Source organism: Hydrogenoanaerobacterium saccharovorans (genome assembly GCF_003814745.1).
Lineage (GTDB): Bacteria > Bacillota > Clostridia > Oscillospirales > Ruminococcaceae > Hydrogenoanaerobacterium > Hydrogenoanaerobacterium saccharovorans.
On record NZ_RKRD01000002.1, the window covers coordinates 1 to 57,671 of the forward strand.

Genomic DNA, 57,671 nt, shown 5'->3' on the forward strand with positions numbered 1-57,671 from the left:
AGTTTTTTCAACTTTTTTCTTTCGCTTTCGACGCTCTGCCTTTTTGACAGGAACTTTATCTTACCATAATCCAGAACGTTTGTCAACTGTTTTTTTAACCTCTCGGTTCGCAAACCCGCTCACAGAGCCGTTCTTTTGTTCCTGCCCTCGCTGACAGCTTTATTATATTACCATAGCACCTGGGGTTTGTCAACGTTTTTTGTCGTTTTTTCTGCAAGAAGTTTATTCTTGTACCAACTGCACACAATCCGTCCCCAACATGGAGTGTTTTTAGCAATATAAAAGCGGATGCAAATGCATCCGCTTTTATTATGGTCATGTTTATGTTAATCCATTCACTGCCTTATGAATTTCTTCTTCTATATATGGGTCAAGCTGTGCAAAACTGTAAACAAAAGCGGTTCGAGCCAATTCTTCAATACATGCCGTGCGCTTGCCTGCTTCCATCATATCTTTGCGAATCAAAGTATCAATTCCCTGTGCCGCAAATTGGACGCAGCACATGGCACGCTGATGCCGCACCCTGCCGGCTTCTCGAAGCATTCTGCGTTCTTGCAAATGTTCGCCTAGCAAAAAGCTTGCAAAAATCAATACCACTGAAATGCCCATCACCAACAAAAGCTCCATACCCTATCTTCTCCCCCGCTCTTTCTATCATTAAAACACTATTCCTTATATATAGTATGTTTTTAAGATAAAAACGTGACAAAGCTTTGCTTTTTCAAGAAAACGGATAACATTGTGTTTTTTGGAAATACTTGTAGCATCCGATTTTTTCTGGAGGTTATTGTATGACACAGAAGATTATCTCTGTTTTAAAGCTTATGATTTTAGTTGCACTCAATGTTTTAATGATAGGTTTAGTCACCTATGCAAACACAACGCCCCTTGCAAATGTAGACGTTCTTTCGCGCCTTGGTTCTCGCGGCAGCGAAGTAAAACAAATACAAACCAAATTAAAGCAATGGGGATATATGACGGGCGCTGTCGACGGTATTTATGGTGCCGAAACTGAAAAAGGTGTGCGATACTTCCAAAAAAAGAACGGGCTGCAGGTAGATGGAATTGCCGGGCCGCAAACTTTGCGCGCTATGGGAATCAGTTCCACATCAAGCGGCTCGTCCGGCAGCTCAAGCGGCAGTTCGTCTGGGGGCGGGGTAGGCGGATATTCCGACAGTGACTATCGCCTGCTGGCTCGCGTCATATCGGCAGAATCACGCGGTGAGTTATACGAGGGGCAGGTTGCAGTGGGCGCAGTCATCATCAACCGTGTCAAGCATACGTCTTTCCCCAATACTCTTTCGGGTGTTATTTATCAGCCCGGTGCCTTTACCGCTATTACCGACGGGCAAATTCATGAAGCAGTATCAGACAGCGCCTATCGTGCGGCAAAAGATGCAATGAACGGCTGGGATGCAAGCGGCGGTGCCATATACTATTATAATCCCGATAAAACGTCAAACAAGTGGATGCGCACACGCCCCGTAATTAAACGAATTGGCAAGCATGTATTTTGTAAATAGGCAGTTGCGCTGAGCAGCAGCTATGCAGGCTACACTATATAAAGTATTATACTGTACCGCGTACTGCCGTTTCAAAACAAAAGCACCTCCAACCGCAGATAATTTTCTACAGTTGGAGGTGCAAAATCTTTAAAAGGCTATTGATTATTTACTTTTTCAATTTCTTCATTAAACCAAGCTGTTATCAGCTGTGGCCTTGTAATAGCACTGCCTACAACTACAGCATAGGCACCCAAGGCATATGCTTTTGCCGCAAGCTGTGGCGTGTTAAAATTGCCTTCTGCTATTATCTTTGCATTTTGGCAAGAATTAACCAGCTCCTTAAGCACTTCGTACTTATTCAAATACATCGAATGCTCTGTATAGCCCACAAGAGTAGTGCCTACATAATCAAAACCCAGTGCATCGGCTCTAAGCCCTTCCTCAACAGTAGAGGTATCCGCCATCAAAAGCTGGTTAGGATATTTCTCCCTTACCATTTTTAAAAAGCTTTCATCCTGATTTATGGTTGCATCAAGAGCAACAACATCAACACCGCAATCAATTAGTTCTTTTACCTCTGCCTCTGTCGGGGTAATGTACGGTTTTCTATCTTTATATACTTTTTTGATAATGCCAATAACGGGTAGTTTTACCGCTTTTTTAATTTCTGTAATATCTTCTACGCTATTGGCGCGTATACCTACAGCACCCCCCTCAAAAGCTGCCGCCGCCATTCTTGACATAATATAGGAACTGTGCAGCGGTTCGTTTTCTAAAGCCTGACATGATACAATCAGACCCCTTTGCAATGGTTTTGCTGTGCTCTGCAAAATTTATACCTCCTCGCCAATCTCTTCGTTAATCTTTTGTTTAATCAAATCTGCTTTCGCGCCGAATATAGCCTGAATACCGCCTTTCACTTCCAAAACGGCAGTTGCGCCAAGTGCTTTGATTCTATCCTTATCCACCTTTTCTACATCTTTAACAGATACTCTAAGCCTTGTGATGCAAGCATCTACATCCTCGATGTTTTCTCTTCCGCCCAAAGCTACCAAAACCTCAAGTGCTGTTTGTGCAATGGTACCTTTGGTTTCTACGCGGATTTCATCGTCTTCGCCCTCTTCACGCCCGGGTGTCTGCACATTAAATTTAAGGATGAGGAATTTAAACAGGAAGTAGTAAATGAGCGCCCAAGCTGCACCGACCACAAACACCCAAAGGTAATTTGTTTTTTCGTTGCCCTGAAGAATACCAAATAAGGTAAAGTCAATCGCACCACCCGAGAAAGTATTACCAATGCGGATGGAAAGCAAATCTGCAACCAAGAACGAAACACCGTCCAAGAACGCATGAACTACATAAAGCCACGGGGCAACAAACAAAAACATAAACTCAATTGGCTCTGTAATACCTGTTAAGAAAGAGGTAAGTGCCGCAGACAAGAACAAACCGAAAACGAGCTTGCGTTTTTTAACCGGTACGCAGTGGTACATAGCAAGGCAGGATGCCGGCAAGCCGAACATCATGGTTGCAAAACGGCCTGCAAAATATTTTGTCCCCTCCGTGTACAAGCCAACATGGCTTGGGTCTGCAAGTTCTGCAAAGAATATCTTTTGTGCGCCAACAACTTCTTTACCCGCAACGGTTGCAACTCCGCCGAGCTCAGTATACCAGAACATAGGGTAAATCATATGGTGCAAACCAACTGCACCTGTAAGCCTTAAAAGAAAACCGTAAAGGAACGTACCGAATGCACCCATCCCCGCAATTCCCTTACCGGCTACAACCAGCCAACTTTGGAATGTTGGCCAGATAAGGAAAAATATCATGCCAACAAAAATTGCTACGAAAGAAGATACGATGGGGATAAACCTCGAACCGCCGAAAAAACCCAAAAACGCGGGCAGCTGAATGCCCCTATAGCGGTTATGTAAGTATGTAACCAAGCAACCGATGACAATTGAGCCTACAACGCCCGTATCGATGGCGGCGCCTTCCGGATTAAACACACCAATCATTGCTTTAATGGATGCGTTCATAACAAAGAAAGCCACAGCTGCCGCAAGCCCCGCTGTGCCCTTATCTTTATTCGCAAGGCCTACAGCCAAACCGATACACATAATCATGGCAAGGTTTGCGAATACAACCTCGCCTGCTGCAGACATAATTTTAAAAATTGCCTGCAAGAAAAACACGTTTAAAAAAGGATATGCCGAAACTGTGTTTGGATTTGACAGGGCGCCGCCCACACCTAAAAGCAAGCCCGCCGCCGGTAAAATTGCGATTGGTAACATAAATGCTTTGCCGATTTTTTGTAACTGCTTAAACATTTCCTATGCCTCCCCAATTTATATTTTATCAAGCTTACCTGTGTTTACCTATATTATAAATATTAAAACAATTTTAGTCAATGATTTATATTTAAAACTATTTTAATATTAGTTGTGTAAACTCACTAATTTTTATAGGGTCATCTTTTAAAATTCACAATTTGTGCTATATTAAATATATACAATCCTATAAAATAATGATTTAAAGGTTACACATTACATAAAACAGGTGGAAATATGGATATTTTAACAACAATACAAAACATTTACCCTCAGCTTTCGCTGAAAGAAAAGCAAATTGCAAGTTATGTTTTGAACAAAGCAAACGAAATACAAAACATGAATATTTCACTGCTTGCATCCACTGTGGGTGTTTCGGCAGGTACCGTAACAAGGTTTTGCAAAAGAATACACTGCAACAGTTTTGCCGAATTTAAAATTAAGTTATCATCGGTATCTACCCCCGTTCAAAAAAAGAATGCCGACCTTTTAAACCAAGTTTATGACTTTTATAATACAGTAATTGAGCGCTCCAATTCGCTTATAAACAAAGAAACGCTTGTTGCTGTGGTAAACGAAATTCGAAAAGCAAAAAGAATCTACATCTACGGTGTAGGCAGTTCGGGGCTTACCGCTACTGAATTTAATCTGCGGCTTTTGCGTATGGGGTTTAATGTACAAAGCATTACCGACTCTCACCTAATGCTGATTAACAGCTCCATCGTTTCAAAAGATGATTTAATTATAGCAATTTCTATTTCGGGCGAAACCTCGGAGGTTGTAAATGCAGTAACTATTGCAAAACAAAACGGAAGTAAAATTATTTCTATGACATGCTTCGGCGAAAGCTCGCTTGCATCGGTTTCTGACAAATGTGTGATTGTTGCCAGCACGATGTCGGTAAACAAAGAGCTTTTCGTTAACTCGCAGTTTTCTGTGGTATATATTATGGATTTGCTTACAACGCTATTCCTTGAGGATGATAGTAACCAGAATAAGATGCAGATTACCATTGAAACCATCACCAAACAAAGCCATTTAAAAAACAATTAATCAATAAGGATAACAAGGTTAAGAAAATACTACTTCGAATTGTTTTTTGGATTTTGGTAATTGTACTTTCTTATCTGCTTCATTTCTATAAGGTAAGAGGAATACTGCATAGTACCTTTATTTTGCTTTTCATGGGGATTGGTGTATGGCTAAAGCTTCGTAATAATAAAAAACAAGGAGCACCATCGTTTAAAACGATGATGCTCCTATTTTTATGAGAATTCGTGTGTTCTATGACACAAAGAAAATCGAAAACACAATTAACAGCAAATTAATAATGGTATACACCATAACGCCTGGGCTCAGTATAAAAACACGCAGACGTTCCCAAACGCTAATGCTGTTTCTGCCGTTGTCTAGGCTGATACGTTTAATCGAAAGCCCAAAGAAAACAAAGCCCGCAATAATCAGTGCCATTGTAAACACAGAAAACACCGCCGCCCCAAACACATTCTGCGTTGTGGTTATGCGCGCTGCAATAATAGCCAAGATGTTGTTTGACATATGAATCAGAATGGCATAAACAATCGTGTTGGTTTTTACCGTTACATAGGCGAGCACCGCCCCTATAATAAAGGTACTGATAAGCTGATAACTGTTGCCATGTAATAAGGAAAACAGAAATGCCGATGCAAAAACGCAGATTGCTTCGCCGTATGCACGCAGCTTATCGATAAGAATACCGCGAAAAATGTATTCTTCTACTACCGGTGCAATGATACCTACCACCAAAAATGTAGGGATAATACTCATGTTTTCAATCGTAGAGGATGGATCGGCAACAGGGCTGCCTTTGATCAGCCCGAGAATTCCGTTTAAAATAAGGGTTGCTATCCCCCCCGCCACACTCAACGCCAAGGTGATGCATGTGAGCGCACCTATTTGCGGTGCTGTAAGGTCTTTCCCCTCTGTCATTTTTGCAGCAGGCATACCGCGCACCGCCAACAGCAGCACCCCCAGCCCAAAAATATACAGCGGAATAGTGGCAAGTATCCACCAAAACACCTCGTTGTTTAAAAACTGAGGTATATAATATTTCATTAGCCTTGATAAACCGAACTGCGTAGCATAAGTTACTGCAATCAGTGCAGTCATTGCCCATCCAATGCGTGAAAATGCTTTTTTCATCGTTTTTTGTGCAATTTGCTTGTCCGTTTCTTCCATGTATGAGTACACCCTCTTAATGCTGTTAATTTCATGTCTTAGTATTTCATACATTATAACATGTATCCTCTGTAAAAGAAAAGGCAGACTTTTAATAGATTTATTGCATTGTGTTTCGTTTTCTTCCCCCGCGGATTTCATTTGATATTCTTAGCCCACAACGGAAGCCATCTTCAAAGTTTTGACGTTGTGCCTCACCGCTTAACAAATCTTTTCCTTCAATGATTTTACTTAAGAGCCTTTTTTCATAAGGATTTAAGCTTAAAAGTAACAGTTTTATACTTTCCGATGTTTCTACAGAAATTTTGCTGTAAATGCTGTCCTGCCTTGAATTCGCTTTACGTCGCTTAGCATTCATAAGATACAGCGAAGCTAACACCCGATGCATAATTGTTCCTCCATTCAATTTGTATTCTTATTTTGAATACTATTTAGAATATATTATAAGAATACAATACAGAATATAATAATGTCAAGAGGAGGTTGATAAAATGGCAACTTTTGTGCCTAGAAAACCTGAAAAGGACATTATTTCAATGCGAATCAGCTTAGACTTATTAGAAAAAGTTGATGCTATCGCAGAAAAAACAGGTATCAGCCGTAATGAGTTATTAAATCAATGTATTGCTTATGCGCTGAACAACATGTATGAAAACGAATAGTTTATTATAAAAGATATCACCGCTGCGGCGGCGAGTACACCTTCTTTTGTCAAACCACAAAAGAAGTGTACCAAGAAAAAGGTTAAGGTTACGTAAGCAGTTTCGCACCACGCGCGAAGTGCTCAGTGAAACCCCTTTGAGGAAAGGGGGCTCAAACTCTCCAAACCTTTTCAATCACAATCTGTTTCGCCATACAAAATGCGTTGTCCTACATTGGTGCGTCTATTATGCAGGGCGTGGTACATGCACTAACCTTGCATTCTCACGGCGCAGGGCAAAAATCTGCTATCAATGGAAAAAGATAAAAAACGAGCCATCCGCTTAACACGGATGGCTCAATGTTTTTATAAATCAGAAGCGCTCACGTTTTACATAAGAGGTATGCAGTACCTCATGTGCTTTGTGGCTGCCGGGTTTACCAAAGTAATCCTCGTAAATCTTTTTGAGAGATGGGTTCTCATGAGATTTTCTGACAGCCTTGTTTTCATCGTTGGTGTAAAGCGCTTTTGCACGCAGTCCCTTCAAATCAACAAAGTTGCGTACCGATGCCGGCTGCTGCGGCTGACCGCCGCCGTTTACACAACCGCCGGGGCAGCCCATAACCTCGATGAAGGTGTAGCTCTTCTCGCCGTTTTTCACAGCTTCCAAAAGCTTCTTGGCGTTTGCAGTACCCGAAACAACCGCAACGTTTACATCCAAGCCGCCCACATTGTAGCTGGCTTCTTTGATGCCCTCGGTGCCGCGAACCTCGGTAAACTCAAGGTTTTTCAGCTCTTCGCCTGTGAGTTTTTCAACCGCTGTTCTCAAAGCAGCTTCCATTACGCCGCCTGTTGCACCAAAGATAACCGCTGCACCGGTGGATTCACCCATCGGGTCGTCAAAATCTTCGTCGGGCAAATTGACAAAGTCAAGGCCTGCACGCTGAATCATTCTGGCAAGCTCTCTGGTGGTTAACGAAATATCCACATCCGGTACACCTGCTGCGTTCTGGTTTTCACGGTCAATCTCAAACTTTTTCGCAGTACAGGGCATCACGCTTACGCTTACAATCTTCTTGGGGTCAATTCCGTTTTTATCTGCGTACCAAGTTTTGGCAAGCGCACCAAACATCTGCTGCGGAGATTTGCAGGTAGAGAGGTTGGGAATCATTTCAGGGTAGTAATGCTCGCAGTATTTAATCCAACCGGGTGAGCATGAAGTAATCATCGGCAACACACCGCCGTTTTGTACACGCTCAATCAGCTCGTTTGCCTCTTCAACAATGGTGAGGTCGGCTGCAAGGTCGGTATCAAATACAAGGTCAAAGCCCAGTCTGCGCAGAGCAGCAACCATTTTGCCCTCTACATCGGTACCGATGGGCAAACCAAAGCACTCGCCCAGTGTTGCACGGATAGAAGGAGCTGTTTGTACCAGAGCAATCTTTTCAGGATCTGCAATGGCTTGACGCACTTCTTCAGTCGAATCTTTTTCGTACAGTGCACCTGTGGGGCATACGGTGATGCACTGACCACAGCTGATGCAGGTGGTTTCTCCCAACGGGGTTTCAAATGCACAGCCAATTTCGGTTTTAAATCCGCGCTCGTTTGCACCGATTACGCCTACGCCCTGGTTTTTAGAGCACACCGCTACACAGCGGCGGCAAAGAATACATTTGCTGTTGTCACGCACCATGTGTGCAGCAGAAGTATCCAACTCGTATTGGTTTACCTCGCCCTCAAAACGGTGCTCGTCTTCTACGCCGAACTCTTTACAGAGTGTTTGCAGCTCGCAATCTCCGCTGCGTACGCACGAAAGGCATTTTTTATTATGAGTTGAGAGCACAAGCTCCAAATTGGTTTTTCTGCTTTCCAGCACCTTGGGCGTGTTGGTGAAAACCTCCATACCCTCGTTTACCGGATAAACGCAAGCGGTAACAAGGCTTCTTGCGCCTTTTACTTCAACCATACAAATACGGCATGCGCCGATTTCGTTGATTTCTTTTAGGTAACAAAGTGTGGGGATATTGATGCCGGCAACCCGTGCAGCCTCAAGAATCGTAGAACCTTTCGGCACGGACAAGGGCATACCGTTGATTTTAATATTAACCATATCCATTGATGGTACACTCCCTTCTTATTTCTTAACAATCGCGCCAAAACGGCATTTCTCCATACAAGCACCGCATTTCACGCATTTGTGAACATCGATCTTGTGAGGTTTCTTGACTTCGCCTGTAATCGCACCTGCAGGACATGCACGTGCACAAAGGGTACAGCCCTTACATTTGTCTTCAATGATAGAATAACGCAGCAGGTCTTTACATACACCCGCAGGGCATTTTTTGTCTTTGATATGTGCAATATATTCATCTTCAAAGAAATGGAGTGTAGACAAAACAGGGTTGGGGGCAGTTTGGCCCAAGCCGCACAGCGAATTTTCTTTGATGAATTGAGAGAGGTCTTTTAGGCGCTGGATGTCCTCCATCTCGCCCTTGCCCTTTGTAATTCTGTCCAGAATTTCGTAAAGACGTTTGGTACCAATACGGCAGGGAGCACATTTGCCGCAACTCTCGTCAACGGTAAATTCTAGGAAGAACTTTGCAATATCCACCATACAAGTGTCTTCGTCCATAACAATCAAGCCGCCCGAGCCCATCATAGAGCCGATGGAAATCAGGTTGTCGTAGTCAATCTCAATATCAAGGTGGCTTGCAGGGATACAACCGCCGGAAGGTCCGCCGGTTTGCGCAGCCTTAAATTTTTTGCCGTTGGGGATACCGCCGCCGATTTCTTCAACGATTTCGCGCAGGGTGGTGCCCATAGGTACTTCAACCAAACCGGTATTGTGGATTTTACCGCCTACCGCGAACACTTTGGTGCCCGCAGATTTTTCGGTACCCATCGAACGGAACCAGTCGGCACCTTTGAGTATAATTTGCGGGATATTTGCATAAGTCTCCACGTTGTTGAGCACGGAGGGTTTGCCGAACAAGCCTTTGACTGCCGGGAACGGAGGACGGGGTCTCGGTTCACCGCGATGGCCTTCAATCGAGGTCATCAAAGCGGTTTCCTCACCGCATACAAATGCGCCCGCCCCCAAACGGATGTCCAAATCAAAATCAAAACCGGTTCCCAAAATGTTTTTGCCCAGCAAACCGATTTCTTTTGCTTGATTAATCGCAATTTGCAAACGTTTTACCGCAATGGGGTACTCTGCACGAACATAAACAAAGCCTTGGTTCGCACCGATTGCATAACCGGCAATTGCCATAGCCTCAATCAGTACATGGGGGTCGCCCTCCAAAACAGAACGATCCATAAACGCACCGGGGTCACCCTCGTCGGCATTGCAGGCAACGTATTTTTGATCGTTTTCAGAAGCTTTTGCAAAGCTCCATTTCAGCCCTGTCGGGAACCCTGCACCGCCGCGTCCGCGCAGGCCTGAATCTTTTATAAGCTGTATGACGTCATCGGGGGTCATTTCGGTCAAAACTTTGCCGAGTGCCTGATATCCGTCGTAAGCTATGTACTCGTTAATATTTTCAGGGTCGATAACACCGCAGTTTTTCAGTGCAACACGGTGCTGTTTTTTGTAAAACTGTGTTTCGTTAAGCGACTGGATTCCGTCTTTATGAACGGTTTCATCATAAAGCAGTCTGGTTACAATGCGGCCCTTTATAAGATGCTCGGATACAATTTCAGGGATGTCTTCCGCTTTGACTCTGGAATAGAATGCGCCCTCGGGATAAATAATCATGATGGGGCCCAATGCACACAAACCAAAGCAACCCGTTTTAATTACCTTTACTTCTTCAGCAAGCCCCGCCTGCTTAATTTCAGCTTCCAGCGCGCTGACGATATGTTCACTGCCTGACGACGTACAACCGGTGCCGCCGCAAACAAGTACGTGAGAACGATACATAATCCGCTTCCTCCTTATTTCGCAATTGCTCCGATTGTGTACTCGCTAACCGGATTGCCGTTTACGATATGGTCGCTCACAATTTTCGCAACCTTTTCGGGTGTCATTTTTACATAGGTAACTTTTTCTTTGCCCGGTACATAAACCTCAACAACCGGCTCGTATTGGCAAATGCCGATGCAGCCTGTTTGTGCTATGGTTACATGGCTTAGTTTTCTTTTCGTAACCTCTTCAGAAAACGCAGTTAATACCGGACGTGCGCCTGCAGCTATGCCGCATGTCGCCATACCCACTACTACTCTGATATTATCCAAATCATCGTGACGAACGCCCATATTGGCTTTCATCTGGTCACGTAATGCTTGAAGTTCAGCTAAACTTTTCATATGGTATCTGTACCTCCGTTCAAATTTTCGGTGTTTTCTCGGATATAGCTTTTGATAAACTCCATTACCTGAGGGACATTCAGCGGCACATCACCAAGCACATTGGTAAAATCACGCGTGCTTACCGTAAAAACTTCCCCATCCACTTTGCGTGTATACACAAAATTGATATCGGGGTTGCAGCTGATGAGGCAGCACATGGTTTCTGCCATATCACCCAGCGGCATTCGGTCTATGTGCGAGAGTATAAATTCACCGGTAACGGTCGTTCCTTCCCCCACCTGCGACTGAATGTTGAACCACCCGCCGGTCATTTCTGCTGCCATTTTAAAAAACGGTACCCCAAGCCCCACCTTACGGGTGGTTCGGGTGGTGTAAAACGGGTCTATCACCCTTTGTACCACCTCTTGAGTCATACCGCAGCCGTTGTCGTCTATGGTAATTGTCATTTTATCGCGCAGTTTGTCTTCCGATACATTAATATGTATCTCAGACGCACCCGCCTTCACAGAATTTTGCGCTATATCCAAAATGTTGAGCGATAACTCCTGCATAACAGTTTATTTGTCGGCGTATTTTGCCAAAATGGTATCTATGTCATCGGGAACCAGTCTGCCGTAAACTTCGTCGTTAATCGTCATAACAGGGGCAAGTCCGCATGCGCCGATGCAGCGGCATGCTTCGAGAGAGAATTTGCCGTCGGGGGTGCATTCGCCGCCCTGAATGCCAAGTTTTTTCATCAGTCTGTCGTAAACGTCGCCAGAACCTTTTACGTAGCAGGCGGTGCCTAAGCAAACCGAAATTTTGTACTGACCCTTTGGGTTCAGCGAGAATTGCGAGTAGAATGTAACTACACCGTAAACTTCTTCTAATGGAATACCGAGACCCAATGCAATAATTTTCTGAACTTCAATGGGCAGGTAGCCGTAAATCCCCTGTGCTTCCTGCAAAATAGGCATCAGAGCGCCTCTTTGCTCCTTATGGTTTTCTATTACTTTAAGGAGCGCTTCTTCCTGTTCCTTTGTACCCTGAAACGGAACACATGTTTTAGCCATCAAATATACCTCCTTGGTGTGCCAAAGACGTACCCACGCGAACCCTAATGCGTGCATGCACGATACCCCAGCATATTTAGTTAAAATTATATCAGAGTCAACTCTAAAAATCTACTGCTTTTGCGTAATAATTTATAAAAAATTAGGTTTTTTTCGTTTCTTTTTCACTTTGTTCGCTTCTGTATCAAAATATTATTGTGCATATTGCATAATATATTGTTAAAATTATATCAAATAATCGTACCTTTGTTTACTCTTTATATACAAAATTGGTTTCACTGCCTTGGTTTGTTTTGTTTGCTTTTCCCATATATTTAATGATATAATAGCTATATAAAAATTGTTCTTGAGTTTTGGCGGAGAACCGCTTGGCCTATCTTTTCAGAATCGGGGGGTAAACCATGACAATTGGTGATATTAAACAAATTTTAAAAGCAGAAATTCTATGCGAAGGCGAGTCGATGCAACGCGAGGTGCACACCGCTTGCGGCAGTGACATGATGAGCGACGTACTGGCATTTGTGAAAGACCAATCTGTACTGCTGACAGGGCTTGTAAACCCACAGGTTATTCGCACCGCCGAAATGATGGATATTATCTGCGTTGTTTTTGTGCGCGGAAAAATGCCGGACTCCACTATCGTTGCACTTGCGCAAGAGCGCGGCATCACTGTGCTTGCAACCCCTTACCGTATGTTTACTTCGTGTGGGTTACTATATGATAACGGACTGCGGGGAGGTTGCGATTTTTAGTGACACAGGCGCTTACATTTGAATATACGGTGCCGGGAGATGATTTTACACGCGCGGGCGAAGCATCCTCCAGCATTAAAAAAATGCTCAAACAAATTGGGCTTGCACCAGAAGTTATCCGTAAGGTTGCCATTGCAGTGTACGAGGGCGAAATCAACATGGTCATCCATGCAGGCGGCGGCGAAATTACCGTTAACGTCACTTCAGACGAAGTCAGCATGACTCTTACGGATAAAGGCCCCGGTATTGCCGACATCAGCCTCGCCATGCGCGAGGGCTGGAGCACCGCACCCGACGATGTGCGCTCGCTTGGCTTTGGCGCAGGTATGGGGTTGCCCAATATGAAAAAATACACCGATGAAATGACAATCGAAAGCACCCTGGGCGTTGGCACCACAGTGAAAATGCGTGTTTATGTAAAACAGTAGTTTGTTCTTAGTAGCAACCTGCTTAGCGGAGGTGATATCCCGATGGAGACGAAATTCTTCCATTCGGTTACCCTTGATAAAGATGCCTGCAAAGGCTGTATCAACTGCATTAAGCGCTGCCCCACCGAAGCGATTCGCGTGCGCGGAGGCAAGGCAAAAATCCTTTCGGACCGCTGTATTGATTGCGGCGAATGCATTCGAGTATGCCCGCACCATGCCAAAAAACCGATTTTTGACAGCATGGAGATGCTTGATAACTACAAATATAAAATTGCTCTGCCCGCCCCCGCTTTGTACGGGCAGTTTAACAACCTTGATGACATCGACATCGTATTGGGCGCCCTGATTAAGCTGGGCTTTGACGATGTATTTGAAGTTGCAAAGGCGGCCGAGATGGTGTCTGACGCAACGCGCAAGATGCTCAGCGAGGGGCATTTGGAGCGCCCTGTCATCAGTTCGGCATGCCCTGTTGTAACCAGATTGATTCGCGTACGTTTTCCCGACCTTATCAGCAAAGTTCTGCCCATGCTTGCACCGGTAGAAATTGCTGCACGTATGGCAAAAAAACACGCGGTAGAGGCACTGGGCTACAAACCCGATGAAGTGGGTGCTTTTTTTATTTCGCCCTGCCCCGCCAAAGTAACCGCCGTAAAAATGCCCCTCGGTACCCGAAAAAGCGTGATTGACGGGGTACTTGCCATCAGTGACCTTTACCCCAAGCTTATTCTCGCCATGAAAGACGTTGCCGCTTCGCCCAAAGAAATGGTTTCGGTAGGGCGTATGGGTGTTGGCTGGGGCAGCAGCGGCGGTGAGGCATATGCCCTGCTGAACGACCGCTACTTGGCAGCGGACGGCATCGAAAATGTAATTAAAGTGCTTGAGGACTTGGAAGACCAAAAATACTCCGACCTCGATTTCGTAGAACTCAATGCTTGTTCGGCAGGCTGTGTGGGCGGTGTACTCACGGTAGAGAACCCCTACATTGCCAAAGCAAAGCTGAAACGCATCCGCAAATATTTGCCCGTCTCGTGCAATCGTATCGGCGACAATATCCCCGCCTATGTTAAATTTGATACTCCGCTTGAATACGAACCGGTAATGGAGCTGGACCCTGATGTTTCGGTGGCAATGGCCAAGCTTTCCGAGCTGCAAAAAATCGCATCCACCTTTCAGGGTATCGACTGCGGTGCTTGCGGTGCACCCAGCTGCAAAGCGCTTGCAGAAGATGTTGTACGCGGCTATGCCACCCCCGATGACTGTATTTTCCGCCTCAAAACACATATGCGCGAAATTGCATCTTCCCTCGCACAAATCGAGGGGCACATCCCGCTCAGCTTTAAAGGCGGAGACGGTACAGGCGGCAGTTCCAACGATATCTAATGTGTTATCATAAACAGTGAGGACTGATGGTATGAATGTAGAACAAGTTGCATCCAAATGCGGTTTCGAAATTGTCTGCGGGGGCGAAGGGCTCCTCCGCGAGGTTACATGTGTATTTTGCTGCGACCTGCTGAGCTGGGCAATGAGCAGAGCACCCGAGAACAGCGCTTGGGTCACCGTGATGGGCAACATTAATGCAATAGCCGTTGCCGTGCTTGCCGATACCGCCTGTATTGTGCTTGCCGAAAACGCTGCAATGGACGAAGACGCGGTGAAAAAAGCAGCTGCACAAGGGGTTGCCGTATTGCGCACACAAAAACCCGCTTTTGAGGCAGCACTCGCCGTGCACGAGGCAATCGGCTAATGTTTTACGATGTCCATATTCATTCGGCGCTTTCCCCCTGCGGCGATAACGAAATGACACCCAACAACATTGTAAATATGGCGGTGCTCAAAGGGCTAAATGTCATCGCCCTTACCGACCACAACTCATGTAAAAATTGCCCCGCGATTGTAAAGGCGGCAGAAAACAGCCCATTAACGGTGCTGTGCGGAATGGAAATCAATACAACCGAAGAAATTCACGCAGTGTGCCTTTTTCCAACGCTGCAAAAAGCACTGACATTTGATGCGTACGTGTACGAGCGTTTGCCCAACATTGCAAACAACCCTGTTATTTTTGGTGAACAACGCATTTATGATGCTCAAGACCGTATTATTGGTTATGAACCCAAGCTGCTTATCAACGCATGCAGCATCAGCATTATGGAGCTTTCGGGTTTAATGCAGCAATTCGGTGGCATTTGTTTCCCCGCTCATATCGAAAAAAGCTCGTACAGCATTACGTCCAGCCTTGGCATGGTGCCGCCCGAGTGCGGTTTCACCGTTTTCGAAGTAAAAGATTTGAGCCGTTTGCCACAGGTTTTAGCCTTGCTGCCCGATGCATCTTCATTGATATTGCACAACTCAGACGCCCACTATTTGTGGGATATTTCCGAAGCGGAAAACAGTGTACCATGCAGCAATTTTTGGCGTTACCTTTTAGATACAAAAAATTGACTTTTTTTGCTATCTTTTTCGTTAATTAGGTGGTATACTGGTACTATTAAATATCTAAATTCGCTAAAATAATCGGCGGCAGCAACCGCCTTATTAATTGATTGTGAGGTACCACCATGTCCGTGTTTTTGTTCAAAATTCTGCCTCTTGTAGCCCTGTTGGTTTTAATTGCGGGCGTTGTACTCATATCCAAAGGTATCTCCAATGAAAACCATAAGATTCGTTTCATCGGCATGGGCTTGATTGTACTGTTTGTGCTTCTTCTGGTTTATATTGTTTTAATGGCTCTTGCCAGAACATGATTTAAAAAAATCTACCCAAACGAACAGGTTAATAACCGTATTTTTAAAGGCGATAATCGGATAGGTTATCGCCTTTTTTGTAATTATTAACGAAACCTTATGGGCGGTTTATGCGTAAGACTCAGCTATTAAAGCCATAAAATATTATTTAAATTAGGCGGAGATATAAAAAATGAGTACAAATAATAACATAGCTAAGCCAAAAAGGCGCTCAAAGCTGAGAGCAAAAATGGGTATGCTTTATTACGGGTTGTTGCGAAAATTGCTATGGATAAAGCTAAAGCCCGTATTTGCTGTAAAAAAAGCGGATGCCGCTTTGCCGTATCTGCATTTTTGCCACAAAACACCTCTGCTCAGAAAATTAAAAGATGTAGATATGTGGTACCAATACAATAAAATTATCAATCTGAAAATAGCCGTAAAACAGATAAACGGCATTGTGTTGCACCCGGGAGAGATTTTCAGTTTCTGGAAGCTGATTGGTAAACCAACCAAACACAAAGGTTATGTAAACGGCATGGTGCTCCGCAACGGCACATTTACTTCCGCAATCGGCGGCGGTTTGTGCCAGCTGTCGAACTTGATTTTTTGGATGACACTGCATACACCGTTAACGGTAACAGAACGGCACCGCCATGGGTATGATGTTTTCCCCGATTCAAACAGAACACAGCCGTTTGGAAGCGGTGCAACCTGCTTTTACCCTCACGGCGATTTAATGATTCACAATGATACACCGTATGATTTTCAACTGGTGGTCACTGTTACCGACAAGTATCTGGAGGGTAAGTGGTATTCTACAAAAGCACAAGATTATCGGTATAAAGTTACAGAGAGAAACCACGAGATGAAAGGGGAATATTGGGGAGGGTACAGCCGCCATAATGAGCTATACCGTGAAATATTTGATAAAAACGGGAATTATATCAGCGAAGAGTTTATTCTAAGCAACTCAGCTATTATGATGTATTCTCCGTTTTTATGTGACTCTGCCGACAAGCAAAGGTAATAGGGATATAAACATTCAGGGCATCATCATTTAAACGATGACGCCCTGAACACTTTTTTACAGTTCAAATGCACTTACAAATTAGAACGTCTTTTGTTCTACATCTGCACGGTTTTTTATGGTTTCCATCACCTGATCGAATTGCTCAAAATTCAGCGATTGAGCACCGTCACACAACGCTTCTTTGGGGTTGTTATGCACTTCAATCATCAAACCGTCTGCACCGATTGCAATTGCCGCTTTCGAAAGAGGCTCTACCAACCAAGGGATACCGGTGGCATGGCTTGGGTCAAAAATAACAGGCAGGTGCGAATAGCGCTTAATCAGCGGGATAGCGGTAAGGTCGGGGGTGTTGCGCGTCGCAGTTTCAAACGTTCTGATACCGCGCTCGCAAAGAATAATGTTGTTGTTTCCGCCTGCCATGATGTACTCGGCGCTCATCAAAAACTCTTCTATCGTATTGGCAAGCCCTCGTTTTAACAGGATGGGCTTGTCGCTGTGCCCCAGTTCTTTAAGCAGCTGAAAGTTTTGCATGTTGCGCGCACCCACCTGTATGATATCAACATCCGCAAACAGGTCGATATGTGTCTGGCTCATAATCTCGGTAACAATCGGCAAGCCTGTTACTTTTTTTGCCTCCAGCAGCAGCTTTAGCCCGTCAGCCTCCAAGCCTTGAAATGCGTAGGGGCTGGTGCGGGGTTTAAATGCGCCGCCGCGCAAAAACTGAGCACCGCTTTTTTTAATTTCCTGCGCTACACAAATAATCTGCTCTTCGCTTTCGACCGAGCACGGCCCTGCAATAACCGTAAAATTTCCCTCGCCTATTTTGCGCCCTTTTACCTCAACAATGGTATCCTGCGGGTGAAAACGGCGGTTTGCAGCCTTATAGGGTTCGGTAATGCGCTTAACAGTCTCTACAATTTCGTTTGCACAAATTGCATCCATATCCAGCCGCGATGTATCGCCTACCAAGCCTACGATGGTGGTTTGGGTTCCCTCGCTGTAATGGATGGCAAGCCCCAGTTTTTTGAAAGACTCGACCAATTGGTCGACCTTCTGTTTTTCGGGGTTCTTTTTCAATATCACGATCATGAGTGAAACACTCCTTATGCGGTAACCCGCTGTTCTTTATTCTATAGCTTTTATTATAACGCATAGTGTGTTAAAAAGAAAGCAAAATATTTTAACAAGTAAAAGCTTTAAATCGCTAAAACATCAGGCTGTAAAAAGGACGGTGCAGGCACTTTCTGCACCGTATCATCTTTGTGCTTACAAACATTAAGTACTGTGCCGTTCGCAATAGGCACTGCTTTTATGGGGCGCATTTTACTATTCGATTTCATCGATGGGCAATTTCTCTGCTTTTACCTTGGCAATGCGCCTATCTTCTACTTTTAGCACGGTAAATTCCACATCGTCAATCAGTATTTTTGGGTGCTCATCTTCCGACGGAATTCTGCCAAGAAGGTCTGTTATCAAACCGCCGAGGGTATCGTAATCCACATCATCGGGGATTTTTATTTTCATAAGACGTTCAATCTCTTCCAGCGAAATCGAGCCATCCAACGTAAAGATCGTGTCAGAAATGCGGTTAATCTCATCTTCCTCGTCGTCGTATTCGTCCTGCATATTGCCCACAATCGATTCCAACAAATCCTCCATAGTAACAACGCCGGACGTACCGCCGTATTCATCCACCACAATTGCCATCTGTACTTTTTTTGCCTTAAACTCCAAAAACAGCTCGCGGCAACGGTTGCTTTCGGGCACAAACAGCGCTTTTCTCATATAATTGCGCACATCAAAATCGGTAGGTACGTTGTCTTTCACCAAGGTAAGCAGGTCTTTCACATAAATAATGCCTTTAATATCGTCCAATGTATCTTCATACACAGGGATTCGCGAGTAACCTTCTTCCACCGCAAGGCGCACAAGTTCCTCAATGGTCACATCCACTTCAACGCCTGTCACTTCGGTGCGGTGCGTCATCACTTCGCCCGCTGTACGGTCATCAAATTCAAAGATGTTATTAATCATTTCTTTTTGGCTCTGCTCAATCACACCGCGCTCATTGCCCACATCCACCATCATGCGAATTTCTTCTTCGGTTACCTGCCCTTCGTCGGCGTTTGGGTCGATACCAAGCATGCGCACTATGCCGTTGGTGGTAGCAGAAAGCAGCATGACAAATGGTTTTTCCAGCTTGTAACACACATTCAGCGCGCCGGAAACTGCAAAAGCCACTTTATCGGGATATTGCATTGCAATACGCTTGGGCACCAGTTCGCCGAATACAATGGTAATAAACGAAAGCAAAATGGTAATTACGATGAGCGACACCATGCGGATAAGCGAAGCAGATACATTGGGAATGGATACCGCACCGACAATGATATCGGCAAACGTATCTGCCGCAACCGCAGATGCAAGCATACCCGAAAGCGTGATGCCCACTTGAATCGTGGATAAAAACTTACTGGGCTCTGCTGTAAGGCGAGCTAAAATTTTTGCTTTTTTATCGCCTTCTTCTGCCATACGGGCAAGCTTTACGTCGTTTAAACCAATCACCGCAAGTTCGCTCATTGCAAAAAAAGCGTTACTCAAAATCAAAAACAACAACAATCCAATGTAAAACCAGATGTTTCCGCCGGGATCTTCCATAATTGTAATTCAAACTCCTCTGCGGCTGAAATGCCGCCTCATATTTGCGCTATAGGGTACACATAATAAACGTTACTCCCGCTTTGTAGGCTGTGGCGTATTGCCGATACTTATGTAATAAGTATCGTACTGCTTAAAATATACCGTTTTTTGGTGCACTTGTCAATTTAACGGTTGGAATAACATGGTTTTTATTATCTGTACCGCCCGGCTTAGTGTATCATAGCCTGATTATTGCTCTTTCATTCATTCTGCAAGTGCTTTTTCAATTCGTTCATAAGGCTTAAAAAAACTTTTTGCAAATGTTTTAGTATCGCATTTTGCGACTTTTTTCTTTTTCTGTGCACTGAAAACAACTTCTTTAAATTTTACACTTTACGACACAATAAAACCGATAACTTTACAGCTTTTTAACTACTCAAAAAGCTGTTTTGCTATTTACACAACGGAGCAAAAGTGTTAGAATTTATAAGGTAAAGTCTTTTTTTAAAGGCTAGGTCAAAAGTAGCTACAAATTCTAAGGAGGAATATCAAAACATGGCAAGAAAAATGAAAACCATGGACGGCAACAATGCTGCCGCTCATGTGTCGTATGCATTTACCGATCTTGCAGCGATTTACCCCATCACACCGTCTTCCGTTATGGCTGAGGTTTCAGACAAATGGTCGGCTGACGGGCGTGTAAACATCTTCGGTGAAAAAGTAAAAGTAGTAGAGATGCAGTCTGAGGCCGGTGCTGCAGGTACCGTTCACGGCTCTCTTGCTGCCGGTGCTCTTACCACCACCTTTACCGCTTCTCAGGGTCTTCTTCTTATGATCCCTAACATGTACAAAATGGCCGGTGAACTTCTGCCAGCAGTTATTGACGTTTCTGCTCGTGCGGTTGCTTCGCACGCACTGAATATTTTCGGTGATCACTCTGACGTTTATGCTTGCCGTCAAACCGGTTTTGCTATGCTCTGCGAGGGCAACGTACAAGAGGTTATGGACCTGACCGCAGTTGCTCATCTTTCTGCTATCAAAGGCAGAGTACCTTTCTTGAACTTCTTCGATGGTTTCAGAACCTCTCACGAGATTCAGAAAATCGAAGTATGGGATTACGCAGACCTCAAAGAGATGTGCGATTTGGATGCTGTTGATGCATTCAGAAAGAACGCACTCAACCCCGAGCATCCTGTACTGCGCGGTACCGCACAGAACGGCGATATCTTCTTCCAGGCTCGTGAGGCTTGCAATAAATTCTATGATGCTCTTCCCGCAGTTGTGGAAGATTACATGGGCAAAGTAAATGCCAAACTCGGCACCAACTACGGCTTATTCAACTACTATGGTGCCCCCGATGCTGACAATGTCATTGTTGCAATGGGCTCTGTTTGCGATACCATTGAAGAGACCATCGATTACCTGAATGCAAACGGCAAAAAAGTTGGTTTGATTAAAGTTCGTCTTTACAGACCGTTCTCTGCTGCTCACCTGATTGCTGCAATCCCCGAGACTGCAAAGGTAATTTCTGTTCTTGACAGAACCAAAGAGCCTGGTTCTTTGGGCGAGCCTTTGTACCTCGACGTTGTTGCATCTCTCAAAGATTCCAAATTCCATAACACTCCCGTTTTGGGCGGACGTTACGGTTTGGGTTCGAAAGATACCACACCTGCACAGATTATTGCTGTTTACAACAATGCTGCTGCACAGGGTAAAAAGACATTTACCATCGGCATCACCGATGACGTTACCAATCTTTCTCTCGAAATCACCGAGAACCCCGATACTACACCAAAAGGCACAACCAGCTGTAAATTCTGGGGTCTTGGTTCTGACGGTACCGTTGGTGCAAACAAAAACTCCATCAAGATTATTGGTGACCACACCGACATGTATGCACAGGCATACTTTGCTTATGACTCTAAAAAATCCGGCGGCGTAACCATTTCTCACTTGAGATTCGGCCACACCCCCATCCGTTCTACCTACTACATCAACAAAGCAAACTTTGTTGCTTGCCACAACCCCTCTTATGTAGGTAAATACGATATGGTTGAGGATTTGAAAGACGGCGGTACCTTCCTGCTGAACTGCGGTTGGGATATGGACGAAATCAATGCAAGAATGCCCGGTAAGGACAAGCGTTATATCGCAAACCACAACATTAAGTTCTACACACTGGACGGCGTTAAAGCAGGTAAAGAGCTCGGCCTCGGCACCAGAATCAACACCGTTCTGCAGTCTGCTTTCTTTAAACTTGCCAACATCATTCCTCAGGAAGATGCTATCAAATACATGAAAGACGCTGCAACTGCTTCTTACGGCAAAAAAGGTGAGAAAGTTGTTGCAATGAACCACGCTGCAATCGATATGGGTGCAAATGCCATCGTCGAGATTAAAGTTCCCGAAGATTGGAAGAATGCTCCCGACAACGAGTACGATAAAGTATCGGTAGCAACCGGCTCCAGAAAAGAACTGGTAGACTACGTTAACAACATTCAGATTCCTGTTAATGCACAGCGCGGCGATAAACTGCCTGTATCTGCATTCAACGGTGCTGAAGACGGTACTTTCCCGCAGGGTTCTGCTGCATTTGAAAAACGCGGCATCGCAGTAGATACACCGCAATGGCAGCCTGAAAACTGCATCCAGTGTAACTTCTGTTCTTATGTTTGCCCGCATGCTGTTATCCGCCCGATGGTTATGACTGAAGAAGAGGCTGCAAAAGCTCCCGCTTCTCAGAAATACGTCGACATGGTTGGTATGCCCGGCTACAAATTTGCTATGACCGTTTCTGTACTGGACTGCACAGGCTGCGGCTCTTGTGCAAACGTATGCCCTGGTAAGAAGGGTGCTAAAGCACTGGTTATGAAGCCTTTGGATGAGAACCTGGACAAACAGGAAGGTGCTGCTTACAACCTCACTCTGTCTGCAAAACCAGAAGTATTTGAGAAATTCAAAGAAACAACCGTTAAAGGCAGCCAGTTTAAACAGCCTCTGCTCGAATTCTCGGGCGCATGCGGCGGCTGCGGTGAAACACCTTACGCAAAACTTGCTACCCAGCTGTTTGGCGATAGAATGTACATTGCAAATGCTACCGGTTGTTCTTCCATCTGGGGCGGCTCTGCTCCATCTACACCGTACACCGTTAACAAGAAAGGCTTCGGCCCCGCTTGGGCGAACTCTCTGTTTGAAGATAACGCAGAGTTTGGCTACGGTATGTACCTTGCTCAGGCTACCCTGCGCAACCAGGCTATTACAAAAATCCTTGCACTTTCGAAAAATGCAGAAGGTGCAGTAAAAGAGGCTTGCGAGGCTTACCTCTCTACCGTTAACGACGGTGTTGCAAACACACCTGCTGCTGAAAAACTCATTGCTGAGCTTGAAAAATGCGGCTGTGCCGAGGCAAAAGAAATCCTCAAAAACAAAGAATTCCTCGCTAAGAAATCCAACTGGATCTTCGGCGGCGACGGTTGGGCATTTGATATCGGCTTTGGCGGTTTGGATCACGTTATCGCTTCCGGTGAGGACGTTAACATTCTCGTATTCAACACCGAGGTTTACTCCAACACAGGTGGTCAGTCCTCTAAAGCAACCCCGACAGGTGCTGTTGCTCAGTTTGCTGCTGCAGGTAAAGAAGTAAAACAAAAAGACCTTGCTGCCATTGCAATGAGCTACGGTTATGTATACGTTGCTCAGGTTGCTATGGGTGCCGACTACAACCAATGCATCAAAGCATTTGTTGAGGCAGAAAGCTACCACGGTCCTTCTCTGATCATTGCTTACTCGCCTTGTATCAACCACGGTATTAAGGGCGGCTTGGTAAATGCTCAGACACAAATCAAGGCTGCGGTTGCTGCAGGTTACTGGCATATGTTCCGCTTCGACCCACGTCTGGCGGGAGAAGGCAAGAACCCGTTCCAGCTCGATTCGAAAGCTCCTTCTGCAAGCTATGCAGACTTTATCAAGAACGAAGTTCGCTATACTGCTCTTACCCGCGCATTCCCAGAGAGAGCAGAAGTTCTGTTTGATAAAGCAGAGAAGGTTGCTGCTGATAAGTACAACCACTTGCTGAAACTCTCTAAACTCTACGATGTAGAATAATTGGTAAATTACCAATAAAACAATCGAGGGCATCTGTTCATTCAGATGCCCTCGTTTTTTATTAAAGCTAATTACATATTATCCAAGACAGTCTTGTCTTTGTATAAATAATTACGAAATTATCGGAGAAAAAGCCGCCACCAAATTAAATACAAAAGCGATGCTAAACGTGTAAAACACGTTTAGCATCGCTTTTCTTAATTATTTTTATTCCTTTATTTTGCAAACATCCACCCAACCTATGCTGTTTGAGCATTGAACCAACTCGTCTATTGACAATCCAATTGCACTGTTGCTGCTTCCGCATGCTGGGTAGACTTTGTCAAATCTTTTTAGCGAAATATCAAGATAAACCATTACACTTTTGTTGATTGCGAACGGGCAAACTCCGCCTACCGCGTGCCCTACTTTTTCTTCCACTTCCTGTGGTGGTATCATTTTAGCTTTTGTACTAAATTGGGCTTTGTATTTGGCATTATCCAGTTTGGTGTCGCCCGCAGTAACAATTAGTACGCTCTCAGTCTCTGTTTCACAAGCAATCGATTTTGCAATGCGTTCAGGTTCACATCCCAATGCTTTTGCTGCCAACTCTACCGTAGCAGAAGATGTGTCAAACTCCTCAATCTTATCAGCAACGCCAAATTGCTTTAGATATTCTCTTACTTTTTCAACTGACATTGTATGAATTCCTTTATCACATTTTTAAAAAGCAGTGCAAAGTAGTAATCACTCTGCACCGCTTTTTTCAATTTATTTGGTTTCTGGCTGTGCCGAAGCATCAATTTTAATGTGCAGCTCGCGCAGGCTCTTATCCTCAACGGTGTTGGGGCACTGGCTCATCGGCTCGCTTGCATTCTGTACTTTGGGGAATGCAATCACGTCGCGAATGCTGTCTTTTTCAAGCATCAGCATCACAAGTCTGTCCAAACCGAATGCCATACCACAGTGCGGTGGTGCACCGTATTTGTATGCGTCGATGAGGAAACCGAACTTCTCCCTTGCGTCCTCCATCGTAAAGCCCAGTGCTTTAAACATACGCTCCTGCAACTCGGGGTCGTTGATACGAACCGAACCGCCGCCCACCTCGCAGCCGTTCATAACCATATCGTATGCTCTTGCAAGGCAATGCGCAGGGTCTTTTTCCACCATATCAATGTCTTCTACTTTCGGCATGGTAAACGGGTGGTGTTTTGCCACGTAACGGTTTTCTTCTTCGCTGTACTCAAACAGCGGGAAGTCGGTAACCCACAGCAAATCAAAGGTACCTTCTTTAATTAGTCCCAGTCTGTCGGCCATTTCACAGCGCAGTGCACCGAGAGAATCGTACACCACGTTGTTGTCGGCGTCTGCCACTACCAGCAGAACATCGCCTTTTTTTGCACCCATTCTTTCGCGAATAGCGTTTTTCTCTTCTTCATTCAGGAATTTTTCAAAGCTGGATGTCTCGCTGTCTTCGGTAAGGCGGGTGTATGCCAAGCCTTTCGCCTTGTAGGTTTTTACAAAGTCGGTTAGCTTATCAATCTCTTTACGCGAAAGATGGTGTGCACCGTCTTTTACATTGATCGCGCGGACACTGCCTCCGCCTGCAATTGCACCTGCAAACACCTTAAACTCGGTATTTTTCAAAATATCCGAAAGGTCTATCAACTCCAAACCAAATCTGGTATCGGGTTTGTCCGAGCCGTAACGGTTCATCGCCTCAGCATAAGAGATTCTGCGGAACGGAGTTTCAATATCAACCCCGAGTGCATCTTTCATGACACGTTTGATAAAGCCTTCGTTGGTGCACATGATGTCTTCTTCATCGGCAAAAGACATCTCAAGGTCGATTTGGGTAAACTCCGGCTGACGGTCTGCACGCAAGTCCTCATCACGGAAGCATCGTGCAATTTGTAGGTAGCGGTCAAACCCCGAGAGCATCAACAGTTGCTTGTAAAGCTGCGGCGACTGCGGCAATGCGTAAAATTTGCCCTCGTGTAAACGAGACGGCACCAAATAATCGCGCGCACCCTCTGGGGTAGATTTGATGAGAATAGGGGTTTCTATTTCAAGAAAGTTGTGTTCATCGTAGTAGTCGCGCGCAACCTTTACAATTTTATGGCGCATCTGGATAGCACGCTGCATTTCGCTGCGGCGCAGGTCAAGGTAACGGTATTTCAACCGCAGCTCTTCCTTTACATTGGTGGTATCGGTAATTTCGAACGGGGGGGTTTGTGCTTTGCCCAAAATACGCAGGTCAACCACAAAAATTTCTATATCGCCTGTTTTGATGTCTTTATTGATTGCTTCGCGTTTGCGAACAACACCTTTTGCCATAATTACATACTCGCCGCGCAAAGTCTCTGCTTTTTCAAACACTTCGCGTGCGGTTGCATCGTCAAAAGCAAGCTGTAAAATGCCGCTACGGTCACGCAAATCGATAAAAAGAAGATTGCCCAAATTGCGAATTTTTTGAACCCAACCTGCTACAACCACTTCTTTACCAATGTTATCAATGGTGAGTTCTGTACAATAATTGGTTCGTTTTAAACCGTTCATAGTATCAGCCATATTATTTCTCCTCCGTTATGTTGGCTTGTTCTATCCCACAGGTGATGACAGAAACCTGCTCGTCATAGATAAAATCCACCAAATCATCAAACGCAACCTCTTTGGTTTCGCCTGTACTCATGTTTTTAACCAGTGCTTTGCCTGCTGCAAGCTCGTTGTCGCCCAAAATACAGCTGAATTGGCAGCCAAGCTTATCGGCATACTTCATCTGTGCTTTTACACTTCTGCCAACGGTATCGCATTCGGCATAAAATCCCTCTTTGCGTAGCTCGTTTACAAGGGCAAATGCTTTTACCGATGCCTCCTCGCCGATGCTGCCGATGTAAATGGTGCAAGGGGTTCTCTGGGGGAACTCCGCGCCGCTCGCCTCCATTACTTTGATAAGGCGTTCAAGCCCCATTGCAAAACCGATACCCGCAAGTTTTGGTCCGCCAAGCTGCTCGATCATACCGTCGTAACGGCCGCCGCCGCACACCGTACCCTGTGCGCCAATGCTGTTGGTTACAAACTCAAACACCGTTTTAGTGTAATAATCCAGCCCGCGCACAATGTTTGGGTTAATGATGTAGGGTATTTTCAGCGAATCCAGGCGTTTTTTCAGCCCTTCAAAGTGGCTCTTACAATCATCACAGATATAATCAAGCACTTTGGGCGCGTCTTTTGCAATTTCAGCACAAACAGGGCTTTTGCAATCTAAAATGCGCATCGGGTTTTTTTCAAGGCGGCCAAGACATGTTTCGCATAGCTTTTCCTGATGTGCTTTAAAATATGCGATGAGTGCTTTGTGATATTCGGCACGACAGGTGGGGCAGCCAATGGAGTTGAGCTCGAGTGTTAAATCTTTTACACCCAGTGTATCAAAAATTTCGTGCACCATAGCAATTACTTCTGCATCGCATGCAGGCGAATCGGAGCCGTAAACCTCGGCACCGAACTGGTGGAACTCACGTAGTCTGCCCGCCTGGGGTTTTTCGTAGCGGAAGCAGGATACATTGTAGCTCACCTTTACGGGCAGAGCACCGTTGAGCAAGCCGTTTTGAATGGCAGCGCGCGCCATACCTGCGGTACCCTCGGGGCGCAGCGTGATAGAGCGGTTGCCCTTATCTAAAAACGTATACATCTCTTTTTGCACCACATCGGTGGTGTCACCTACCGAGCGGTTGAACAATTCGGTATGCTCAAAGGTGGGAACTCTCATTTCCTGAAAGCCGTACAGCTTTGCAATCTCCATGGTAAGCTGTTCAACATACTGCCACTTATAGCTTTCCTGCGGCAAAACATCTTGCGTGCCTTTTGGCGCCTGTGTCAACAATGCCATTTTGTTCTCTCCTTTTATTTTTTAGCGGCTTTTCTACAGCCAGTGTTGATAAATTTTTTGTTTGTTGTTCGCCCCTACATGGTTGGTGCAAGCCCTGTGGCTACGTGGTTTACAATTTGGAGCTTACACGAACCTATGCTCGGCTTGGGTGTGGCACTGCCCACAAAAAAAATACTCCTATCCCTGTAATAGGGACGGAGTATCATAACCCGTGGTGCCACCCTGATTGAGCGCATATGCGCCCCACTCGAGAACCTTTTAACGCAAGGCAAACGGACGAGAACTACACAGCAATTTGCCTTCGCTCTGCCAACTCTCGGGGGTCTGTTCACTGCACGCATTGCACAAACACGCTTTCAGCCGCGGCGTGTTCTCTCTGTAGTGTGCGGGGGTTACTTTTCCCGATACAATCGCTTTTAACACGTATATTGTACAACTTTTACTACAAAAAGTAAACATCAAGTTTTACCGCCGCTACCCGCTGTTTAGCGAATGTTGCCGGTTGTTTTTGGGTTGACGATGTTTCTCCAATCGAGGTCTCCGCGCTCTAATGCATGGATGAGTGCCTCGGCGGTAGCAATATTGGTTGCAACCGGAATGTTATGCACATCGCAAAGACGCAACAGCTGTGCTTCGTCAATATCGTTGGGCTTTACGGTAAGCGGATCGCGGAAGAACAGCAAAAGGTCAATTTCGTTGCAGGCAATACGCGCTGCAACCTGCTGGTCGCCGCCCTGTCTGCCGCTTAAAAAACCCACTATTTCAAGTCCGGTAGCCTCCGACACCATCTTTGCGGTTGTACCTGTTCCGCAAAGGTTATGGCGGCTGAGTATCCCGCAATATGCAATACAAAATTGTACCATAAGTTCTTTTTTCGAATCGTGAGCTGTTACTGCTATATTCACAAATTTCCCTCCAATTGTAATTCTATGTATTACTGAAACGATTTATTTAACATTAATAGACTGCTAAATCCACAAATTCACCTGTGATGCGCCTTGCTATATTTTGCAGTGCTCTGCCCGCCAAATAGCGCACAGGCAGCATGCGCCCCTGAGACAATGCCCGCACCATTTCGGGCTCGTAGGGTATTACACCAATAAGCGGCTCAAGCACGGTGTCAATTACCACGTCGAGGTTGGGCAGTACCTCTAGCTTGCCGCGGTTTGTTTTTACTTTGTTAATGATAATACGCTGTTTTTTCAAGCCTCGGTCATCATCGAGGTAATCGGACAAAATTTTGGCATCTCGCATCGAAATAGGGTCCGGCGTAACAACAAGCAGCGCCAAATCAGATACCTTTGCGATATCGGCAAGAGTCCTGCCAAAGCCCGCCGGTGTCTCAATCAAAATGTAGTCGTAGTAGCTCGAAAGCCCTTTGCAGAGTTTATGAAAAAGCTCTGACGAATAGGTTGAATCTGGGCGAAAGGTTGCCGGCATCATCGAAAGATTTTCAGTAATAGGCGATTGATAAATCGCCTTGATGGGTTCACATCTGCCGCACAGCACATCAGAAATATCATGTACTGTGGTTTCGTTTACGCCGAGCATGATGTCTAGGCAGCGTAAGCCGCTGTCCATCTCCAAAATAAGCACCTTTTTGCCCAGCCTTGCCAGATGATAACCCAAGCCGGAACAGACGGAGGATTTGCCAACGCCGCCTTTACCTGAAGTGATCATAATAATCTTAGCCATCATGTCGTATTGCTACCCTTTCACAAATGAGCATACTATCCCATTAATGCTTATCTTATCATATCACAAATACATCTAAATTCAAAGCATTATTTTTTAAATAATTGGTAAATAAGACAAAAAAATCACAAATTTAATTAAGAAAGCAAAGTTTCAATCGCTTGGGGTTTTTCAGAGTCTTTGTTTGCAAAAAAGTATTGGTCAAAAATAGCTTTCGCTACCGGTACACCGGTGTATCCATGCCAACCATCTTCAATTACAACTGCAACCGCAATCTCGGGCTTTTCAGCGGGTGCAAATGCAATATAAACCGAGTTTACCGTTTGCGAGCTGGTTTCGGGGGTACCGGTTTTTGCGGCAACGGTGACACCGTAGTTGTTAAAAGCACCCAAAGACGTACCGTTGGGGCCGGCTGCCGCAATCATACCGTCGCGAACTACATCGACAACACCGGGTTTAAGCTGCAAATCTGCCATAACCTCTGGCTTTGATTCTTTAACGGTCTGCTCAAAATTGTACGAAACCACGCTTTTTACCAAATGCGCCTTCATACGCACACCGCCGTTTGCAATGGTTGCCGTATAATTGGCAATTTGAAGCGGAGAAAACTCGTTGCCGCCCTGCCCTATGGATGCCATTACGACGTTGGCTGCTTCCCAGCGCTCACCATGCGATTCGCTGTATTCTTTACTGGCGCGCTGGCCGATGTTCTCGGGCAGCTCGATGCCGGTTGGTTCGCCCAAGCCCAGCATCTTGCTGTATTTGTTGATTTTATCAATGCCTTGTTTCCATCCGGTATCGTAAAAAAAGATGTTACAGGAATGCTGCAAAGCCGTTACCACGTTGATATTGCCGTGCACGCTCAAACATTTTGGCTTGTAATCGTTCCACATTTGAAAACGCCCCGTACAATTTACAAGGCTGCCGCGTTCAATTACCCCTTCGTTGAGTGCACCAATTGACACCGCGGGTTTATACGTGGAGCCGGGTGCATACTTGCCGTTGAGTGCGCGGTTAAAAAACGGCAGCAGGGGGTTTTTGGCGTTATCGGTGTAATCTTGCTGATAGGTTGCAAGATTGTAGGACGGATAGCTTGCAGATGCAAGCACCTCACCCGTAGGCACGTGGATAACCACAGCCGCACCTACATCTGCCTCTTTACCTTTGCCGGGCGGTGCAGTCTGCTGCAAGTTTTTAATCTGTTTCTCTAAACTTTGCTGCGCTACACGCTGCAATTCTTTATCGATGGTAAGCACAACGGTGTTCCCCGGCTGAGGCGCCTTGGTTTCTACAACTTCCAGTACATCGCCTTTGTTGTTGAGCGTTATTTGGCGCTCACCACTGGTACCGCGCAGTTCACTTTCCAACGCCTGCTCGATACCCTCTTTGCCCACAATATCATTTGCAGCATAACCTTTTTCTTTATACTTATCCATTTCGTCGGCGAAAATAGGGCCGATTCTGCCGATGATATGCGGGGCAAGGTCTGCGCTAACATATTCGCGAATGGCACTTTCCCTCACGTCCACGCCGGGCAGGTTAAACGAGTTCTCTTTAATTTTAGTGATGGTCGAAATGGAGATATCTTCGGCAAAGGTGTATTGCACCTTGTAGTTAAAGCCGCGCTGTTCCATTTCGTAACGAACACCGGCAACCAAACGTTGCTGTTCGGGGGTATAGTTTTCAAGTTGATAGCGTTCCACCAACCAATACCACACATCTTGTGCGGTAGCCGCCGAGTTTACGTTTACAGACTTCTTTAACCGAGCAACGTCCCCCTCATTTTCGGTAAAGGCAAACGGCGGAGTTTTAGCCAAAGGCAGGTTGTCAATCCAGTTTTCGCCCGATTGCTTCATAATATCAATCAGCCTTAAAATCATGTCGTTTTCTTTGCCGTGGTCTAAAAACGCCATATCAAATACAACGTTAAAACCGGTGCGGTTCACCACCATCGGCCTGCCGTAGCGGTCAACAATTTCGCCGCGTGCGGCGGCAACGGTTTGTTTTTGCTCAGAGCGTTTGTTGGCAAGCTCGCTGTATTCGGCGCCCTCAACAATCTGCATTGTAATTAAGCGGAGACCGAACAATACCCCAATTGCCAAAAAAAGCACAGCAAGTAATGTTATGCGAAGCTTCGGAGAAATTGGTATCATGCGTTACCGCCCCTTTCTGGCAATGGTTTTACACACATCTTTTTAATTTTATCAAAAAGGTATGTTTGCTTTATGAACATACTATAAAAACTGTTTTTACCAAATCGTTATATTTTGAGCTTTTTATCAAAAAAAGCTTTCAAGCTGCGCGCCATATAATAAAACGGGATAATTGCAACGGTGGAATACACGGCTGTGGGCAAGGTTGAAAAAACAAAAACACGGTAGCTGTTTTCAAAGCCCCATATCTGAAAATAGAAAAAATATTCGATTAGCCCGCGCAAAAGCAGCACAGCAAAACCAAGCATCAGTGCGTTGGTCAGCTTGAGCTGTGTAAGGTAAATGGTAAGCAAACCCACTGCAACACAGCCTGCCATAACCAATATGCCGTTAAAACCAAAAATGGTAAAACTGGCAAGGTCGCACAGCAAGCCTGCAAATGCACCCATAATACCGCCCGCAAGCTCCCCTTCGTACATTGCGTAGCACACCGCGGCAGGCACCACCAAAATAGGCTTAACCCCATAAACAGAAAACAAGAACGGTGTTGTTTGTACGATATAAAGCACAATTAAAATTAAAACCATGCTAAAATATTTTAAAAACCAGATGTGCTTTTTGCTCGTCACGGTGCACCACCGCCCGCCTCTGCTTCGCTTTGAGCTGACGATGAGGATGATTCCGCGCCGCTGCTTTCGGCAGATTCCGTCTGATCGGGTACGGTACCGCCGATGGGATTGGAGGAAGCTTCCCCTTGCCCTGCAAAAGATGTAATGACCAAAACATCTTTTATGCTCTTGATGTTGGCGGTAGGCTCAAGCACCGCATACAACGAACTGCCGTGGCTTTCGGGTGCAACTTTTACGATTTTACCCACAACCTGCTCTTTGGGGTATTGTCCGCTGATGCCCGATGTAACGACAAGGTCGCCCACAGCCGCACCACTTTCGCGCGGCAGCAGGTACATTTTGCAAAGCCCCTTTTCGGCAAGCTGCACCGTACCTGTCACCAAAGCCGTATCTCTGGTGCGCGAATCGTAAACGCCAATGTTTGTAGCAGGGTCCAAAATAGTGGAAACTTTCGCATAGGTAAGCCCCACCTCTGAAATAATGCCCACTAAGCCGTCTGCCGTGATAACAGAATCACGCACATTAATGCCGTCAAGCGTACCCTTATCGATGGTAAAGGAGTAAAAACGGTCGGAGGCATCTCGCCCTACAACCGCGGCAGGCTCAAATTCCAACTCGGGGTTGCGCTCTTTTATCTCCAAAAAGCCTTCATAAACCTCATTCTGGTGCTTTATCTTATCGTAATCCACCAGCTTTTGGTTTAATTCTCGTATCGTTTGTTTTTGCTTTTCATTTTCAACTTTAATTGCCTTTGCATCTACAAAAGTTGAAAAAAAATCGGTTACGCTGCCGGATATACCGGCAGAAAGTTTTTGAAACGGTGTGGTAACCGCACCCAGCAGGCTCGAAGTCACCGTTCCAAACCCTCCGGTCCATGCCGCACGCAGCATAAATGCGCCTATAACAACCGTAACACCAAGCAGTATCTTGAACCGTACCGATGAAAAAAATTCTTTCAACAGTGACACCTCCTGCTATGTAAAATTATTAGGCTTTTCACACGGTTTCAATCAAGAATTTTCAAAAAGCCTGCTGTTTATCCTCATCAAAATGCGGGTCGTTGTGTCGGTATCCCTTACAACAACCCGCAAACGTCAACTTATTTGTCTTTTAGTATTTTCTGTCATCCTCAGAGAGAACATCAACCAATTTGCCCAAATCCTCGAGCACGCGCCCTGTACCGATAGCAACACAGTCCAGCGGATTTTCGGCAATGTAAACGGGCATGCCGGTTTCTTCTGCTACCAATTTATCCAAGTTTTTAAGCAGTGCACCCCCGCCTGTAAGTGTAATGCCATGGTCAATGATATCCGCAGAAAGCTCGGGGGGTGTTCTTTCCAATGTTACTTTAATTGCATCCAAAACAGCAGAGAGAGGATCTTCGAGTGCGTCGCGAATTTCGGCAGGAGTAATGTAGATATTTTTGGGCAAACCATCTACAAGGTTTCTGCCCTTGATTTCCATCGGTTCTTCATCTTCGTAAGGGTAAGCAGAACCGATGTTGATTTTAATTGCTTCAGCGGTTCTTTCGCCGATGAGAAGGTTGTACTTTTTCTTGACATATTGAATGATCGAAAGATCGAATTCGTCGCCGCCCACGCGCACCGAACGTGCTGCAACAATGCCGCCGAGCGAGATTACCGCAACTTCGCTGGTACCGCCGCCGATATCAACCACCATGCTGCCGGTAGCCTCGGCAACAGGCATACCTGCACCGATTGCCGCCGCCATGGGCTCTTCGATGATAGAAACTTGCTTTGCACCCGCTTTTAGGGTTGCCTCTTTTACCGCACGGCGCTCAACAGCGGTTACGCCGGATGGGATGCAGATGACAACACGCGGTCTTGCAAAAGAAGAATTGTTAAATACCTTTTTAATAAAGATTTCGAGCATACTTGCAGTGATGTCAAAATCGGCGATAACGCCGTCTTTTAAAGGACGAACCGCAACGATAGAACCGGGGGTTCTGCCGATGACGTCTTTGGCCTCTTGTCCTACATATCTAACTCGGTCAGAGCGGGTATCTACCGCAACGACAGAGGGCTCACGCATAATAATGCCTTTTCCCTTCATAAAGATGAGGGTATTTGCTGTACCAAGATCGATACCGATATCCTTTGTAAAAGAAAACATATGGCTTCCCCTTTCGCGGCGAGGTGCCGCAGCTGATTCGTTCAAACAACTATTTATAAGTAATGATTTTTACTCAGACTTTTTCATTGTCCATAATATTATACCCCTAAAACGAGATTTCCACAATATTTAACGGCATTTTTAATTGTAAACAAATACTAAACTTTGCTTTCGCCATTGATTTTAGCAAGTTCTCGCTTCAGCCGCGCAACCGGGAGACCCATTACATTAAAAAAATCGCCCTCTATTTTTTCTACAAGTATACTGCCCTCGCCCTGAATGCCGTATGCCCCCGCTTTGTCAAACGGTTCTTCGGTTTCAATGTAATTATCTATTTCTTGCGCAGTAAGAGGATAAAACCATACTTTGGTGCATTGTGTAAACGATACCGCTGTTTGTTTAAAACGCAGCGACACACCGGTATAAACCTGATGTTCTCTGCCCGAAAGTAAGGCCAGCATGCGTTTCGCATCATCCGCGTTTTGGGGTTTGCCGAGTATTTCACCATCCACCGCTACAACGGTATCGGCACCGATAATCAGGTCGTTGGGGCGGTTTTTTTGCACATGCAGTGTTTTTTGTTTTGCAAGCAGCTCGCCTACATCGCAAGGTGCTGTTCCCTGAGGAATTACCTCTTCAATATCAGCAGGAATCACCTGAAAATCTTTATAGATATGTGCCAGCAGCTCTCTGCGCCGCGGCGAACCCGAAGCCAAAATAACGTCCATGCTGTTTTCCTCCTTTTAAAAAGCTTTTATGTATGCACGATAGTTTTGTTTTTGTGTTATTTAAAGTCAAAGCCGATTTACCAAGCCTTTATACATAAAGATAGAAAGAATCACACAAATAATTTGCGCGATATTAATGCCAAACTCAAAGCCAAATGCGAGTTTGAGCACCGACAAATCAAGAATCATGGGGTTGGCTACATCAATGCCGATACTGTTGCCGTAAGAAAGCCAGCTGAGAATCGGCATATCTGCCGTAACCTTTGCAAGCAGTGCACCTACAATGACACCTGCAAGCAGCATAAAAATGAGCATCAAATTCTTTTTCCACTTCATTTTGTCTTCCCCCTGTAAAATACCTGCTGTCTAATCGCCTATGCCTGTGCTGCCAAACCCGCCTTCGCCGCGCTCGGTATCGTCAAGCGCTGTACATTCTTCCAATTTCGGGTGCAGTACCGGCGCGATTACCATTTGGGCAATGCGGTCGTTTGGGTTTACAGTAAACGCCTGTGATGAATAATTAGTAAGCCCTACAATAATTTCGCCGCGATAATCGGCATCGATAACACCCACGCAGTTTGCGGGTACAATGCCGTGCTTGATACCAAGCCCGCTGCGCGCATACACAAATGCGGCACATTCGGCGTTGGGCAGTGCGATTGCAAGCCCCGTACCGATTTTACACGTTTGCCCCGCTGCAATGGTAACGGGTGCATCGATGCATGCATGTAAATCGTAGCCTGCACTGCCTCCGGTTGCATTTTGGGGGATTTGTGCGCCTTCGCGCAGTTTTTTTATTTTAAGCGTCATAATTTTCTCCGTTCTGTTTTTCTGAAAAGGGGCTTATACCTGACTTGTTTGTGCAGGCAAACCCGCAATGTGACTGTGGACGCGCTGCATAATCATATCCAATGCAACAATGTTTCGCCCGCCCTCCAGCACAATAATATCCGCGGCACGCTTGCTTGGTTCCACAAACTGCTCGTGCATCGGTTTTACGGTATCGAGGTACTGGTTTACCACCGATTCCAAGCTGCGTTTGCGTTCCAACACATCGCGCATAATGCGCCGCAAAATACGTACATCCGCATCGGTATCCACAAAAATTTTAATATCCATCAAATCGCGCAACTCTTGGTTTTGGAAAATGAGAATACCCTCAACAATAATCACTTTGGTGGGGTGTATTTCCACCGTTTTATCGGTGCGGTTATGGATGGAATAATCGTAAACCGGACAGCGCACACTTTCGCCGCGCCGCAGCCGATTTACGTGTTCAATCATCAGTTCGGTGTCAAACGCATCGGGGTGGTCGTAATTCAGCTTGCTGCGCTCGTCATAAGTCATTCCATCGTGCTGCTTATAATAATTATCGTGGTAAATAATACTCACATCATCGCCAAATCGCTCTTTCAGCCGCTCGGTAAGCGTAGTTTTTCCACTGCCGGTGCCACCCGCAATACCAATAATCATAATACCCATTCAATTACCCTCCGTATATTTTGCTATTGGATATTCCTATAGTATAGCCCACGCGTGATGTTTTCCCGTTTTCCGCCGTGTTGGTACTCATAAATCAATCGCGCGCACTCCTGTTGTGTTTCGGCGGTAAAGTACAACGTAAGAAAAGAAACCCCCGCCAGTTCGGGCAGCCTGTCCGCTAAATAAAGCGGCACATGGTTAAACACTTCGGTCATCTTTTTGGTTCCGCCGCATCCAACCAAAAAGCCGTTGCCCAATCGGTCGTACATTTTTGTCATACCATTACAGCTTGCACAATCTTTTTCAAGTTTAACGGGGCAATTGCGGGTAATCATCAGCGGTAAATGCCCATATGCTATCATACCATAAGGTACAGAATCGGCAAGTCGTTTTATATCGTTTAAGTTCAGTTCATACGATACAGTAATGTCCTTGCAGCCAAGCGCGGCGTACGCCCCAAGTGCATAGCTGTTGGTAATATTGAGCGCAAAATCGCCCATTACGTTAAACCCCTGCTGCTTTGCGGCATACACCCCGCCCATATTGCCCGCCAAGATACGGGTAACCCCTTTTTGCTTGAGTGTATCCAGCGCAGGCTGAATATCGCGGTAATTTTCAAAATCGATGCGAGGCAGTTCCGCCACCAGTTTTTCTAAAACCGCTTGGTCGGTTACCTTTGCCGCCTCTTTTACCGGCAGAATAATAGCTTCCAGTTGGTTGATTGCAGCCAATGGAATCTGCTGCAAATTGGCAAATCTGCCTCTAATTTTATACTTAATGTTATATTTATCTTTATTTATACTCAAATTGTCTTGATTTAGGGGGTAGTAAGGGATTGATTTTGCCGCTGCACGCAGCTCTGTTATTTTCTCAATCGCTTCGCGGCGCAAAACATTCAATCGCGATACAGGCATCATCAAACGGGCAGCACCCGCAGGCAATTCGGTACTTTCCCCCTGCGCTGCAATTTGGGTATCCCCCGTTTCGGCGCCATAACAGATAGTAAGCTTTTCAATTTTATATGGGGTGCCGCCCAGCTTTGCCATGCTCTGCAAAATCATTTCGGGCGTGGTGGGTTTATTTACCGCAAGCTGCGGGCACTCCCCCTCGGCGGTGACGGAATTACCATCTTCGTCGGTGAGTGTAAGAACCGCAGGCTTGTCCTTTTGCAGCACAAAGCTACCCGCAAGCGCCACACGCGGCACCTCTTTGCGGTAAAGCTGTGCAAGGTCTTTGAGAACACTGTCTGCCGAAACCACATCTTCTTTGCCGCGAACACCAAACATGTCGTTGCCAAGGCGTGCATTGTAATAACCCTGAGTAAAACCAGAGCGAGAAAATACTGCTTGTAAAGTATCCATATCCACAAAATCGCCTTTTAATGCGTTTTTGCAGGCAGTCACCGCTGCGGCAACATATTCGGGGCGCTTCATCCTGCCCTCTATTTTTATTGAGGTTACCCCCAAATCGCTCAGCTCGTTTAATTGCTGCACCAACGACATGTCTTTTAGCGACAGGTTGTACGCGCCCTTTTTCTGCACGTAAAAAGGCAGCCGGCACGGTTGGGCGCAAAGCCCGCGGTTGCCGCTGCGTTCGCCAATAATGGAACTCATATAGCATTGCCCCGACACACACATGCAAAGTGCGCCGTGCACAAAAACTTCGGTTTCAAGGGTAGTGCCCTGCACTACCTCAGCTATTTCTTGTTTGCTCATTTCGCGGGCAAGCACAACGCGCGAAAAGCCCAGTTCTTCCAGCTGCTTTGCGCCTGCAAGGTTGTGTACCGCAAGCTGTGTGGATGCATGCATGCAAAGGTTGGGTGCCATTTTGCGAATCAGGCTTGCCAAACCCAAATCCTGCACAATCACAGCATCTATGCCCAAATCACATGCGGTTTTTACCAGTGCAAGCGCTTCTTCAACCTCTTTTTCAAGCACTACAATGTTGAGTGTAAGGTGCACCTTTACCCCGTGAATATGGCAATACTCTACCGCTTCACGCAAGGCATCGCCGGCAAAATTTGCAGCATTTCGCCTTGCATTCAATGCAGCTCCGCCAAGGTAAACCGCATCTGCACCGCAGATTACAGCAGCTGTCAACTGTTCTTGCGCGCCAACCGGCGCTAAAATTTCAATTTTATTCATCTATTCGTTTTGCCCTCGTTTTACCATTTCTAGTTCGCGCTTTAAGCGCGCAATCTCACGTTTTGCTTCATCTGCTTCAATGCGTGCCCTGCCCGCGTCCTCAAGATAAGAATTGATTTGTCCGCGCAGATGGTCGGAATTTTGCTCCGCCTCTTTGTATGCATCTAAAAAGTTCAGTGCAGTCAGCGCAAGGGCCTCGTTAAAAGTGAGGTTCTGCGCACTGTCCATCAGTTCCTTCACACTGGCATCAATGGTATTGCCCAGCTCTTTGATATACTTTTCATCTTTTTTGCTGGTGATGATAAACTTCGCCCCGTATATCTCAATTCTTACTCTGTTGATGGTATCCATATCGTTTAACCTCCTGTATTTTTGGCGGTATACACCGCATTGTACTGCTCTTTATAATCTATTTCATTATAATCCATTTTTCATTAATTAGAAAGTATGTATCTCTATAAATTTGAATTTGTTTGCACAGCCTGATGTATAATTTGCATTCGATTTTTGTTTGATTCCATACTGTTCTTGTACAAAAATTATATAAAAACTCGAAATGTGCCGTTTTTTGCTTTTGATAAGGCGTTTTGTCCATAAACCCAAACCCAAATTATATTGTCTTTTTTGCCAAATCTGTATATAATTTAATATGCAAGCAACCCTAAATGTTACCCCTTGTAATGTTATTTTACAGGTTCTTCTTGCACCGCGCAAAAAGGAGAGCCTGTTTTTATCTGATAGACATCCTTACAGCGCGGAGAAATGGCGGTTGATCACATGAAGCATCTTACAAAACACGAACTCAAAACCAGTATCGAAAACAAACTGGTAAACGCACTCGGTGTGGATACCGAAACCGCATCTGACGCCCTTTATTACAAGGCACTTTCCATGGTGGTTGTAGATTATTTACAAGAAAAGCACAAACGCTTTGCGGTTGATACCAATTCCAACGGTAAAAAACAGGTGTATTACCTTTGCATGGAGTTTTTAATGGGCAGAAGCCTGAAAAACAGCCTTTACAACCTTGAGATCGTAAACAATGTGCGCGATGCACTGAACGATTTTGGCGTAAAGCTTGATAAATTGTACGATTACGAACCGGATGCAGGGTTGGGTAACGGCGGTTTAGGCCGTTTGGGCGCCTGTTTTTTAGATGCGCTTGCAACACTCGATTACCCCGCAACCGGTTACTCCATCTGCTACGAGTACGGCATTTTTAAACAAAAGATTGTAGACGGCTGGCAAACCGAGCTGCCCGACTACTGGCTGCCGGGCGGAGAGGTTTGGCTCTCGCCCCGCCCCGAAAAAGCCGTTGACGTACATTTTGGCGGCGAAGTAGAAGAATTTTGGGATAACAACTACCATCACGTCAATTACAAAAACTACACCACCGTCAAAGCTGTACCATACGATATGTATGTAAGCGGGTACGACAGCAAAGGGGTGTCGCGCCTGCGTTTATGGAAGGCTACCGCATCGGGGTTGGATATGGACAGTTTCAACCGCGGCGATTACATTTCGGCGTTGGGAGCAAATTCGATGGCAGAGGTTATCAGCAAGGTGCTGTACCCCAACGACAACCACAACGAGGGCAAAAGCCTGCGTCTGCGTCAGCAGTATTTTATGGTTGCTGCATCGGTGGGCGATATTATCAACCGCCATATGGCAACCTACGGCACGCTCGATAATCTGGCTGAAAAAGTTGCCATCCACATCAATGACACCCACCCCACGCTTGCCATCCCTGAATTGATGCGCATTTTACTGGATGACTGCGGTTACAGCTGGGACGTTGCCTGGAACACCGTAACACAGGTGTTTGCCTATACCAACCACACCGTTATGAGCGAGGCACTTGAAAAATGGAACGAGGATTTGTTCGCCTCGATGCTGCCCCGCATTTATCAGATCATCAAAGAGATGAACAACCGCTTTACCTACGATTTGTATAACACCTATCATCTCGACCACCCTACCGTGGAGCGTATGGCGATTATTGCAAACCGTACCATTCATATGGCAAACCTTTGTGTCATGGCAAGCCACAGTGTCAACGGAGTTTCGGCACTGCACAGCGATATTATCAAAAAAGATGTATTCAACAGCTTTTACAATATTATGCCGCAAAAATTTACCAACGTCACCAACGGCATTGCGTCCCGCCGCTGGCTGTATCAAAGCAATGAGGGGCTTACCCAATTGTTGAGAGAAACCATTGGCAGCGGCTTTATGCACGATATGAGCGAGCTGAAAAAGTTCAATCAATTTGCCGATGATAAAAGCGTGCTAGATGTACTTGCCAAGGTAAAGCTGCAAAACAAACAGAACTTTGCCGCTTACATTGAGCGGACGACGGGGGTTGTGATTGACCCAAACTCTATCTTTGACGCACAGGTGAAACGCCTGCACGAATATAAACGTCAGCATCTCAACGCACTGCACATCCTTGCCACCTACCAGTGGCTGCAAGAAAACCCCCATGCCGAGGTAACCCCGCATACCTATATCTTTGGTGCAAAAGCGGCGCCCGGGTATTTTCTTGCAAAGCAGATTATCAAGCTGATCTGTACTTTGCGCGATGAAATTGAAAAAGACCCTGTTATCCGCGAAAAACTGCGCATTGTCTATCTTGAAGATTACCGTGTGACACTCAGCGAACTGCTCATGCCCGCATCGGAGGTATCGGAACAGATTTCGCTTGCAGGCACCGAAGCATCGGGTACCGGTAACATGAAGCTGATGCTGAACGGCGCACTTACCCTTGGCACCTACGACGGTGCAAACATTGAAATTGCACAGCACGCGGGCGAAGAGAATATGTTTATTTTCGGCATGCGCGCCGACGAAGTAAAAGAACAAAAGATTTGCTACGACCCGCACGCCATTTACCGCGATAACGCCGTACTGAAACGAGCCCTTGACCAACTGAATAAAGGCATTGGCGGCAACACATTCCACGATATCTTCCATTCGCTTGTAAACAGCGACCCATACATGGTACTTCGGGATTACGACTCTTATGACGCGGCTCATCAGCTTGTGGTACGCACCTATGCCGACAAATACAAGTGGCAGGCAATGTCGCTGCGCAATATTGCCGAATCGGGCTTTTTCTGTGCCGACCGCGCCATTGGGGAATATGCGCAGAATATTTGGAAATTAAGATAAAGGCAGCCATGTGCTTTCATCATGTTTTGTAAAACGAGTTAGGGGATTTTATTGTTATGTCTTTTGTTTATTTCGACAGCCGCAGCACGCAATTTAAAAAACCGTTTGGTGCGTTAAAAACCGGGGAACAGGCGGAGTTTCGCATCCACCTGCCAAAAAACGGCGAATTTACGCACCCGCGTATGCTGCTTTTTCAGGCGGATGTTTGGGACGCACCGCAGGTAATTGAGATGAGCTTTGTAAAAGCCGAGCTTACCTGCAACGTATTCTCTTGCAAGCTCTCGCTCCCAGCACCCCAACTTTATTTTTACTGTTTTGAGGCCGAGCAAAACGGCTCTATCAAAAAGCTTTCGCGAACCGCCGACAATACCGGTGCCTTTTCAGATACCCCTTCCCTGCTGTGGCAGCTGACGGTGTATAGCGCAGAATTTGATACACCCGATTTTTTAAAGGGCGGCATTCTGTATCAAATCTTCCCCGACCGCTTTTGTTACAGCGGTAAACCCAAACAAAACGTACCTGCCGACCGTAAGGTGCATACAAATTGGTATGAAATGCCCGATTACCTGCCCAACGAGCAAGGTATCATCACCAACAGCGATTACTTTTGCGGTGATTTGCAGGGCATTATCAGCAAATTGGATTATCTGCACAGTTTAAATGTTACTTGCATCTACCTGAATCCTATTTTTGAGGCGCATTCCAGCCACCGTTACAACACCGCCGATTACCGTAAAATCGATTGCCTGCTCGGCGATGAAAACGACCTGCCCGAGCTGTGCGCCAAAGGTAAAGAACTTGGTATCAGCGTTATTTTGGATGGTGTGTTCTCTCACACAGGCGATGACAGCGTGTACTTTAACCACAAAAACCGCTACCCTGTGCAAGGTGCTTATAACTCTAAAGAAAGCCGCTACTACCATTGGTACGATTTTACAGAGTGGCCCGACAAATACAGCTCGTGGTGGGGCTTTGATACTTTGCCCAATGTAGACGAAACAAACGATGATTACATCGAGTTTATCTGCGGCGAGGGCGGTGTGTTGCAATACTGGCTGTCGCTGGGCGTGGCAGGCTTCCGTTTGGATGTAGCCGACGAGCTGCCCGATCAATTTCTCGATGCCGTCACTTCTTCGGTGAAATCTTACAACCCGCAAGCGATTGTAATCGGCGAAGTGTGGGAAGATGCCTCGAATAAGATTGCTTACGGTGTACGCAAACGCTACTTCGGCGGTGCACAGCTGGACAGTGTGATGAACTATCCTTTTATGGATAAGATTTTATCGTTTATACGCTACGGCAGAGGCAGCGAACTGAACAGCACTGTGCTGTCGGTTTTAGAGAATTACCCAAAGCCCGTGGTAGATGTACTGATGAACTCGCTGAGCACCCACGATGTGGAGCGTGCCATTACCAAACTGGCGGGCGAACCGCTGAATGGGCAAGACCGTTCTTGGCAGATGGATCATCATTTTCTCAGTGAAGACGACTACCGGCTTGGCAGGCAGCTCTTTTTACTTGCACAGGTACTGCAATTCTTTTTGCCCGGTGTACCTTGCCTGTATTATGGTGATGAAGTGGGGATGACAGGCTACCGCGACCCGTTTAACCGCTGCACCTACCCGTGGGAGAGCGGTGACCGCGAACTGCTGGAGTTCACCAAAAACCTGAGTTCTTTGCGCCACCAATACCGCACACTGCTTGCCGATGCACCTTTTGTACCCATTGTTAGCGATAACAATATCTATTCGTTTACCCGTATAAAAGACGGCGAGGGTTTATTTATTGCTGTAAACCGCGGCAACGATAACTGCAAGCTGGATTTGCCGTTTGAGCCCGAGCTGCTGGCAGGCAGCTTTACAGATAGTGTACTCCCTGCAAAATATTTTACAATCGGTAAAATCGAATAAGTTTTCAACAATAAAAAGCCTCGCGGTTGAAAACTGCGAGGCTTTTTATTTGCGCGGATACGGCTTTCTTTCGTCCGTAAACTCTGTCAAATAATCAATGCTTGTATCAAATATTTTAGCAAACTCTTTTAGCATTGATATGTTGGGCTCTATAATCCCCAACTCCATTTTACTGATGTTGCTTTGGTCTATCCCTGTCAACATCTGCATTTTTACTTGTGTATACCCTTTTTCTTTTCTTAATTCTGCCAATCGCATCACGGCATCACCTCATAGTTATATTATGCAATAATTGCCTATTTGCAATAGGTAATTATTACCTAGGAGGGTTTGCTATGCCAAACTATGAAAAAATGTACTTCGTTTTGTTCCGCAAAGTAAGTGAACAATTGCAGCTTGTACAACAGGTAACCGAAGAAATCTACATTGGTACAGAGGGTGAACAAGAAAAAGAGGGCGGTTCATGAACCGTCCTCTTGGTCTTTCATTGATTTGATTCTGATTGCTTTTTTGCTTGCTTCCGACAAATAGTCTGTGCTATAATAATTTTACAAAGGGCGGTGTAACGTTATGACGGATAAAGAAATTCTGCAAGCCATGCAAACCATGCTTCATCCAATCGGAGAACGCCTTGATAAAATGGATAGGCGGTTCGACAGTATAGATAGTCGTCTCGATGGCATGGATAATCGGTTCGATAGTATAGATAGTCGTCTTGATGGCATGGATAATCGGTTCGATAGTATAGATAGTCGTCTTGATGGTGCAGATAAACAATTCAAGAGCATGAACAGTCGGTTTGATTCTATGCAAAGTGATATTGATGTGATAAAGGGCGACGTCAAGGATATTAAAACACAAGTAAACGTTTTGTATGACTGGGTTGACGGTATCGACATCAAAGTAAAAAAAATCGACGACCGCACCGCATAACAACACCTTAATAGTAAAGCATTGCAGTACATAACAGCAGAGTAAGGTTTTAAAACCTTGCCCTGCTTTTCTTTTTATAAAATTGTGTACAATTCAAGCAAGCATCCATATTTTAAAGCACAAAAAAAGACAACCGCTTTTATAACGATTGTCTTTTTGGTGACCCGTACGGGAATCGAACCCGTGATACCGCCGTGAAAGGGCGGTGTCTTAACCGCTTGACCAACGGGCCGCACTATTATATAAAACTCCTGTAGGAGTATTTACCGATATGGTAGCGGCAATAGGATTTGAACCTACGACACTTCGGGTATGAACCGAATGCTCTAGCCAACTGAGCTATGCCGCCATATATTCCACCTTTTGTTTTATCAGGCGAAATTAATTATACTATATGCTTCCGACATTGTCAATGCTTTTTTACGCTTTTTTCAACAAAATTATGGTTCCCCGCCGCTTTTTTCATATTATCGACGGGGAACTTCATCATTTTATACTATTTGTATTATACGGTATAATTTATACTCAACTATGGGTTGATTGAGTAATTTGGTGCCTCTTTGGTGATATAGATATCATGCGGGTGGCTTTCTTTCAAGCCTGCTCCGGTAATGCGTACAAACTGTGCTTTGGTGTGCATATCTCCAATTGTGGGGCAACCACAGTAACCCATACCGGATTTGATTCCGCCAAGCAGCTGGAATACAGAATCGGCAACAGAGCCTTTATACGGCACACGGCCTTCTACGCCCTCGGGCACCAGTTTTTTGTTATCTTCTTGGAAGTAACGGTCTTTGCTGCCGCATGCCATCGCACCCAAACTGCCCATTCCGCGGTAAACTTTAAACTGTCTTCCCTGGTAAATTTCGCTTTCGCCCGGTGCTTCCTCACAACCTGCCAGCAACGAGCCGAGCATAACCACAGAAGCTCCTGCAGCCAAAGCCTTTACAATATCGCCCGAATATTTGATACCGCCGTCTGCAATAACGGGGATATTATATTTCTGTGCGACACAGGCAGCATCATATATGGCTGTAATTTGGGGCACGCCAATACCTGCTACAACACGGGTGGTACAAATAGAGCCGGGGCCGATACCCACTTTGATTGCGTCGGCACCTGCTTTAATGAGGTCTTCCGCAGCCTCGGCAGTTGCAATGTTGCCCGCAATGAGTGCCACCTCGGGGAATGCCTCTTTCACTTTGTGGACGCAATCCAAAATACCATGGCTGTGCCCATGTGCCGAATCAAGCACCAGCACGTCTACCTGTGCATCAATCAGCGCCTTTGCACGGTCGAGTACATCACTGGTAACACCAATGGCGGCACCGCACAGCAGCCTGCCGTTTTTATCACGCGCCGAGTTGGGGTAACGCACTGCCTTTTCAATATCTTTAATAGTGATAAGGCCTTTGAGTCTCCCCTCACCGTCCACAATGGGAAGTTTTTCAATTTTATGTTTGCGTAAAATCTCCTGCGCACCTTTCAAATCGGTACCTACCGGTGCAGTGATGAGATTTTCTTTAGTCATCACTTCTTTTATTTTGAGATTGTAGTCACTCAAAAAGCGCAGGTCGCGGTTGGTCAAAATACCCACCAGTTTATTGCCTTCATCCACAATAGGCACACCACTGATGCGGTATTTGCTCATCAGTTCATCCGCATCAAAAACAAAATGCTCCGGTGATAAATAAAACGGGTTGACAATAACGCCGTTCTCCGAGCGTTTTACCTTGTCCACTTCATCTGCCTGTTTTTCAATGGACATGTTTTTATGGATGATACCAATGCCGCCCTCACGCGCAATCGCAATTGCCATCAACGATTCGGTGACGGTATCCATCGCTGCTGTCATCAGCGGAGAATTAAGGTAGATATCTCTCGCCAACCTAGTTGAAACATTGATGTCTTTGGGCAAAACGTCTGATTTTGCCGGAATCAACAAAACATCATCAAAGGTTAACCCCTCTTTGACAAATTTTTCTCCATAGTTTGTATTCAGCATCGGCTCTTCCTCCTAAATTATTATTTTTTCCGTAACAGATTGATAGACGATATTTTATCTATTCTATCACTTATTACCCTGCTAAGCAAGCAAATTCCGCGAGAGAATTTGCGAACTTTTCCACATAGTTTTGTTGGTATTGTGGAAAAGTATGATATGTTGACGTTTTAAATGAATATAAAAAAACAGGACAGAATTATTCTGCCCTGTTGATGCAATTTTAGTGTTTGGCAGGGTTTACATAGGTAGGAGCGTACTTGCTGGATTGCAGCTTTTTCACCTCACGGTAGTAGGCATATGTCATCGGCTTCCCATCACAGACGTTGTTGGAATCCACAACATCACAAATAAAAATGACGTGTGTATCCATATCCACTTCTTTTACCACTTTGCAGCTGAACTGCGAAACTACCCCTTCATCGATGTACATATCGCCATGCACATCTTGATGGCATTTGGTATCGGCAAATTTATCAATCTCTCTGCCTGTGCGGTAGCCAAACTTACCCAAAAGCGGGCTGGCAGCCTGCTCGTCCACCACATTAACCGCAATGGTTCCGCCTGCTTTAATAAAATCGTAGGTTTGGTTCTGTTTGGATACGCTGACCGCTACGCGCACCGGCTCTGCAGTGATTTGAAACACCGTATTTACCAGGCAGCCCGCGTGTTTTTCACCGTCATGTGCTGTAATTAAATAGATACCATAGCTGAGTTTAAATAGCGCTGTTATGTCTAACATAATCCATTCTCCTTAAGCAAATTTTATCAAGCACTCAAAACAGCTGTCTCCTGCAGGGCGGTCTGCGCCGATATAATAAGTGTTTTTATCCACGTTTGCTCGGTAAATAGCAAGTTCATCATCTAGCCTCACTTCACCCACAAAACTGATGAGATACTGTGTAAGATTGTTGTTTTTGTGCAGCTCCAGCGGCAGATAATCGCATACAATATCGGAATAAACCGCGTTGTTCATGTGCATGTTGCAGTCGATGTCGCTGTACCGCACCGTGCGCGTGCCAACCGGGTGGGCATCTTGCGGGCGTTTGATTCTAGCTTTGACCAATTGATAGTCCGATTGAAACGGTTCCAGCGGTATGGTATACGGCAGCTCACTCGGCCTGCGTATTTTGTGCTGGATTGGGTCGGTAAGCACCCATGCAGTTTGCGCATAGATGATTTCATCGCCTGCCGCATCGTAAAAATACACATCACGCATGCTCTGCACACCCTTTGGAGCACGCGGTTTTGTAACAACTTTGAGTGTTTCCAATGCATTTGGCCGGCGTTTTACCTGCAAACCTACTTTTGTAAGCAAATATACAAAGCCCTCATCCCACAATTTTTTATGATTTAGGCCAAGCTCTTCCAGATGCTCTCCGCTTAACTCCTGTATATGCCGCATGATGTTGCTCAGCTTAATCTGGTTGCGAATATCGCATTCAGGATAGGGAATCTTGATTGTTTTTTGGAACTCATAGGGTTGCATCTGCTTTTTCACCGTCCATTTATTATACTTAAAGTATATTATTTAATCATATCTACGCCCATATAGGGTCTGAGCGCCTCGGGAACGGTAACGCTGCCGTCCTCATTCTGATAATTTTCGAGAATTGCTGCTACGGTTCTGCCAATAGCAAGCCCCGAGCCGTTTAAAGTATGCACAAGCTGTGCCTTGTCTTTTGGGCTGTCTTTAAATTTGATGTTTGCACGGCGCGCTTGGTAATCTTCAAAGTTCGAGCAGCTGGAGATTTCAAGGTATCTGCCATAAGAAGGCATCCATACCTCAATGTCGTAGGTTTTTGCACTGGAAAAGCCCAAGTCACCGGTGCATAAAGTAACCACTCTGTAAGGCAGCCCCAGCATTTGCAGTTTGGTTTCTGCATCATTGGTCAGGCTTTCCAACTCTTTATAACTATCTTCCGGGCGGCTGAATTTAACAAGCTCCACCTTATTAAACTGGTGTTGACGAATCAGCCCGCGTGTATCTCTGCCCGCAGAACCCGCCTCTGCACGGAAGCATGCGGAATATGCACAATGTTTGATGGGTAGTTTTGCTCCGTCCAGAATTTCGTCACGGTACAGGTTGGTAACAGGTACCTCTGCTGTGGGAATCAGGTAGTAGTCCAAGCCTTCCAGTTTAAACATATCTTCTGCAAACTTAGGCAGTTGCCCAGTACCTGTCATAGATGCGGTGTTTGCCATAAACGGCGGCAAAACCTCTACATAACCGTTTTTTGTGTGGTTGTCGAGATAAAAGTTGATAACTGCTCTCTCTAAACGAGCACCCAACCCTTTGTAGAAGTGAAAGCGCTTGCCGGTAACCTTGGCAGCACGCTCCGGATCGAGAATATCCAAATTAGAGCCGATATCCCAATGCGCTTTGGGCTCGTATGGGAACTCGCGCGGTGTGCCCCAATGGCGCATATCTTTGTTTTCGCTGTCGTCTGTACCTGTTGGCACCGATTCATGCGGGATATTAGGAATAGATAGCAAAAGTTCACGCTGTTTTTCTTCTAAAACAGAAATTTCGGCATCACAATCACTGATTTTTTGTGATAAAATTTTCATTTCTGCCATCAGCGCAGTCGTGTCTTTCCCCTCTTTTTTAAACATCGGTATCTGTTTTGATGCTTTGTTTTGTTCTGATTTCATATTGTCAGCCCTGGTGCTGATTTCACGGCGTTTTTCGTCAATCTCTAAAATTTCGTCTACAACGCTGTCTAAATCTTTTCCGCGGCGTTTTACCCCTGCTTTTACCTCATCGGGGTTGGTTCTAATTCTTTTAATGTCTAACATTTGCGTGCACTTCCTTTTAAGTTTGTTTCTTTTTAATATAGAAATGAAAAGAATTTGCTTTTTATTTTATTCATCTTTTTTTGTTGGCTACCAGCTTAGCTTTTCACCTGTAAGCTTTTCCATAATATCTGAAAGATCCTGCTTGCTGAAAAACTCTATTTCGAGTTTCCCTTTATCTTTTTTTTGTTTAATTTTAACTTTTCTTCCAATCTCCTGGGTTGCAGCAAGTTCCAGTTCCTCGTAAAATGTGTCACGAATCAAAGGTTTTGCTTTTTGTTCGGAGGCTTGTTTGCTCAATTTTTGCGCATTTACAAGTCTTTCTACATCTCGAACGGTAAGATGCTGTTTTACAATGCGTTCTGCCATCTCTACAATTTCTTTTTTGCTCTCTAACGCAAGCATTGCACGTGCGTGCCCTACCGATAATTCATCACGGCGCACCATTTCAATCACTTTTTGCGGCAAATTCAGCAAACGCAGCGCATTTGCAATCACTGGGCGTGATTTTCCTACACTTTTTGCGATCTGCTCCTGCGTCATATTGTATTGGTCTGCCAACGCTTTATACCCTAACGATTCTTCAATCGCGTTTAAATCTTCACGCTGCAAGTTCTCAATAAGGGCTATCTCCATTGTCTCCATATCGTCCAGTTCGCGTATTACAACCGGTACCTCAGAGAGCCCCGCCATACGTGCCGCTCGCCAGCGCCGCTCGCCTGCAATCAGCTGATACGTGCCCGCAGGCATTGGGCGCACCAAAAGTGGCTGAATTACACCGTGTTCGCGGATAGAATCGGCTAAATCTGCCAGTGCAGCCTCATCAAAATCTCTGCGAGGCTGCCCCTTGTTTGGTTCAATTTCGGAGATGCGCAGCGTCAGCACATTGGTACTGGTGGTGTTATTATCTACAAATAAAGCGTCAAGCCCTTTGCCCAAACCGCCTTTTCTTCCTGCCAAGGCAGCTGCCTCCTTTTATTTATTTTTGTTTATTATTTCTTTTGCAAGCTCTTCGTATGCCTGAGAGCCTTTGGAGGTACGGTCAAAATACACCACAGGTTGTCCAAAACTCGGTGCTTCCGAAAGCCTTACGTTACGCGGAATCACGCTTTTGTACACCTTTTGGGGAAAATATTTTTTTACTTCCTCCACTACTTGTATAGTTAGATTGAGCCGTGCATCGTACATGGTAAGAAGTACACCTTCTATTTCAATTTGCGGGTTATAGAGGCGTTTCACGCTGCGCACAGTAGACATAAGCTGCGAAAGACCTTCCAACGCATAATATTCGCATTGAATCGGTACAATCAGCGTGTCGCATGCGGTTAATGCATTCAGCGTAATCAGTCCTAAAGAGGGTGGGCAGTCTATAAATATAAAATCATAGTTCGGTTTTATACTTATTAATGCATTTTTTAAACGGTTGGCACGGTTTTCCAAATCGACCAGCTCAATTTCTGCGGCTGCAAGGTCAATATTCGATGGCAGCACGTCTACATTTTGAAAAGCAGACTTGACAACAACATCTTGCACCTTAGCATCGCCGATGAGCAGTTCATAAGTCGATTTTTTTACCTCGCGCTTATTTACACCAAGCCCACTGGTGGTATTGCCTTGCGGGTCAATGTCAACCAAAAGCACTTTTTTGCCAAACAAGCCAATCCACGCCGCCACATTGACAGCCGAGGTTGTTTTGCCAACGCCGCCCTTTTGGTTTGCCATTGCTATAATCTTTCCCATTTTTATACCTCTTAACTCAATATTACTATCCTATACCTTTTGATTATAACACAATTACAAGATATTTCAACGTTTTCTGTGATACTAACCATATCTTAAATAAACAGCAAATGTTTCACGTGAAACATTTTATAGTAACCTGCTGCTCCCACCATTTTATATTGCATAAAAGGTGTAGTTTTATCTTATAAGAACGCCAAGAAGCCACCCTCTTCGGGTGGCTTCTTGGCAATCAGCTAGGGGAACATCTATATACTAACCTTAAAAAGGGTAGTGTTGTTTTCACGGCGATGCTGCTGTTGATAAACGGATGCCTTTGGTATTTTAACCGTATACTCAATATAATCGTTATGCTCGTTTTGGTCGACCTCTGCATTAATACCTGCTTGTTTCATTGTATTGACAGCGCGGTCAATTGTATTGAGAAAAATACGCAAATCTTTTACAATCAGTAGCCTTTTTGGCGGCGGAGGCTTGGTTTGAAGCATTTCATCAATTAATCGCTCGGTTTGTGCAACATTTAAGCTTTTACGCGTTATGGCTACAATTGCATCCATTTGACGTTCGTCGCTTTTTAGCCGCAGCAAGGCTCTTGCATGGCGCTCTGTCAACCCGTTATCGGTAATTTCTTTTTGGATTTCGGGCGCCAAACGCAGAATACGCAATTTATTTGCAAGGGTTGACTGCGCCATCCCCAGTTTCGCCGCTGCTTCCTCCTGTGTTATCTCCCACTGAAAAATCAACTCGTAAATCCCCCGCGCTTCATCAAAAAAGTTGAGGTCTTCACGCTGAAGGTTTTCAATCAGTGCAAACACGGCAGATTGCTTATCGTCTGCATTTATAACAATGGCTTTTACTTTATCCATGCCAAGCTGTTTACATGCTCTGAGCCTTCTCTCGCCCGAAATCAGTTCGTAACGTTCGTTGGGCAGTTTACGAACCGTAATTGGCTGTAAAAGGCCGTTGTTTCGGATGCTCTCGGCAAGCTTGTCCAATTCTGTACTGTCAAATACAGTGCGGGGCTGCGCTGGGTTGGGGGTGACGCGTTCAATAGGCAGCAGCATTACCTGCTCTCCTTTTCGATTTTTAGTAAAAATCAAGGCGCCACCTCCCTACTCAACTGCCACGGCATAAGCAAAGGCTTGTCCACTCTGTTAAACTGACGGAAGGTTCAGCAGAGCTCTGAAGCCTTTGTATGTCGTCTGTAGCTATAATATACCACAGGTTTACATAAATTACCAGTATTTTACATCGCAAAAAGCACCAATATTCGTCAAATATCGGTGCTTCTATTTTATGTTATAATGGCGATTTTGCAATTTTGGCAGGCTGACGAGGATATTTTGTTGGAGTTTGCGATATCTTTTCGATCATTACAATTGATCTTTTGCTTTCATCGGGCAGGATATATTTTTTTACATCGACAATTTTCCCACCGAGCTCTTTAATCGCTCTTTTCGCCTGATCCAATTCTTCATCAATGTCATATCCTTTTAAAGCCGCGAAAACTCCTCCCGTTTTTACAAAAGGCAAACAATATTCCGCAAGCTCACGCAAATTTGCTACTGCACGGGCAGTTGCAATATCAAAATGTTCGCGTAATTTTGCATTGCGTCCACCTTCTTCTGCACGTGCATGGATATTCACTGATTCAATACCCAATGCTTCACACAATGCATTTAAAAAATTGATACGCTTGTTCAAGCTGTCCAGCATGGTAAGGCGAATATCACCGCGAACTACTTTACAAGGCACCGACGGAAACCCTGCCCCTGTGCCCACATCAATCAGTGATGAGTTTTGCGGTATTTGTACTGCATTTAAAAGCAGCAAGCTGTCTAAAAAATGCTTCACAGCAATCTCGTTCGGCTCGGTAATGGCTGTAAGGTTGATTTTTTGATTCCATTCAACCAAAGTGTTTGCGTACAGCTCCAGCTTGTCGAGCTGTAAATCGTCTAAATCTATGCCAAAATCCGCTGAATATCTTTTTAGGCTATCCTTTGGTATGTTCATCTGTCTTTCTCCCTCCATGCTGTTCCAGATAAATGAGCAAAACCGATATGTCCGCAGGGCTTACGCCCGAGATGCGCGATGCCTGACCCACATTGATTGGCTGTACTTTTTCCAGCTTTTCGCGCGCCTCCAGCCGCAGGCCTGCAATTGTTTTGTAGTTGATGTCATGCGGCAGCGGTTTGCACTCCAATCGGCGCATCTCCTCTACCTGAGCCAACTGTTTTTTAATGTATCCTGCATATTTTATCTCAACTTCTGCTTGCTCCACCACATCTGCCCCCAATAAGGGGCGTTCTTTGTCAAACGGCGTGAGGTCGCTGTAGGTTATCTGGGGGCGGCGGATAAGGTCTGCAAGACGCACCCCGCTGATTACCTCCGCTGTTTCACGTGAAACAAGCATTTCATTCAGTTGTTGGCTTGGCGGGATGACGGTTGCCTCCAAGCGTTTAATTTCGTTATCCTTTTGCTCTTGTTTACGCAAAAAACGCTGATAGCGTTGTTCCGAAATCAACCCCACTTCGTGCCCAACCGGGGTAAGGCGAATGTCCGCATTATCCTGCCTTAAAATAAGGCGGTACTCTGAACGAGAGGTCATCATGCGGTACGGGTCGGAACATCCTTTGGTAACAAGGTCGTCCACCAATGTACCGATATAAGAACTGGCTCGGTCCAAAATCAGCGGAGGCTGCCCCCGCAACTTGCGAACCGCATTAATAGCTGCATACAAGCCTTGTGCCGCTGCCTCTTCGTAACCCGATGTACCGTTAAACTGGCCTGCACCATACAAGCCATTTATTTTTATAAACTCCAAAGTAGGGCGTAAATCCAACGGATTACAGCAATCGTATTCGATTGCATAGGCAGTACGCATTACTTTTAGGTTTTCAAACCCTTTTACGGTGCGGTAAAATGCAATTTGCACTTCCTCCGGCAAGCTGCTGCTCATCCCCTGCAAATACATTTCGTCGGTATCCATCCCCATGGGTTCAACAAATATTTGGTGGCGCGGCTTATCGGCAAAGCGCATGACTTTATCTTCAAGGCTGGGGCAGTAACGCGGGCCAATTCCTTCGATTTTACCGCTGTACATGGGCGAACGGTGAATATTTTCACGGATTGTCTGATGCGTGTTTTCGTTGGTATAAGCAATATGGCAAACTGTTTTATTGTGCAGAGGTTCTGTCGTTTCAAAAGAGAATGGGGTGATGGGGTCGTCCCCCTCTTGCACCTCAAGCTGAGCAAAATCGATGCTGCGGCGGTGAACACGGGCAGGCGTACCGGTTTTAAAACGGCGCAAATTTACACCTAATTTTTTTAAATTTTGAGATAATTTGTTTGCTGCATGGGTGCCGTCCGGCCCGCTTTCATACGAAACATCCCCTACATGTATTACACCCTTGAGGTAAGTACCTGTACACAATATGGCAGCGCGCACTTTATAGACTGCCTCCAGCGAGGTTACCACTTCGCAGATATTCCCGTTGCCGTCATCGCGGATATCTACAATTTCTGCCTGTTTGATATCGAGGTTTTCTTGTGCCTCCAATATTTTTTTCATCAGCCCGTGATACGCCTGACGGTCGATTTGGTTGCGCAGGCTATGCACCGCAGGGCCTTTGCCGCGGTTGAGCATACGGCTTTGAATCATTGTTTTATCCGCCGCTTTACCCATCTCTCCGCCCAGTGCGTCAATCTCACGCACAAGGTGCCCTTTTGCAGTACCGCCAATGGACGGATTGCAGGGCATGTTTGCAATCCCATCCAATGTAATTGTAAATAAAATTGTTTTCATGCCCAGCCGTGCCGATGCGAGGGCAGCTTCTACACCTGCATGCCCCGCACCAATCACTGCTATATCATAGCTGTCTGCAAAATATTCCAATTCTATCTCCCCCTGTATTCGAATACAGTTATTTATCAAAATAATGTACCTGTGCCAAAGTTTTACTATAAACAGATGCCAAACTACTTGCCGACACAAAAATTACTGAAAACCTCATTTACCACCGCTTCGCTGGCACGCTCTCCCGTCAGTTCCAGCAAAGCAGCAATTGCATCGTCGATGCAGACATTGACTGCATCAAAAGTAAAACAACTGTTGAGGGCATCCAACGCCTCATCAACCGATGTTTTCGCCCTTTGTGCACAGCAGCGTTGGCGCTCGTTTGCAATGATGGCGGAGCTTGAATCAAAATGGAAAAGCCCAAGCACATCCGTTATTGTTTTTGCAAGCACGTCCACTCCTTGCCCGCTTTGTGCAGACGTATATACCGTATGGCTGATATTTTGCTTGATAAAATCCGCATCGATTTTGCGCTCTAAATCGGACTTATTGATGATTGCAATCGCGGGACGGTTTTTCATCGATTCTATCAAGCGCATGTCTTCTTGAGATAGTTTTTCCGAACTATCAAAAACAGCGAGTATCAGCCCTGCCGTTTCAAGCTTTTTACGTGCAAGTTCTACGCCTACACTTTCAACCACGTCATCCGTTTCTCTAAGGCCTGCTGTATCGGCAAGGCGCAAAACGGCACCGCCTACGTTCACCGTATCTTCCACAATATCACGCGTAGTACCCGGAATATCGGTGACAATGCTGCGCTGAAAACCCGCAAGCAGGTTCATCAGCGTGGATTTGCCAACATTTGGCCGCCCTACGATGGCAGTTTCAACCCCTTCTTTGATAACCCTGCCCACATCAAACGTAGACAGCAGCTGCGCAAGCTGCATCTTCGCCGATTGCAATGATGTTAGAATTTCGGTATCCGTTATTTCGGGGATTTCTTCATCGGGATAATCTACCCAAGCGGATAGATGCGCAGCTATTTCGAGCAAACCTTTTGTGATGCCCGCAATTTTACGGAACAACACGCCGTCGCGTGTGGATAGTGCCGACCGAGCCGCCTGTTCCCCTTGTGCCGATATCAAATCCATTACGGCTTCGGCTTGTGTCAGGCTTAATTTACCGTTTAAAAATGCTCGTTTAGTAAATTCGCCTGCCTCGGCAAGCACTGCACCCGCGTTTAACACAGCACGAAGTACACGCTGCACCAAATACAAGCCACCATGGCACGAAAGTTCTACCACATCTTCGCCCGTATAGCTGCGCGGAGAAATAAACACCGTCGCAACCGCATCGTCGATATCCCCTTCTTGGTCAAATACACGCCCATACAGAGCAGTGTAGCCAGAAACCGTACAGATTTCTCGGCTGCTCACCGGAGCAAACACCTTTGATGCGATTTGCCGCGCTTGATTACCCGAAATGCGAATTACACCGATGCCGCCGACAGCAAGCGGTGTAGAAATGGCAGCAATGGTTGTAGCTTTCAACGACATAACTTTTCTCCTTATTACATATACTAGCAGTATTATTCGGTGCGTTTTATCCTGTTTTAAGGCAATATTGAGTATCTTTGCGGTTACATTTTCTCAATATCTCACCTTATCCTTAATTACACCAATGGTTTACCGTAGTCTAAAAAGGAGGTTTCAAACAAGTTTGTTTGAAACCTCCCAAGCTGTTTAATCAATATCAATTTTTGAGTAGAGCGGCTTGTCCTGCACTTCAGCCGGAGCAACGGTTTTGGTTGCCTGGGGTTTCGGTGCAGATGGCACACGAGGCGAACCCGAACGTACCAACGGCTCCACTTCGAATTGAGAATCGTCAATGCGCTTTTTTTCGGAGGGTGCAGTGTTGGTATTTTTACGGAACTCGTGCTGTTTTCCGCCACGATTGCCGCCTTTACCGCGATTGTAAGGGCGTTTTCCACCGTCTCTCGGCGGATATTTTTTACGAGGTGCAGTGGAGGATATAACAACACGTCTGTTTGGCTCTTCGCCGATGGACGACGAAGTGACACCCTCTATATTCTGTACCGTTGCGTGTATAATTCTTCTCTCATACGGGTTCATCGGCTCAAGTGTAAGGTTTCTGCCGGTTTTAACCACTTGTGCAGAAAGTTTTTTGGCGAGCTGCTCCAAAGTTTTTTCACGTTTTTCACGGTAATTACCGCTGTCGATGGTAATACGGAAGTAATCGCCCTCCAGGCGATTGGCTACCAACCCCGAAAGGTACTGCAAAGCATCCAGAGTTTCGCCTCTGCGCCCGATTAATACACCTAAACCGTCTCCGCTCAAGGTAAGCACAGCACCGTCTTGTGATGCAGTTGCTTCAATTTCAACTGCATTAAGCCCCATATCATGAAAAATTTCGTTAAGATATTTGATGGCACAATCCACTTTTTCACCGGTTGCAGGGGTTGCCGAAGCACTGGGTGCCTCGGTTCTTTTAGGCACACTCTTGGTTGCAGGTTTTGTAAAAACAGCCTTAGGCTCTGCTGGTTTTACCTCATCCGGTACCTCCATGGTAACCCGAACTTTTGCAGGAGTTACTTTTAAACCAAATAAACTGCGTTTCGGTCTTTCCAGTATTTCAAACTCCGAATTATCGCCGTTTGCACCAAGTTCTGCATAGGCACGTTCCAATGCTTCTTCTACCGTTTTTCCAACACAAATTGCTTCTCTGTTCAAAACAGCACC

54 protein-coding genes, 2 tRNA genes and 1 other annotated feature are annotated in these 57,671 nt (G+C 45.6%); of the genes, 15 read left to right on the forward strand and 41 right to left on the reverse strand.

Going from position 1 to position 57,671, the window contains the following annotated elements:
- Positions 1–321: 321 nt before the first annotated feature.
- Positions 322–627, reverse strand: a complete 306-nt coding sequence (locus tag EDD70_RS10045) for a hypothetical protein (protein ID WP_092754710.1) — start codon at positions 625–627, stop codon at positions 322–324.
- 164 nt (positions 628–791) lie between these two features.
- Here EDD70_RS10045 and sleB point away from each other — a divergent pair, with 164 nt between their 5' ends.
- On the forward strand, positions 792–1,523 hold the full coding sequence (gene sleB, locus EDD70_RS10050) for a spore cortex-lytic enzyme (RefSeq protein WP_092754713.1): 732 nt from the start codon (positions 792–794) through the stop codon (positions 1,521–1,523).
- A 137-nt stretch (positions 1,524–1,660) separates the two neighbouring features.
- Here sleB and EDD70_RS10055 read toward each other — a convergent pair whose 3' ends face one another.
- On the reverse strand, positions 1,661–2,335 hold the full coding sequence (locus EDD70_RS10055; protein WP_242943144.1) for an N-acetylmannosamine-6-phosphate 2-epimerase: 675 nt from the start codon (positions 2,333–2,335) through the stop codon (positions 1,661–1,663).
- Between the two features lie 3 nt (positions 2,336–2,338).
- Positions 2,339–3,835, reverse strand: a complete 1,497-nt coding sequence (locus tag EDD70_RS10060; protein WP_092754716.1) for a PTS transporter subunit EIIC — start codon at positions 3,833–3,835, stop codon at positions 2,339–2,341.
- A 237-nt stretch (positions 3,836–4,072) separates the two neighbouring features.
- On the opposite strand from EDD70_RS10060, the gene EDD70_RS10065 reads away from it, so the two are divergent.
- On the forward strand, positions 4,073–4,888 hold the full coding sequence (locus EDD70_RS10065; RefSeq protein ID WP_092754719.1) for a MurR/RpiR family transcriptional regulator: 816 nt from the start codon (positions 4,073–4,075) through the stop codon (positions 4,886–4,888).
- Positions 4,889–5,119: 231 nt separating this feature from the next.
- On the opposite strand, the gene EDD70_RS10070 is transcribed toward EDD70_RS10065, so the two are convergent.
- Both EDD70_RS10070 and EDD70_RS10075 read right to left on the reverse strand, forming a co-directional pair.
- A complete protein-coding gene (locus tag EDD70_RS10070; protein ID WP_162840889.1) occupies positions 5,120–6,052 on the reverse strand; it encodes a CPBP family intramembrane glutamic endopeptidase in 933 nt (310 codons plus the stop codon).
- A 100-nt stretch (positions 6,053–6,152) separates the two neighbouring features.
- A complete protein-coding gene (locus tag EDD70_RS10075) occupies positions 6,153–6,440 on the reverse strand; it encodes a DUF6809 family protein (protein WP_092754725.1) in 288 nt (95 codons plus the stop codon).
- A gap of 103 nt (positions 6,441–6,543) precedes the next feature.
- On the opposite strand from EDD70_RS10075, the gene EDD70_RS10080 reads away from it, so the two are divergent.
- On the forward strand, positions 6,544–6,714 hold the full coding sequence (locus EDD70_RS10080; protein WP_092754728.1) for a ribbon-helix-helix protein, CopG family: 171 nt from the start codon (positions 6,544–6,546) through the stop codon (positions 6,712–6,714).
- A 351-nt stretch (positions 6,715–7,065) separates the two neighbouring features.
- Here the strand turns inward: EDD70_RS10080 and EDD70_RS10085 are convergent, their stop codons facing one another.
- Genes EDD70_RS10085 through EDD70_RS10105 form a run of 5 tightly spaced genes read right to left on the reverse strand, consistent with a single transcriptional unit; the run spans position 7,066 to position 12,055 of the window.
- The gene (locus tag EDD70_RS10085) at positions 7,066–8,808 is read right to left on the reverse strand and encodes an NADH-dependent [FeFe] hydrogenase, group A6 (protein WP_092754732.1); all 1,743 of its coding nucleotides are present in this window, start codon (positions 8,806–8,808) and stop codon (positions 7,066–7,068) included.
- 18 nt (positions 8,809–8,826) lie between these two features.
- A complete protein-coding gene (gene nuoF, locus EDD70_RS10090) occupies positions 8,827–10,614 on the reverse strand; it encodes an NADH-quinone oxidoreductase subunit NuoF (protein WP_092754735.1) in 1,788 nt (595 codons plus the stop codon).
- A 14-nt stretch (positions 10,615–10,628) separates the two neighbouring features.
- Positions 10,629–11,000, reverse strand: a complete 372-nt coding sequence (locus tag EDD70_RS10095; RefSeq protein WP_092754739.1) for a (2Fe-2S) ferredoxin domain-containing protein — start codon at positions 10,998–11,000, stop codon at positions 10,629–10,631.
- Complete coding sequence (locus EDD70_RS10100; RefSeq protein ID WP_479723803.1) at positions 10,997–11,530, reverse strand: ATP-binding protein; 534 nt, start codon at positions 11,528–11,530, stop codon at positions 10,997–10,999. Before EDD70_RS10100 ends, EDD70_RS10095 begins: the two co-directional genes overlap by 4 nt.
- A gap of 30 nt (positions 11,531–11,560) precedes the next feature.
- Positions 11,561–12,055, reverse strand: a complete 495-nt coding sequence (locus tag EDD70_RS10105) for an NADH-quinone oxidoreductase subunit NuoE family protein (RefSeq protein WP_092754745.1) — start codon at positions 12,053–12,055, stop codon at positions 11,561–11,563.
- Between the two features lie 401 nt (positions 12,056–12,456).
- On the opposite strand from EDD70_RS10105, the gene EDD70_RS10110 reads away from it, so the two are divergent.
- The 7 genes from EDD70_RS10110 to EDD70_RS10140 all read left to right on the forward strand — a co-directional run bounded on the left by EDD70_RS10110 (position 12,457) and on the right by EDD70_RS10140 (position 16,985).
- A complete protein-coding gene (locus tag EDD70_RS10110; RefSeq protein WP_092754748.1) occupies positions 12,457–12,807 on the forward strand; it encodes a DRTGG domain-containing protein in 351 nt (116 codons plus the stop codon).
- Entirely contained in the window at positions 12,807–13,235 is a 429-nt protein-coding gene (locus tag EDD70_RS10115; RefSeq protein ID WP_092754751.1) for an ATP-binding protein, read from the forward strand. The genes EDD70_RS10110 and EDD70_RS10115 overlap by 1 nt, the downstream gene beginning before the upstream one ends.
- A gap of 42 nt (positions 13,236–13,277) precedes the next feature.
- Positions 13,278–14,615 (forward strand): [Fe-Fe] hydrogenase large subunit C-terminal domain-containing protein, encoded by a 1,338-nt coding sequence (locus tag EDD70_RS10120; protein WP_092754754.1) that lies wholly within the window; start codon positions 13,278–13,280, stop codon positions 14,613–14,615.
- A 31-nt stretch (positions 14,616–14,646) separates the two neighbouring features.
- Entirely contained in the window at positions 14,647–14,979 is a 333-nt protein-coding gene (locus tag EDD70_RS10125) for a DRTGG domain-containing protein (protein ID WP_092754757.1), read from the forward strand.
- On the forward strand, positions 14,979–15,674 hold the full coding sequence (locus EDD70_RS10130; protein ID WP_092754760.1) for a PHP domain-containing protein: 696 nt from the start codon (positions 14,979–14,981) through the stop codon (positions 15,672–15,674). The genes EDD70_RS10125 and EDD70_RS10130 overlap by 1 nt, the downstream gene beginning before the upstream one ends.
- 116 nt (positions 15,675–15,790) lie before the next feature.
- Entirely contained in the window at positions 15,791–15,976 is a 186-nt protein-coding gene (locus EDD70_RS10135; RefSeq protein ID WP_092754763.1) for a hypothetical protein, read from the forward strand.
- A gap of 172 nt (positions 15,977–16,148) precedes the next feature.
- A complete protein-coding gene (locus EDD70_RS10140) occupies positions 16,149–16,985 on the forward strand; it encodes a VanW family protein (protein WP_092754766.1) in 837 nt (278 codons plus the stop codon).
- 81 nt (positions 16,986–17,066) lie between these two features.
- Here EDD70_RS10140 and aroF read toward each other — a convergent pair whose 3' ends face one another.
- Positions 17,067–18,077: a 3-deoxy-7-phosphoheptulonate synthase gene (gene aroF, locus EDD70_RS10145; RefSeq protein ID WP_092754769.1), complete on the reverse strand. Its 1,011-nt coding sequence runs from the start codon at positions 18,075–18,077 to the stop codon at positions 17,067–17,069.
- Between the two features lie 237 nt (positions 18,078–18,314).
- The gene (locus EDD70_RS10150) at positions 18,315–19,646 is read right to left on the reverse strand and encodes a hemolysin family protein (RefSeq protein WP_242943145.1); all 1,332 of its coding nucleotides are present in this window, start codon (positions 19,644–19,646) and stop codon (positions 18,315–18,317) included.
- Between the two features lie 537 nt (positions 19,647–20,183).
- On the opposite strand from EDD70_RS10150, the gene nifJ reads away from it, so the two are divergent.
- Positions 20,184–23,732, forward strand: coding sequence for a pyruvate:ferredoxin (flavodoxin) oxidoreductase (nifJ, locus tag EDD70_RS10155; RefSeq protein ID WP_092754772.1), 3,549 nt, complete (start codon positions 20,184–20,186; stop codon positions 23,730–23,732).
- Between the two features lie 207 nt (positions 23,733–23,939).
- Here the strand turns inward: nifJ and EDD70_RS10160 are convergent, their stop codons facing one another.
- From EDD70_RS10160 to EDD70_RS10230, 15 genes are all read right to left on the reverse strand, one after another.
- Positions 23,940–24,410 carry a YbaK/EbsC family protein gene (locus tag EDD70_RS10160; RefSeq protein ID WP_092754775.1) on the reverse strand — a complete coding sequence of 157 codons (471 nt, stop codon included), beginning with the start codon at positions 24,408–24,410 and terminating at the stop codon, positions 23,940–23,942.
- A gap of 72 nt (positions 24,411–24,482) precedes the next feature.
- On the reverse strand, positions 24,483–26,282 hold the full coding sequence (gene aspS, locus EDD70_RS10165; protein WP_092754778.1) for an aspartate--tRNA ligase: 1,800 nt from the start codon (positions 26,280–26,282) through the stop codon (positions 24,483–24,485).
- Position 26,283: 1 nt separating this feature from the next.
- On the reverse strand, positions 26,284–27,600 hold the full coding sequence (gene hisS, locus EDD70_RS10170; protein ID WP_479723804.1) for a histidine--tRNA ligase: 1,317 nt from the start codon (positions 27,598–27,600) through the stop codon (positions 26,284–26,286).
- Between the two features lie 187 nt (positions 27,601–27,787).
- Positions 27,788–28,020, reverse strand: a binding site (T-box leader).
- Between the two features lie 65 nt (positions 28,021–28,085).
- Positions 28,086–28,505, reverse strand: coding sequence for a methylglyoxal synthase (locus EDD70_RS10175; RefSeq protein WP_092754781.1), 420 nt, complete (start codon positions 28,503–28,505; stop codon positions 28,086–28,088).
- A 52-nt stretch (positions 28,506–28,557) separates the two neighbouring features.
- Positions 28,558–29,298 (reverse strand): nucleotide-binding protein, encoded by a 741-nt coding sequence (locus tag EDD70_RS10180; protein WP_092754784.1) that lies wholly within the window; start codon positions 29,296–29,298, stop codon positions 28,558–28,560.
- A gap of 134 nt (positions 29,299–29,432) precedes the next feature.
- Complete coding sequence (locus EDD70_RS10185; RefSeq protein ID WP_092754787.1) at positions 29,433–31,448, reverse strand: penicillin-binding transpeptidase domain-containing protein; 2,016 nt, start codon at positions 31,446–31,448, stop codon at positions 29,433–29,435.
- Positions 31,449–31,555: 107 nt separating this feature from the next.
- Positions 31,556–32,077 (reverse strand): rod shape-determining protein MreD, encoded by a 522-nt coding sequence (gene mreD / locus EDD70_RS10190; protein ID WP_092754791.1) that lies wholly within the window; start codon positions 32,075–32,077, stop codon positions 31,556–31,558.
- Positions 32,074–33,036, reverse strand: a complete 963-nt coding sequence (gene mreC, locus EDD70_RS10195) for a rod shape-determining protein MreC (protein WP_092754794.1) — start codon at positions 33,034–33,036, stop codon at positions 32,074–32,076. The genes mreD and mreC overlap by 4 nt, the downstream gene beginning before the upstream one ends.
- 151 nt (positions 33,037–33,187) lie before the next feature.
- Entirely contained in the window at positions 33,188–34,210 is a 1,023-nt protein-coding gene (locus EDD70_RS10200; protein WP_092754797.1) for a rod shape-determining protein, read from the reverse strand.
- Between the two features lie 158 nt (positions 34,211–34,368).
- Positions 34,369–34,938 carry a Maf family protein gene (locus tag EDD70_RS10205; protein ID WP_092754799.1) on the reverse strand — a complete coding sequence of 190 codons (570 nt, stop codon included), beginning with the start codon at positions 34,936–34,938 and terminating at the stop codon, positions 34,369–34,371.
- A gap of 66 nt (positions 34,939–35,004) precedes the next feature.
- The gene (locus EDD70_RS10210) at positions 35,005–35,274 is read right to left on the reverse strand and encodes a DUF4321 domain-containing protein (RefSeq protein WP_092754802.1); all 270 of its coding nucleotides are present in this window, start codon (positions 35,272–35,274) and stop codon (positions 35,005–35,007) included.
- Between the two features lie 30 nt (positions 35,275–35,304).
- Positions 35,305–35,748, reverse strand: coding sequence for a dUTP diphosphatase (gene dut / locus EDD70_RS10215; RefSeq protein ID WP_092754805.1), 444 nt, complete (start codon positions 35,746–35,748; stop codon positions 35,305–35,307).
- A 33-nt stretch (positions 35,749–35,781) separates the two neighbouring features.
- Positions 35,782–36,420 (reverse strand): uridine kinase, encoded by a 639-nt coding sequence (udk, locus tag EDD70_RS10220; protein WP_092754808.1) that lies wholly within the window; start codon positions 36,418–36,420, stop codon positions 35,782–35,784.
- A gap of 23 nt (positions 36,421–36,443) precedes the next feature.
- Entirely contained in the window at positions 36,444–38,564 is a 2,121-nt protein-coding gene (locus tag EDD70_RS10225) for a U32 family peptidase (RefSeq protein WP_092754811.1), read from the reverse strand.
- Positions 38,565–38,915, reverse strand: a complete 351-nt coding sequence (locus EDD70_RS10230) for a cell division protein ZapA (protein ID WP_092754814.1) — start codon at positions 38,913–38,915, stop codon at positions 38,565–38,567.
- Positions 38,916–39,341: 426 nt separating this feature from the next.
- Between EDD70_RS10230 and EDD70_RS10235 the strand changes: the two genes are divergently transcribed.
- Positions 39,342–41,735, forward strand: coding sequence for a glycogen/starch/alpha-glucan phosphorylase (locus EDD70_RS10235; protein ID WP_242943146.1), 2,394 nt, complete (start codon positions 39,342–39,344; stop codon positions 41,733–41,735).
- 56 nt (positions 41,736–41,791) lie between these two features.
- Positions 41,792–43,645: a glycoside hydrolase family 13 protein gene (locus tag EDD70_RS10240; RefSeq protein ID WP_092754823.1), complete on the forward strand. Its 1,854-nt coding sequence runs from the start codon at positions 41,792–41,794 to the stop codon at positions 43,643–43,645.
- 45 nt (positions 43,646–43,690) lie between these two features.
- On the opposite strand, the gene EDD70_RS10245 is transcribed toward EDD70_RS10240, so the two are convergent.
- Positions 43,691–43,903 carry a helix-turn-helix domain-containing protein gene (locus EDD70_RS10245; protein ID WP_242943165.1) on the reverse strand — a complete coding sequence of 71 codons (213 nt, stop codon included), beginning with the start codon at positions 43,901–43,903 and terminating at the stop codon, positions 43,691–43,693.
- 77 nt (positions 43,904–43,980) lie between these two features.
- On the opposite strand from EDD70_RS10245, the gene EDD70_RS15225 reads away from it, so the two are divergent.
- Both EDD70_RS15225 and EDD70_RS10250 read left to right on the forward strand, forming a co-directional pair.
- Positions 43,981–44,112 (forward strand): hypothetical protein, encoded by a 132-nt coding sequence (locus EDD70_RS15225; RefSeq protein ID WP_278320600.1) that lies wholly within the window; start codon positions 43,981–43,983, stop codon positions 44,110–44,112.
- A gap of 103 nt (positions 44,113–44,215) precedes the next feature.
- Entirely contained in the window at positions 44,216–44,578 is a 363-nt protein-coding gene (locus EDD70_RS10250) for a hypothetical protein (RefSeq protein WP_092754829.1), read from the forward strand.
- A gap of 157 nt (positions 44,579–44,735) precedes the next feature.
- On the opposite strand, the gene EDD70_RS10255 is transcribed toward EDD70_RS10250, so the two are convergent.
- The 13 genes from EDD70_RS10255 to jag form a co-directional block, all read right to left on the reverse strand.
- Positions 44,736–44,810, reverse strand: a tRNA-Glu gene (locus tag EDD70_RS10255).
- 40 nt (positions 44,811–44,850) lie between these two features.
- Positions 44,851–44,927, reverse strand: a tRNA-Met gene (locus tag EDD70_RS10260).
- Positions 44,928–45,107: 180 nt separating this feature from the next.
- Positions 45,108–46,583, reverse strand: coding sequence for an IMP dehydrogenase (gene guaB, locus EDD70_RS10265; protein ID WP_092754832.1), 1,476 nt, complete (start codon positions 46,581–46,583; stop codon positions 45,108–45,110).
- A gap of 220 nt (positions 46,584–46,803) precedes the next feature.
- Positions 46,804–47,322 (reverse strand): flavin reductase family protein, encoded by a 519-nt coding sequence (locus tag EDD70_RS10270; RefSeq protein WP_092754835.1) that lies wholly within the window; start codon positions 47,320–47,322, stop codon positions 46,804–46,806.
- Positions 47,323–47,334: 12 nt separating this feature from the next.
- Positions 47,335–48,069 carry an acyl-[acyl-carrier-protein] thioesterase gene (locus EDD70_RS10275; protein ID WP_092754838.1) on the reverse strand — a complete coding sequence of 245 codons (735 nt, stop codon included), beginning with the start codon at positions 48,067–48,069 and terminating at the stop codon, positions 47,335–47,337.
- A 38-nt stretch (positions 48,070–48,107) separates the two neighbouring features.
- Positions 48,108–49,379 (reverse strand): serine--tRNA ligase, encoded by a 1,272-nt coding sequence (gene serS / locus EDD70_RS10280; protein ID WP_092754841.1) that lies wholly within the window; start codon positions 49,377–49,379, stop codon positions 48,108–48,110.
- 87 nt (positions 49,380–49,466) lie between these two features.
- Positions 49,467–50,336 (reverse strand): ParB/RepB/Spo0J family partition protein, encoded by an 870-nt coding sequence (locus EDD70_RS10285; RefSeq protein WP_092754844.1) that lies wholly within the window; start codon positions 50,334–50,336, stop codon positions 49,467–49,469.
- A gap of 15 nt (positions 50,337–50,351) precedes the next feature.
- The gene (locus EDD70_RS10290) at positions 50,352–51,116 is read right to left on the reverse strand and encodes a ParA family protein (RefSeq protein WP_092754847.1); all 765 of its coding nucleotides are present in this window, start codon (positions 51,114–51,116) and stop codon (positions 50,352–50,354) included.
- Positions 51,117–51,364: 248 nt separating this feature from the next.
- On the reverse strand, positions 51,365–52,216 hold the full coding sequence (locus tag EDD70_RS10295) for a ParB/RepB/Spo0J family partition protein (protein WP_242943147.1): 852 nt from the start codon (positions 52,214–52,216) through the stop codon (positions 51,365–51,367).
- A gap of 199 nt (positions 52,217–52,415) precedes the next feature.
- The gene (gene rsmG, locus EDD70_RS10300) at positions 52,416–53,129 is read right to left on the reverse strand and encodes a 16S rRNA (guanine(527)-N(7))-methyltransferase RsmG (RefSeq protein ID WP_205408611.1); all 714 of its coding nucleotides are present in this window, start codon (positions 53,127–53,129) and stop codon (positions 52,416–52,418) included.
- Complete coding sequence (gene mnmG, locus EDD70_RS10305) at positions 53,110–55,011, reverse strand: tRNA uridine-5-carboxymethylaminomethyl(34) synthesis enzyme MnmG (RefSeq protein WP_092754850.1); 1,902 nt, start codon at positions 55,009–55,011, stop codon at positions 53,110–53,112. Before mnmG ends, rsmG begins: the two co-directional genes overlap by 20 nt.
- 83 nt (positions 55,012–55,094) lie before the next feature.
- A complete protein-coding gene (gene mnmE, locus EDD70_RS10310) occupies positions 55,095–56,468 on the reverse strand; it encodes a tRNA uridine-5-carboxymethylaminomethyl(34) synthesis GTPase MnmE (protein ID WP_092754853.1) in 1,374 nt (457 codons plus the stop codon).
- 186 nt (positions 56,469–56,654) lie between these two features.
- A complete protein-coding gene (jag, locus tag EDD70_RS10315; protein ID WP_092754856.1) occupies positions 56,655–57,662 on the reverse strand; it encodes an RNA-binding cell elongation regulator Jag/EloR in 1,008 nt (335 codons plus the stop codon).
- Positions 57,663–57,671: the final 9 nt, after the last annotated feature.

What these genes read in the sequence shown, in the direction of transcription:
- nifJ (WP_092754772.1), top strand. Translation starts at nt 20,184, where the DNA reads ATGGCAAGAAAAATGAAAACCATGGACGGCAACAATGCTGCCGCTCAT.
- guaB (WP_092754832.1), bottom strand. Translation starts at nt 46,583, where the DNA reads ATGCTGAATACAAACTATGGAGAAAAATTTGTCAAAGAGGGGTTAACC.
- rsmG (WP_205408611.1), bottom strand. Translation starts at nt 53,129, where the DNA reads ATGAACATACCAAAGGATAGCCTAAAAAGATATTCAGCGGATTTTGGC.
- EDD70_RS10095 (WP_092754739.1), bottom strand. Translation starts at nt 11,000, where the DNA reads ATGAAAAGTTTAGCTGAACTTCAAGCATTACGTGACCAGATGAAAGCC.
- mnmE (WP_092754853.1), bottom strand. Translation starts at nt 56,468, where the DNA reads ATGTCGTTGAAAGCTACAACCATTGCTGCCATTTCTACACCGCTTGCT.
- EDD70_RS10120 (WP_092754754.1), top strand. Translation starts at nt 13,278, where the DNA reads ATGGAGACGAAATTCTTCCATTCGGTTACCCTTGATAAAGATGCCTGC.
- dut (WP_092754805.1), bottom strand. Translation starts at nt 35,748, where the DNA reads ATGACGCTTAAAATAAAAAAACTGCGCGAAGGCGCACAAATCCCCCAA.
- EDD70_RS10240 (WP_092754823.1), top strand. Translation starts at nt 41,792, where the DNA reads ATGTCTTTTGTTTATTTCGACAGCCGCAGCACGCAATTTAAAAAACCG.
- EDD70_RS10060 (WP_092754716.1), bottom strand. Translation starts at nt 3,835, where the DNA reads ATGTTTAAGCAGTTACAAAAAATCGGCAAAGCATTTATGTTACCAATC.
- EDD70_RS10245 (WP_242943165.1), bottom strand. Translation starts at nt 43,903, where the DNA reads ATGCGATTGGCAGAATTAAGAAAAGAAAAAGGGTATACACAAGTAAAA.
- EDD70_RS10235 (WP_242943146.1), top strand. Translation starts at nt 39,342, where the DNA reads ATGAAGCATCTTACAAAACACGAACTCAAAACCAGTATCGAAAACAAA.
- EDD70_RS10110 (WP_092754748.1), top strand. Translation starts at nt 12,457, where the DNA reads ATGACAATTGGTGATATTAAACAAATTTTAAAAGCAGAAATTCTATGC.
- EDD70_RS10230 (WP_092754814.1), bottom strand. Translation starts at nt 38,915, where the DNA reads ATGGATACCATCAACAGAGTAAGAATTGAGATATACGGGGCGAAGTTT.
- EDD70_RS10065 (WP_092754719.1), top strand. Translation starts at nt 4,073, where the DNA reads ATGGATATTTTAACAACAATACAAAACATTTACCCTCAGCTTTCGCTG.
- EDD70_RS15225 (WP_278320600.1), top strand. Translation starts at nt 43,981, where the DNA reads ATGCCAAACTATGAAAAAATGTACTTCGTTTTGTTCCGCAAAGTAAGT.
- EDD70_RS10150 (WP_242943145.1), bottom strand. Translation starts at nt 19,646, where the DNA reads ATGGAAGATCCCGGCGGAAACATCTGGTTTTACATTGGATTGTTGTTG.
- EDD70_RS10085 (WP_092754732.1), bottom strand. Translation starts at nt 8,808, where the DNA reads ATGGATATGGTTAATATTAAAATCAACGGTATGCCCTTGTCCGTGCCG.
- EDD70_RS10045 (WP_092754710.1), bottom strand. Translation starts at nt 627, where the DNA reads ATGGAGCTTTTGTTGGTGATGGGCATTTCAGTGGTATTGATTTTTGCA.
- EDD70_RS10205 (WP_092754799.1), bottom strand. Translation starts at nt 34,938, where the DNA reads ATGGACGTTATTTTGGCTTCGGGTTCGCCGCGGCGCAGAGAGCTGCTG.
- EDD70_RS10130 (WP_092754760.1), top strand. Translation starts at nt 14,979, where the DNA reads ATGTTTTACGATGTCCATATTCATTCGGCGCTTTCCCCCTGCGGCGAT.
- aroF (WP_092754769.1), bottom strand. Translation starts at nt 18,077, where the DNA reads ATGATCGTGATATTGAAAAAGAACCCCGAAAAACAGAAGGTCGACCAA.
- EDD70_RS10180 (WP_092754784.1), bottom strand. Translation starts at nt 29,298, where the DNA reads ATGATGGCTAAGATTATTATGATCACTTCAGGTAAAGGCGGCGTTGGC.
- EDD70_RS10225 (WP_092754811.1), bottom strand. Translation starts at nt 38,564, where the DNA reads ATGAATAAAATTGAAATTTTAGCGCCGGTTGGCGCGCAAGAACAGTTG.
- sleB (WP_092754713.1), top strand. Translation starts at nt 792, where the DNA reads ATGACACAGAAGATTATCTCTGTTTTAAAGCTTATGATTTTAGTTGCA.
- EDD70_RS10250 (WP_092754829.1), top strand. Translation starts at nt 44,216, where the DNA reads ATGACGGATAAAGAAATTCTGCAAGCCATGCAAACCATGCTTCATCCA.
- EDD70_RS10070 (WP_162840889.1), bottom strand. Translation starts at nt 6,052, where the DNA reads ATGGAAGAAACGGACAAGCAAATTGCACAAAAAACGATGAAAAAAGCA.
- EDD70_RS10210 (WP_092754802.1), bottom strand. Translation starts at nt 35,274, where the DNA reads ATGAAGTGGAAAAAGAATTTGATGCTCATTTTTATGCTGCTTGCAGGT.
- EDD70_RS10275 (WP_092754838.1), bottom strand. Translation starts at nt 48,069, where the DNA reads ATGCAACCCTATGAGTTCCAAAAAACAATCAAGATTCCCTATCCTGAA.
- EDD70_RS10200 (WP_092754797.1), bottom strand. Translation starts at nt 34,210, where the DNA reads ATGTTTTCTTTTACAAAGGATATCGGTATCGATCTTGGTACAGCAAAT.
- nuoF (WP_092754735.1), bottom strand. Translation starts at nt 10,614, where the DNA reads ATGTATCGTTCTCACGTACTTGTTTGCGGCGGCACCGGTTGTACGTCG.
- EDD70_RS10270 (WP_092754835.1), bottom strand. Translation starts at nt 47,322, where the DNA reads ATGTTAGACATAACAGCGCTATTTAAACTCAGCTATGGTATCTATTTA.
- EDD70_RS10105 (WP_092754745.1), bottom strand. Translation starts at nt 12,055, where the DNA reads ATGGCTAAAACATGTGTTCCGTTTCAGGGTACAAAGGAACAGGAAGAA.
- EDD70_RS10135 (WP_092754763.1), top strand. Translation starts at nt 15,791, where the DNA reads ATGTCCGTGTTTTTGTTCAAAATTCTGCCTCTTGTAGCCCTGTTGGTT.
- aspS (WP_092754778.1), bottom strand. Translation starts at nt 26,282, where the DNA reads ATGGCTGATACTATGAACGGTTTAAAACGAACCAATTATTGTACAGAA.
- EDD70_RS10125 (WP_092754757.1), top strand. Translation starts at nt 14,647, where the DNA reads ATGAATGTAGAACAAGTTGCATCCAAATGCGGTTTCGAAATTGTCTGC.
- serS (WP_092754841.1), bottom strand. Translation starts at nt 49,379, where the DNA reads ATGTTAGACATTAAAAGAATTAGAACCAACCCCGATGAGGTAAAAGCA.
- hisS (WP_479723804.1), bottom strand. Translation starts at nt 27,600, where the DNA reads ATGGCATTGTTGACACAGGCGCCAAAAGGCACGCAAGATGTTTTGCCG.
- EDD70_RS10290 (WP_092754847.1), bottom strand. Translation starts at nt 51,116, where the DNA reads ATGGGAAAGATTATAGCAATGGCAAACCAAAAGGGCGGCGTTGGCAAA.
- EDD70_RS10160 (WP_092754775.1), bottom strand. Translation starts at nt 24,410, where the DNA reads ATGTCAGTTGAAAAAGTAAGAGAATATCTAAAGCAATTTGGCGTTGCT.
- EDD70_RS10185 (WP_092754787.1), bottom strand. Translation starts at nt 31,448, where the DNA reads ATGATACCAATTTCTCCGAAGCTTCGCATAACATTACTTGCTGTGCTT.
- EDD70_RS10075 (WP_092754725.1), bottom strand. Translation starts at nt 6,440, where the DNA reads ATGCATCGGGTGTTAGCTTCGCTGTATCTTATGAATGCTAAGCGACGT.
- udk (WP_092754808.1), bottom strand. Translation starts at nt 36,420, where the DNA reads ATGGGTATTATGATTATTGGTATTGCGGGTGGCACCGGCAGTGGAAAA.
- EDD70_RS10140 (WP_092754766.1), top strand. Translation starts at nt 16,149, where the DNA reads ATGAGTACAAATAATAACATAGCTAAGCCAAAAAGGCGCTCAAAGCTG.
- EDD70_RS10080 (WP_092754728.1), top strand. Translation starts at nt 6,544, where the DNA reads ATGGCAACTTTTGTGCCTAGAAAACCTGAAAAGGACATTATTTCAATG.